Annotated in this window: 51 protein-coding genes, 1 tRNA gene and 1 pseudogene (1 of these 53 running past the window's edge); 31 read left to right on the top strand and 22 right to left on the bottom strand. The window is 71.0% G+C overall.

The features are described from left to right. Nucleotide 1: 1 nt before the first annotated feature. The gene (locus AC5K6T_RS20900) at nt 2–2,635 is read right to left on the bottom strand and encodes a DEAD/DEAH box helicase (RefSeq protein WP_493211204.1); all 2,634 of its coding nucleotides are present in this window, start codon (nt 2,633–2,635) and stop codon (nt 2–4) included. A gap of 77 nt (nt 2,636–2,712) precedes the next feature. Here AC5K6T_RS20900 and bldG point away from each other — a divergent pair, with 77 nt between their 5' ends. From bldG to AC5K6T_RS20870, 6 genes are all read left to right on the top strand, one after another. Beyond that, entirely contained in the window at nt 2,713–3,054 is a 342-nt protein-coding gene (gene bldG, locus AC5K6T_RS20895; protein WP_493211202.1) for an anti-sigma factor antagonist BldG, read from the top strand. Between the two features lie 107 nt (nt 3,055–3,161). After that, complete coding sequence (locus AC5K6T_RS20890) at nt 3,162–3,596, top strand: ATP-binding protein (RefSeq protein WP_493211200.1); 435 nt, start codon at nt 3,162–3,164, stop codon at nt 3,594–3,596. Nucleotides 3,597–4,204: 608 nt separating this feature from the next. Continuing rightward, nucleotides 4,205–6,610 (top strand): sodium-translocating pyrophosphatase, encoded by a 2,406-nt coding sequence (locus tag AC5K6T_RS20885; protein WP_493211199.1) that lies wholly within the window; start codon nt 4,205–4,207, stop codon nt 6,608–6,610. A gap of 204 nt (nt 6,611–6,814) precedes the next feature. Next, nucleotides 6,815–7,411, top strand: a complete 597-nt coding sequence (locus AC5K6T_RS20880; RefSeq protein WP_493211198.1) for a small secreted protein — start codon at nt 6,815–6,817, stop codon at nt 7,409–7,411. Between the two features lie 151 nt (nt 7,412–7,562). After that, complete coding sequence (locus AC5K6T_RS20875) at nt 7,563–9,083, top strand: DUF7059 domain-containing protein (protein ID WP_493211197.1); 1,521 nt, start codon at nt 7,563–7,565, stop codon at nt 9,081–9,083. Between the two features lie 356 nt (nt 9,084–9,439). Beyond that, nucleotides 9,440–9,637, top strand: coding sequence for a hypothetical protein (locus AC5K6T_RS20870; RefSeq protein ID WP_493211196.1), 198 nt, complete (start codon nt 9,440–9,442; stop codon nt 9,635–9,637). A 554-nt stretch (nt 9,638–10,191) separates the two neighbouring features. Here the strand turns inward: AC5K6T_RS20870 and AC5K6T_RS20865 are convergent. Continuing rightward, nucleotides 10,192–10,503, bottom strand: coding sequence for a hypothetical protein (locus AC5K6T_RS20865; RefSeq protein ID WP_493211194.1), 312 nt, complete (start codon nt 10,501–10,503; stop codon nt 10,192–10,194). Between the two features lie 185 nt (nt 10,504–10,688). Between AC5K6T_RS20865 and topA the strand changes: the two genes are divergently transcribed. The 7 genes from topA (at nt 10,689) to AC5K6T_RS20830 (ending at nt 23,176) form a co-directional block, all read left to right on the top strand. Then, a complete protein-coding gene (topA, locus tag AC5K6T_RS20860; RefSeq protein WP_493211192.1) occupies nt 10,689–13,580 on the top strand; it encodes a type I DNA topoisomerase in 2,892 nt (963 codons plus the stop codon). A 405-nt stretch (nt 13,581–13,985) separates the two neighbouring features. Further along, nucleotides 13,986–17,558 (top strand): dTMP kinase, encoded by a 3,573-nt coding sequence (gene tmk / locus AC5K6T_RS20855; RefSeq protein ID WP_493211190.1) that lies wholly within the window; start codon nt 13,986–13,988, stop codon nt 17,556–17,558. A gap of 434 nt (nt 17,559–17,992) precedes the next feature. Continuing rightward, complete coding sequence (locus tag AC5K6T_RS20850; RefSeq protein WP_493211188.1) at nt 17,993–19,198, top strand: DNA polymerase III subunit delta'; 1,206 nt, start codon at nt 17,993–17,995, stop codon at nt 19,196–19,198. Nucleotides 19,199–19,432: 234 nt separating this feature from the next. Beyond that, entirely contained in the window at nt 19,433–21,019 is a 1,587-nt protein-coding gene (locus AC5K6T_RS20845; RefSeq protein ID WP_493211186.1) for an alpha/beta hydrolase, read from the top strand. 100 nt (nt 21,020–21,119) lie between these two features. Beyond that, a tRNA-Thr gene (locus AC5K6T_RS20840) sits at nt 21,120–21,193 on the top strand. A gap of 255 nt (nt 21,194–21,448) precedes the next feature. Further along, entirely contained in the window at nt 21,449–22,090 is a 642-nt protein-coding gene (locus tag AC5K6T_RS20835) for a hypothetical protein (protein ID WP_493211184.1), read from the top strand. A 63-nt stretch (nt 22,091–22,153) separates the two neighbouring features. Beyond that, nucleotides 22,154–23,176 (top strand): hypothetical protein, encoded by a 1,023-nt coding sequence (locus AC5K6T_RS20830; protein ID WP_493211183.1) that lies wholly within the window; start codon nt 22,154–22,156, stop codon nt 23,174–23,176. A 93-nt stretch (nt 23,177–23,269) separates the two neighbouring features. On the opposite strand, the gene AC5K6T_RS20825 is transcribed toward AC5K6T_RS20830, so the two are convergent. Together AC5K6T_RS20825 and AC5K6T_RS20820 are read right to left on the bottom strand one after the other, a co-directional pair. After that, nucleotides 23,270–24,907 carry a tyrosine-type recombinase/integrase gene (locus AC5K6T_RS20825; RefSeq protein WP_493211181.1) on the bottom strand — a complete coding sequence of 546 codons (1,638 nt, stop codon included), beginning with the start codon at nt 24,905–24,907 and terminating at the stop codon, nt 23,270–23,272. 2 nt (nt 24,908–24,909) lie between these two features. Continuing rightward, nucleotides 24,910–25,542, bottom strand: a complete 633-nt coding sequence (locus AC5K6T_RS20820; RefSeq protein ID WP_493211179.1) for a helix-turn-helix domain-containing protein — start codon at nt 25,540–25,542, stop codon at nt 24,910–24,912. A gap of 116 nt (nt 25,543–25,658) precedes the next feature. Between AC5K6T_RS20820 and AC5K6T_RS20815 the strand changes: the two genes are divergently transcribed. Further along, nucleotides 25,659–25,877 carry a hypothetical protein gene (locus AC5K6T_RS20815; protein WP_053611732.1) on the top strand — a complete coding sequence of 73 codons (219 nt, stop codon included), beginning with the start codon at nt 25,659–25,661 and terminating at the stop codon, nt 25,875–25,877. Nucleotides 25,878–26,109: 232 nt separating this feature from the next. Next, nucleotides 26,110–26,702 (top strand): annotated as a pseudogene (locus AC5K6T_RS20810) (nucleotidyltransferase domain-containing protein); the annotation flags it as partial. Between the two features lie 190 nt (nt 26,703–26,892). On the opposite strand, the gene AC5K6T_RS20805 reads toward AC5K6T_RS20810, so the two are convergent. The 14 genes from AC5K6T_RS20805 to AC5K6T_RS20740 all read right to left on the bottom strand — a co-directional run bounded on the left by AC5K6T_RS20805 (nt 26,893) and on the right by AC5K6T_RS20740 (nt 39,517). Further along, on the bottom strand, nt 26,893–27,411 hold the full coding sequence (locus tag AC5K6T_RS20805) for a hypothetical protein (RefSeq protein ID WP_493211176.1): 519 nt from the start codon (nt 27,409–27,411) through the stop codon (nt 26,893–26,895). Between the two features lie 262 nt (nt 27,412–27,673). Further along, nucleotides 27,674–28,699, bottom strand: a complete 1,026-nt coding sequence (locus tag AC5K6T_RS20800) for an AlbA family DNA-binding domain-containing protein (RefSeq protein WP_493211175.1) — start codon at nt 28,697–28,699, stop codon at nt 27,674–27,676. A gap of 232 nt (nt 28,700–28,931) precedes the next feature. Continuing rightward, nucleotides 28,932–30,335 carry a tyrosine--tRNA ligase gene (gene tyrS / locus AC5K6T_RS20795; RefSeq protein WP_493211173.1) on the bottom strand — a complete coding sequence of 468 codons (1,404 nt, stop codon included), beginning with the start codon at nt 30,333–30,335 and terminating at the stop codon, nt 28,932–28,934. A 138-nt stretch (nt 30,336–30,473) separates the two neighbouring features. Then, the gene (locus AC5K6T_RS20790; RefSeq protein WP_493211171.1) at nt 30,474–31,364 is read right to left on the bottom strand and encodes an aKG-HExxH-type peptide beta-hydroxylase; all 891 of its coding nucleotides are present in this window, start codon (nt 31,362–31,364) and stop codon (nt 30,474–30,476) included. 56 nt (nt 31,365–31,420) lie between these two features. Then, a complete protein-coding gene (locus tag AC5K6T_RS20785; protein WP_493211169.1) occupies nt 31,421–31,579 on the bottom strand; it encodes a hypothetical protein in 159 nt (52 codons plus the stop codon). Between the two features lie 92 nt (nt 31,580–31,671). Next, nucleotides 31,672–32,391 carry a 2OG-Fe(II) oxygenase gene (locus tag AC5K6T_RS20780; protein ID WP_493211168.1) on the bottom strand — a complete coding sequence of 240 codons (720 nt, stop codon included), beginning with the start codon at nt 32,389–32,391 and terminating at the stop codon, nt 31,672–31,674. Next, complete coding sequence (locus AC5K6T_RS20775) at nt 32,388–34,268, bottom strand: radical SAM protein (protein WP_493211166.1); 1,881 nt, start codon at nt 34,266–34,268, stop codon at nt 32,388–32,390. The genes AC5K6T_RS20780 and AC5K6T_RS20775 overlap by 4 nt, the downstream gene beginning before the upstream one ends. Before the next feature lie 30 nt (nt 34,269–34,298). Beyond that, the gene (locus AC5K6T_RS20770; protein ID WP_493211164.1) at nt 34,299–35,165 is read right to left on the bottom strand and encodes a hypothetical protein; all 867 of its coding nucleotides are present in this window, start codon (nt 35,163–35,165) and stop codon (nt 34,299–34,301) included. After that, entirely contained in the window at nt 35,162–36,085 is a 924-nt protein-coding gene (locus AC5K6T_RS20765) for an NAD(P)-dependent oxidoreductase (protein WP_493211162.1), read from the bottom strand. The genes AC5K6T_RS20770 and AC5K6T_RS20765 overlap by 4 nt, the downstream gene beginning before the upstream one ends. Continuing rightward, complete coding sequence (locus tag AC5K6T_RS20760) at nt 36,082–36,747, bottom strand: TylF/MycF/NovP-related O-methyltransferase (protein WP_493211161.1); 666 nt, start codon at nt 36,745–36,747, stop codon at nt 36,082–36,084. Before AC5K6T_RS20760 ends, AC5K6T_RS20765 begins: the two co-directional genes overlap by 4 nt. 5 nt (nt 36,748–36,752) lie before the next feature. Next, nucleotides 36,753–37,223, bottom strand: coding sequence for an NUDIX domain-containing protein (locus AC5K6T_RS20755; RefSeq protein WP_493211159.1), 471 nt, complete (start codon nt 37,221–37,223; stop codon nt 36,753–36,755). Next, nucleotides 37,214–38,083, bottom strand: coding sequence for an isocitrate lyase/phosphoenolpyruvate mutase family protein (locus tag AC5K6T_RS20750; protein WP_493211158.1), 870 nt, complete (start codon nt 38,081–38,083; stop codon nt 37,214–37,216). The genes AC5K6T_RS20755 and AC5K6T_RS20750 overlap by 10 nt, the downstream gene beginning before the upstream one ends. Further along, nucleotides 38,076–38,762 (bottom strand): dTMP kinase, encoded by a 687-nt coding sequence (locus tag AC5K6T_RS20745; protein ID WP_493211156.1) that lies wholly within the window; start codon nt 38,760–38,762, stop codon nt 38,076–38,078. The genes AC5K6T_RS20750 and AC5K6T_RS20745 overlap by 8 nt, the downstream gene beginning before the upstream one ends. Then, nucleotides 38,759–39,517 carry a hypothetical protein gene (locus AC5K6T_RS20740; protein WP_493211154.1) on the bottom strand — a complete coding sequence of 253 codons (759 nt, stop codon included), beginning with the start codon at nt 39,515–39,517 and terminating at the stop codon, nt 38,759–38,761. The genes AC5K6T_RS20745 and AC5K6T_RS20740 overlap by 4 nt, the downstream gene beginning before the upstream one ends. A gap of 306 nt (nt 39,518–39,823) precedes the next feature. On the opposite strand from AC5K6T_RS20740, the gene AC5K6T_RS20735 reads away from it, so the two are divergent. From AC5K6T_RS20735 to AC5K6T_RS20725, 3 genes are read left to right on the top strand one after another with little or no spacing between them, the layout of a single operon-like run. Continuing rightward, the gene (locus AC5K6T_RS20735; RefSeq protein WP_493211152.1) at nt 39,824–41,236 is read left to right on the top strand and encodes a helix-turn-helix domain-containing protein; all 1,413 of its coding nucleotides are present in this window, start codon (nt 39,824–39,826) and stop codon (nt 41,234–41,236) included. A 59-nt stretch (nt 41,237–41,295) separates the two neighbouring features. Then, nucleotides 41,296–42,297: an asparaginase gene (locus AC5K6T_RS20730; RefSeq protein WP_493211150.1), complete on the top strand. Its 1,002-nt coding sequence runs from the start codon at nt 41,296–41,298 to the stop codon at nt 42,295–42,297. 28 nt (nt 42,298–42,325) lie between these two features. Further along, nucleotides 42,326–42,784: a PPC domain-containing DNA-binding protein gene (locus AC5K6T_RS20725; protein WP_493211148.1), complete on the top strand. Its 459-nt coding sequence runs from the start codon at nt 42,326–42,328 to the stop codon at nt 42,782–42,784. Here AC5K6T_RS20725 and AC5K6T_RS20720 read toward each other — a convergent pair. Then, complete coding sequence (locus tag AC5K6T_RS20720) at nt 42,771–43,394, bottom strand: nucleotidyltransferase domain-containing protein (RefSeq protein ID WP_493211146.1); 624 nt, start codon at nt 43,392–43,394, stop codon at nt 42,771–42,773. The genes AC5K6T_RS20725 and AC5K6T_RS20720 overlap by 14 nt on opposite strands. A 316-nt stretch (nt 43,395–43,710) precedes the next feature. Between AC5K6T_RS20720 and AC5K6T_RS20715 the strand changes: the two genes are divergently transcribed. After that, complete coding sequence (locus tag AC5K6T_RS20715; RefSeq protein WP_493211144.1) at nt 43,711–44,193, top strand: ATP-binding protein; 483 nt, start codon at nt 43,711–43,713, stop codon at nt 44,191–44,193. A 68-nt stretch (nt 44,194–44,261) separates the two neighbouring features. On the opposite strand, the gene AC5K6T_RS20710 is transcribed toward AC5K6T_RS20715, so the two are convergent. After that, nucleotides 44,262–44,702, bottom strand: a complete 441-nt coding sequence (locus AC5K6T_RS20710; protein ID WP_493211142.1) for a pyridoxamine 5'-phosphate oxidase family protein — start codon at nt 44,700–44,702, stop codon at nt 44,262–44,264. 700 nt (nt 44,703–45,402) lie between these two features. Here AC5K6T_RS20710 and AC5K6T_RS20705 point away from each other — a divergent pair. From AC5K6T_RS20705 to AC5K6T_RS20695, 3 genes are read left to right on the top strand one after another with little or no spacing between them, the layout of a single operon-like run. Continuing rightward, the gene (locus tag AC5K6T_RS20705) at nt 45,403–45,936 is read left to right on the top strand and encodes a hypothetical protein (protein ID WP_493211140.1); all 534 of its coding nucleotides are present in this window, start codon (nt 45,403–45,405) and stop codon (nt 45,934–45,936) included. A gap of 3 nt (nt 45,937–45,939) precedes the next feature. After that, nucleotides 45,940–47,055, top strand: a complete 1,116-nt coding sequence (locus AC5K6T_RS20700) for an MAB_1171c family putative transporter (RefSeq protein ID WP_493211138.1) — start codon at nt 45,940–45,942, stop codon at nt 47,053–47,055. 24 nt (nt 47,056–47,079) lie between these two features. Beyond that, the gene (locus tag AC5K6T_RS20695; RefSeq protein ID WP_493211136.1) at nt 47,080–48,276 is read left to right on the top strand and encodes an amidohydrolase family protein; all 1,197 of its coding nucleotides are present in this window, start codon (nt 47,080–47,082) and stop codon (nt 48,274–48,276) included. A 40-nt stretch (nt 48,277–48,316) separates the two neighbouring features. Here AC5K6T_RS20695 and AC5K6T_RS20690 read toward each other — a convergent pair whose 3' ends face one another. Then, a complete protein-coding gene (locus AC5K6T_RS20690) occupies nt 48,317–49,219 on the bottom strand; it encodes a helix-turn-helix domain-containing protein (protein WP_493211135.1) in 903 nt (300 codons plus the stop codon). 664 nt (nt 49,220–49,883) lie between these two features. Between AC5K6T_RS20690 and AC5K6T_RS20685 the strand changes: the two genes are divergently transcribed. The 9 genes from AC5K6T_RS20685 (at nt 49,884) to AC5K6T_RS20645 (ending at nt 56,791) form a co-directional block, all read left to right on the top strand. Continuing rightward, entirely contained in the window at nt 49,884–50,243 is a 360-nt protein-coding gene (locus AC5K6T_RS20685; protein WP_493211133.1) for a hypothetical protein, read from the top strand. 2 nt (nt 50,244–50,245) lie between these two features. Then, on the top strand, nt 50,246–51,187 hold the full coding sequence (locus AC5K6T_RS20680; protein WP_493211132.1) for a hypothetical protein: 942 nt from the start codon (nt 50,246–50,248) through the stop codon (nt 51,185–51,187). After that, on the top strand, nt 51,187–51,900 hold the full coding sequence (locus AC5K6T_RS20675) for an ATP-binding protein (protein WP_493211130.1): 714 nt from the start codon (nt 51,187–51,189) through the stop codon (nt 51,898–51,900). Before AC5K6T_RS20680 ends, AC5K6T_RS20675 begins: the two co-directional genes overlap by 1 nt. A 97-nt stretch (nt 51,901–51,997) precedes the next feature. Continuing rightward, the gene (locus tag AC5K6T_RS20670) at nt 51,998–52,591 is read left to right on the top strand and encodes a WhiB family transcriptional regulator (RefSeq protein WP_493211128.1); all 594 of its coding nucleotides are present in this window, start codon (nt 51,998–52,000) and stop codon (nt 52,589–52,591) included. Next, nucleotides 52,588–53,616, top strand: coding sequence for a DUF2637 domain-containing protein (locus tag AC5K6T_RS20665; protein ID WP_493211126.1), 1,029 nt, complete (start codon nt 52,588–52,590; stop codon nt 53,614–53,616). Before AC5K6T_RS20670 ends, AC5K6T_RS20665 begins: the two co-directional genes overlap by 4 nt. A gap of 104 nt (nt 53,617–53,720) precedes the next feature. Then, nucleotides 53,721–53,945: a hypothetical protein gene (locus AC5K6T_RS20660; RefSeq protein WP_493211124.1), complete on the top strand. Its 225-nt coding sequence runs from the start codon at nt 53,721–53,723 to the stop codon at nt 53,943–53,945. A gap of 257 nt (nt 53,946–54,202) precedes the next feature. Next, entirely contained in the window at nt 54,203–54,565 is a 363-nt protein-coding gene (locus AC5K6T_RS20655) for a plasmid mobilization protein (RefSeq protein WP_241518649.1), read from the top strand. A gap of 4 nt (nt 54,566–54,569) precedes the next feature. Further along, a complete protein-coding gene (locus tag AC5K6T_RS20650; RefSeq protein WP_493211122.1) occupies nt 54,570–56,315 on the top strand; it encodes a relaxase/mobilization nuclease domain-containing protein in 1,746 nt (581 codons plus the stop codon). 77 nt (nt 56,316–56,392) lie between these two features. Continuing rightward, complete coding sequence (locus AC5K6T_RS20645; protein ID WP_493211120.1) at nt 56,393–56,791, top strand: hypothetical protein; 399 nt, start codon at nt 56,393–56,395, stop codon at nt 56,789–56,791. Nucleotides 56,792–56,885: 94 nt separating this feature from the next. Here the strand turns inward: AC5K6T_RS20645 and AC5K6T_RS20640 are convergent, their stop codons facing one another. Continuing rightward, nucleotides 56,886–57,038: the end of a hypothetical protein gene (locus AC5K6T_RS20640; RefSeq protein WP_493211118.1), read on the bottom strand. 567 nt of this gene lie beyond the right edge of the window; the window shows 153 of its 720 coding nt (coding positions 568–720); its start codon lies beyond the right edge, outside the window; it ends in the stop codon at nt 56,886–56,888.

Here is a 57,038-nt window from a genome sequence, read left to right as displayed (position 1 = left end):
TCTACGGGCGGTCGGGTTCGGCCTCGTCGTAGCCGGCCTCCTCGGCGGGAGCCGGGTGTGCTTCCTCGGGGTGGGCGCCCCCGGGAGCCCGGCGGAGGGCGACGCCCGGGCGCTCCGGGTCCGGGTCCGGGCGGCCGGCGTCGCTCGTGGCCGGGGCTGCGAGGGGTCGGGCGTTCTCGGGGGTGTCCTCCGGGGCCCCGCGGAGCAGCACGGTCAGCAGGCGTACGGCGCCGCGCTTGTGCAGCGGGTCGTTGCCGTTGCCGCACTTGGGGGACTGGATGCAGGAGGGGCAGCCGGCCTCGCACTCGCAGGAGGCGATGGCCTCCCGGGTGGCGGTGAGCCAGCTGCGGGCCGTGTGGAAGGCGCGCTCGGCGAAGCCGGCACCCCCGGGGTGGCCGTCGTAGACGAAGACGGTGGGCAGCAGCGTGTCGGGATGGAGCGGGACCGACACGCCGCCGATGTCCCAGCGGTCGCAGGTCGCGAAGAGAGGCAGCATGCCGATCGAGGCGTGTTCGGCGGCGTGCAGGGCGCCGCCGAGGATCTCCGGGCCGATCCGGGCGGCGTCGAGCTGGTCCTCGGTGACCGTCCACCACACGGCACGGGTGCGCAGGACGCGGGGCGGGAGGTCCAGCCTGGTCTCGCCCAGCACCTCGCCGGTGATGAGGCGCCGGCGGAGGAAGGAGACGACCTGGTTGGTGACTTCGACGGAGCCGTAGCACAGGCGGCCGTCCCCCCAGGGGACCTCGGTGTCGGTCTCCAGGACGGAGACGGCGGTCGTGTCGCGGGCCACCGTCGAGTAGGGCGGATCGGCCTCCGCGACGAGGGCGACGGAGTCGGCCAGGTCGAGGGAGCGGACGAGGTAGGTACGGCCCTGGTGGAGGTGGACGGCGCCCTCGTGGACCGTCGTGTGGGCCGAGGCGGCGTCGACCGTGCCGAGCAGACGGCCGGTGCCGGCCTCGACGATCTGCACGGGGCTGCCTCCTCCGCCGCGGATGTCGGCCAGGTCGGCGGCCCGCTCGCGGCGCGTCCAGTGCCAGGCCCGGGTGCGGCGGCGCAGCAGCTTCGCGGCCTCCAGCTGCGGCAGCAGGCCGGCGCTCGCGGGGCCGAACAGCTCCAGGTCGTCCTGGGTCAGCGGGATCTCCGCGGCGGCCGCGCACAGGTGCGGGGCGAGCACGTAGGGGTTGTCGGGGTCGAGAACGGTCGACTCCACGGGCCGGTCGAAGAGCGCCTCGGGATGGTGGACGAGGTAGGTGTCCAGGGGGTCGTCGCGGGCGACCAGGACGGCCAGGGCGCCCTGGCCGGAGCGGCCCGCCCGGCCGGCCTGCTGCCACAGGGACGCTCGGGTGCCGGGGTACCCCGAGATCAGGACCGCGTCCAGCCCCGAGACGTCGACGCCGAGTTCGAGGGCGGTGGTGGCGGCGAGGCCGAGCAGTTCGCCCGAGTGCAGCGCCTGTTCGAGGGCGCGGCGCTCCTCGGGGAGGTAGCCGCCGCGGTAGGCGGCCACCCGCCGGGCCAGGGAGCGGTCGACCTCGGCCAGCCTCTCCTGGGCGATCACCGAGATCAGCTCGGCACCGCGCCGGGAGCGGACGAAGGCGACGCTGCGCACACCCTGCAGGGTCAGGTCGGTGAGCAGGTCGGCGGTCTCCGCGGTGGCCGTGCGGCGGACCGGGGCGCCCTTCTCGCCCCGCAGCTCGGTGAGCGGCGGCTCCCACAGGGCGAACACCAGTTCCCCGCGGGGGGAGGCGTCGTCGGCGACCTCCACCACCGGCAGTCCGGTCAGGCGGCCGGCGGCCGCAGCGGGCTCGGCGGCGGTCGCCGAGGCGAGCAGGAACACGGGCGAGGCGCCGTAGCGGGCGCACAGGCGGCGCAGCCGGCGCAGGACCTGGGCGACGTGGGAGCCGAAGACCCCGCGGTAGGTGTGGCACTCGTCGATGACGACGTACGTCAGCGTCTTGAGGAAGGAGGACCAGCGGGGGTGCGACGGAAGGATGCCGCGGTGCAGCATGTCCGGGTTGGTGAGGACGTAGTTGCCGTGCTGCCGGATCCACTCGCGTTCCTCGAACGGCGTGTCGCCGTCGTACACGGCCGCGCGCACCGCGTTGCCCAGCGGCTGGGCGAGGGCGCGCACCGAGCGGCACTGGTCGGCGGCCAGGGCCTTGGTCGGCGCCAGGTACAGCGCGGTCGCGCCGCGGCCGCCCGGCGCCCGGGAGCCCTTGAGAAGGGTGGAGAGCACCGGGACCAGGTACGCCAGCGACTTGCCGGAGGCGGTGCCGGTGGCCACGACCACGGACTCCCCGTCCAGGGCGTGCTCGGCGGCGCGCGCCTGGTGCTCCCAGGGGTGCTCGATGCCTGCGGCCTGCACGGCGGCCACGACGGAGGACGAGATCCGGTCGGGCCAGACGGCATGGCGGCCCGCACGCGGGGGCAAGTGCTCCGTATGAGTGATGCGCGCGGCCCGGCTCGGACCCGAGGCGAGCCGGTTCAGGATCGTGTCCGGCGGCGGGCGGAGCGCGGAGTCCGTCGGGGATCGATCGGATCGGTGATTCTTGGCCATCGGCACCGAGTGTGTCACCGGCGTGACGGACAATGGGCTCAAGGCGTCGTGCACGCCTGCCGGTAAGTGATTGAATGCCATCGCGGCTGGCGAACCTCCCGGGGGCTCCGCCGAGGAGCCCAAGGGCGACCGCTCGATAGCAAGGTGCTGGAGGATCCGTGGACCTGTCCCTGTCGACCGAGACCGTCGGCGATCGCACGATCGTCAAGGTCGGTGGCGAAATCGACGTATATACCGCGCCCAAGTTGCGTGAGCAGCTGGTCGAGCTGGTGAACGACGGGAATTTCCACCTCGTCGTCGACATGGAGGGCGTGGACTTCCTCGACTCCACCGGGCTCGGCGTGCTGGTCGGCGGCCTGAAGCGCGTGCGTGCCCATGAGGGCTCGCTGCGCCTGGTGTGCAACCAGGAGCGCATTCTGAAGATCTTCCGCATCACCGGTCTGACCAAGGTGTTCCCGATCCACACCTCGGTCACGGAAGCGGTGCAGGCCACCGACTGATGACCGGCGCCGGGTCACCGCGGCCCGGCTCGGCACGTACAACCGGCGGACCGGGGTGAAGTGCGTCCCGGCCCCCGCAAGCACGCCCGTAGCAATGAGGGGGATGCATGGCCACCGTCGAACTCCGCTTCAGCGCGCTGCCCGAGCACGTGCGGACCGCCCGGCTGGTGGCGGCCGCGGTGGCACGCAGGGCCGGAGTGGACGAGGCCGTCCTCGACGAGGTCAGGCTTGCCGTCGGCGAGGCGTGCACCCGTGCGGTCGGACTGCACCAGAGCGCCGGGTTGAACGCCCCGGTGCAGGTGCTGCTGATCGAGGAGGAGAAGCAGTTCTCCATCGCGGTCGGTGACGAGGCGCCCCGTTCGACACCGGGCGAGCGGGCGCCGGGTGCGGCCGGGGACGACGCGGACGCCGAGGAGGACGACATGGGCCTCGCGGTCATCAGCGGACTCGTCGACGACGTGGAGGTCACGGCCGGGGAGCACGGCGGCCAGATCCGGATGACCTGGCCGACCACGCCGCCGGCCGCGGCGCCCGCCGTCTGATCTCCCGCCCGGAAACACGCTGAAGGGCCCTGCCTCAGGCAGGGCCCTTCAGCGTGTGCGGCTGTCAGTGCGCCCGCCTACAGTGGTTGCGTCAGGAGTTCCTACCACCCCGTACGGTTGCCACCCGCGTCTCGTGGACTCCTTCACGAGCCGGATCCGCCGGTCCCGCCGCCGGGACCGGTCCACCCGCCGACACGGTCGCCTTCCGCCCGGACCGGCCCGGACCCGCCGACCGGGTGATCCCGGTGATCCAGGTGACCCGGATGTGCGGATGTGCGGATCATGAGATGCGGATCGGTGAACGGTGAGGTCCGGACCGGTGAATCATGCGGGCCGATCCGTGGATCACGGGCGGCGGATTCCCCGGCCTCGGGCCGGGGTCCGTCCGCCGTGGCGGCGAATCCGCCGATCACAGGAGGCTGATTCGCTGATCACAGGAGGCTGATTCGCTGATCGTTCGGCCGTCCGGCAATGCTCACCGGGCGGAAATGCTTTCAAGGTGTTAGCGCCTGCCGGTAGATTCCGTTTACGGCGCACTGTTTTGATCAGGTTCCGGTACCTAGAATCCGTCCACATCTTGAGCTCAGCCCAAGCGTCAAGGAGGACGAATGGCGGGGCTTTCTACCCCTCATCAGCTGGATCACCCCACGACCCTCGCGGACGCGGTCCTGACCGACGGCAACCGCCTTCTCGTGGTGGTCATCGCGGTCGTCGCGCTGACTGCCCTGGTGGTCGCGTGGGTGCTGCTGCGCCAGGTACTCGCAGCGGGCGAGGGCACCGACAGCATGAAGAAGATCGCGGCGGCGGTCCAGGAAGGCGCCAACGCCTATCTGGCCCGGCAGCTGCGCACGCTCGGCGTATTCGCCGTCGTCGTGTTCTTCCTGCTCATGCTGCTGCCTGCCGACGACTGGAACCAGCGGGCAGGACGGTCCGTGTTCTTCCTGATCGGTGCGGCGTTCTCGGCGGCCACCGGCTATATCGGCATGTGGCTGGCCGTGCGCAGCAATGTGCGGGTCGCCGCGGCCGCGCGGGAAGCGACACCGGCGGAAGGCGAACCGGAAAAGGATCTCACCGAGGTCTCACACAGAGCGATGAAGATCGCTTTTCGTACGGGCGGCGTCGTCGGCATGTTCACGGTGGGGCTCGGCCTGCTGGGCGCCTCCTGTGTGGTGCTGGTGTACGCGGCGGACGCGCCGAAGGTGCTGGAGGGTTTCGGCCTCGGAGCCGCCCTGATCGCCATGTTCATGCGTGTCGGCGGCGGCATCTTCACCAAGGCGGCCGACGTGGGCGCCGACCTGGTCGGCAAGGTCGAACAGGGCATTCCGGAGGACGACCCGCGCAATGCCGCGACGATCGCCGACAACGTGGGCGACAACGTCGGCGACTGCGCGGGCATGGCCGCCGACCTCTTCGAGTCGTACGCCGTGACGCTGGTCGCCGCGTTGATTCTGGGCAAGGCGGCGTTCGGCGACTCGGGGCTCGCCTTCCCGCTGCTGGTGCCCGCGATCGGGGTGCTCACCGCCATGATCGGCATCTTCGCGGTCGCGCCGCGCCGGGCCGACCGCAGCGGCATGTCGGCGATCAACCGGGGATTCTTCGTGTCGGCGGTGATCTCCCTGGTGCTGGTGGCGGCCGCGGTGTACGCGTACCTCCCGGGCTCGTACGCCGACCTCGACGGGGTCACCGACGCCGCGATCCAGGGCAAGGGCGGCGACCCGAGGGTGCTGGCGCTCGTCGCGGTGGCCATCGGCATCCTGCTGGCCGCCGTGATCCAGCAGCTGACCGGCTACTTCACCGAGACCACCCGCCGCCCGGTGCGGGACATCGGGAAGACCTCCCTGACCGGCCCGGCCACCGTCGTCCTGGCCGGCGTCTCGGTCGGCCTCGAATCGGCCGTGTACACGGCGCTGTTGATCGGGCTGAGCGTCTACGGTGCGTTCCTGCTCGGCGGCACCTCGATCATGCTGGCACTGTTCGCGGTGGCGCTCGCCGGCACCGGACTGCTCACCACGGTCGGCGTCATCGTCGCCATGGACACCTTCGGGCCGGTCTCCGACAACGCCCAGGGCATCGCCGAGATGTCCGGTGACGTCGAGGGCGCGGGCGCGCAGGTGCTCACCAACCTCGACGCCGTCGGCAACACCACCAAGGCCATCACCAAGGGCATCGCCATCGCCACCGCCGTCCTGGCCGCGTCCGCGCTCTTCGGGTCGTACCGCGACGCGATCATCACCGGGGCGCGCGACGTCGGGGAGAGACTCAGTGGTGAGGGCGCGGCGATGACCCTGTCCATGGACATCTCCCAGCCCAACAACCTGGTCGGCCTCATCGCGGGCGCCGCGGTCGTCTTCCTCTTCTCCGGGCTGGCGATCAACGCCGTGTCGCGGTCGGCGGGTTCGGTGGTCTTCGAGGTGCGGCGGCAGTTCCGGGAGCGGCCGGGCATCATGGACCACAGCGAGACACCCGAGTACGGCAAGGTCGTCGACATCTGCACCAGGGACGCGCTGCGCGAACTGGCGACGCCCGGTCTGCTCGCGGTGATGGCCCCCATCTTCGTCGGGTTCACCCTCGGCGTCGGAGCGCTCGGCGGGTATCTGGCGGGCGCGATCGGCGCGGGCACGCTGATGGCGGTCTTCCTCGCCAACTCCGGTGGGGCGTGGGACAACGCCAAGAAGCTCGTCGAGGACGGACACCACGGCGGCAAGGGCAGTGAGGCCCACGCCGCGACCGTGATCGGCGACACCGTCGGCGACCCCTTCAAGGACACCGCAGGGCCCGCCATCAACCCCCTGCTGAAGGTCATGAACCTGGTGTCGCTGCTCATCGCGCCCGCGGTCATCAAGTTCTCCTACGGCGCCGACGAGAACCTCGCCGTGCGCGTCCTCATCGCGGCACTGGCGTTCGTGGTGATCGCCGGCGCGGTGTACGCCTCGAAGCGCCGCGGCATCACCATGGGCGACCAGGGCGAGGCGGACAGCGAGCCCAAGTCGGCCGGAACCGCGGTGGTTTCCTAGCCCGGAGAACCCGGGGGAGTGCCAAGAGGCGGGCGGGCGGGGCGTGTTGGCGCGCCGCCCGCCCGCACCGTGCTGTCCGGGGGCGCGCCGGGCCGCTCCGTGACCCTTCTCTCTTGTGCGACAAATGGCTTCAATAGCGGACAGAGCGGGCGTCCGGTCGGCCGGTGTCGCCCGTTTGGCGTGTATCTTCCGGGGCCGAGAGCCATGGAAGGGACCGATCCGGTGAACAAGAAGCTCGCGGCCGCACTGTCCGGCGGTGCGGTACTGGTACTGGCGCTGTCGGGATGCAGCAGTGACGACGGCAACGAGAAGCTGGACGCCTGGGCCAAGCAGGTCTGCGACGCGGTGCAGCCGCAGGCGAAGAAGATCGAGGCCGCCAACGAGGCGATCAAGAAGGAGGCCTCGGACAACAGCACGCCGGAGGAGGTCCAGAAGGCCGACTCCCAGGCCTTCCAGGACATGTCCGAGGCCTACCGGGCGATCGGCGCCGCGGTGGACGGGGCCGGTGCGCCCGACGTGGAGAACGGCGAGAAGAAGCAGCAGGACGCGGTCAAGGAACTCAACGCCATCTCCGCGTCCTACGCCTCACTGCGCAAGCAGGTCGACGACCTCGACACCAAGAACCAGGCGAAGTTCGCCGACGGCCTCAAGGACATCGCCACCGAGCTGGACAAGCTCAGCAAGAGCGGCAGCGACGCCCTGACCGCCCTGGAGGAGGGCGAGGTCGGTCAGGCGATGAGCAAGCAGCCGAGCTGCCAGCGCGCCTCCGCCTCGGCCTCGCCCTCCGCGGCGAAGAGCTGACCCGGTCAGGGAGGCGGGCGCCCTCGCGAAGCCGTCCCGGCGTGACGGCGGCGGATGCCGCGGAGCCCGCCTGGCGTGAAGGCGGCGGCTTCACGCGGCGGCCCGGGGCGAAGAAGCTGAGCCGAGCGCGGCGGACCGTCACAATGGGGGCGTGAGTAACGCCACCCTGTCCCCCCTGCCCTCCGCCGACCGCCCCGACGTCGCCGCCCGGCTGCGTGAGGCCCTGCTCGCGGCCGACTTCACCGCCGACGGGCTGCTCGACCTGCTCGGCGCCCCCGCCTACGCGGCCCTGGCGCGCAGCGAGACCGTGCCCGCGCTGCGCGCCACCCGGGGGGACACGCCGCTGGAGCTGCTGACCCGGCTGTTCCTGCTGCAGCAGCCGGTGCCCCGGGCCCGTCTCCGTGCCGTGCTGCCGGTCGCCGACTGCCTCGACAGCGGGTGGCTGGCGGCGGCCGACGCCGACGAGGTGGCCGCGAGCGTCGACGTACGGCCGTACGGCGGTCCGGGCGGCGAGGACTGGTTCATCGTCTCCGACCTGGGATGCGCCGTCGGCGGGGCGGGCGGCATCGGAAGCCGGCACGAAGGCGTCGTCCTCGGGGTCGGCGGGGCGTCCACGACGCTGGCCGGGATCACCGTGCGGACGCCCGTCGCCTCGGCTCTCGACCTGGGCACCGGCTCCGGCATCCAGGCGCTGCACGCCGCGCAGCACGCCACGCGCGTGACCGCGACCGATCTCAACCCGCGTGCCCTGCACATCACCGCGCTCACCCTCGCCCTGTCCGGCGCCCCGGCCGCGGACCTGCGCGAGGGCTCGCTGTTCGAACCGCTGCCCCACGGCGACACCTACGACCTGATCGTCTCCAACCCGCCCTTCGTCATCTCCCCCGACGCCCGGCTGACCTACCGGGACGGCGGCATGGCCGGGGACGATCTGTGCCGCTCGCTCGTTCAGGGAGCAGGGGAACGGCTGAACAGGGGCGGGTTCGCACAGTTCCTCGCCAACTGGCAGCACAGGGAAGGGGAGGACTGGCAGGACAGACTCAGGTCATGGGTGCCGCGCGGGTGCGATGCCTGGATCGTGCAGCGCGAAGTGCAGGACATCACCCAGTACACCGAGCTGTGGCTCCGGGACGCCGGGGACCATCGTGGCGACCAGGCCGAGTACCAGGCGCGCTATGACACCTGGCTGGAGGAGTTCGAGGCGCGCAAGGTGAAGGCCGTCGGGTTCGGGTGGATCACCCTGCGCCGCACGGACGCCGAAGAGCCCTCCGTCACCGTCGAGGAATGGCCGCACGCCGTCGAACAGCCGCTCGGGGACGCCGTACGCGCGCACTTCGAGCGCCTCGACTATCTGCGCGGCCGGGATGACGCGGCCCTGCTGGAGGCCCGGTTCCGGCTGGCCGCGGAGATCGTGCAGGAGCAGGTCGGGCTGCCCGGCGCGGAGGACCCGGAGCATGTCGTCCTGCGGCAGAACCGCGGCATGCGCCGGGCCACCAAGGTCGACACGGTCGGCGCGGGCTTCGCCGGGGTGTGTGACGGCACACTGAGTGCCGGTCGGATCCTGGACGCCATCGCCCAGTTGGTGGGTGAGGACCCGGTACTGCTCCGCGACCGCACTCCCGCCCAGATCCGGCTGCTGGTGGAGCAGGGCTTCCTGGAGCCGGGCGACTGATGCGGGACGGCTGACGCCGGGGCGGTCCGGCGCCGGGCACGGGACCGGGTCCCGCACGGGACGCGCCTGGCCCCGGCTCGACGGCGGCGACGCCCATGGTGCCCCGGCCCGGCGGTGGTGACGCCCATGGTGCCCCGGCTCGACGGTGGCGACGCCCGGTGGCGGGCGGCGGCGCTCCCTGTGCCGCAGGCCCGAGGGGGGCGGAAGCCCGACGACGCGCGGGCCGTACGGGGCATCGTCCCAGCGCGCGCCGACCGGCGGCTGCCCGTTCACCTGAGGTTCGCCGCGGTGTGGTCCGGACGTGCCAATCTCACCGAGGCTGGGCCACGCGGGACACGACAGAAGGGCGAGCGGCCATGGAGAGCGGACCGGCGATCTTCGCGGGCGGGGTGTTCGCCCTGTTCGGCGCCGCACTGCTGGGGTGGACGGGGGTGCGCCTGCGGCGCCGGGAGCCGGTGGCCCACGGGGTGCGCACCGCCGTGTCGGCGACCGTCGCCGGCGGCGTCGCGCTGCTGACGCTGGCCGTCGCCGCATGGTGCTTCACCCAGGTCTGACCCGGAGAGCCGGCCTGAGCGACGGTGCCCGCCCGGTTGCCTGCCCGCCCGGTCCCGGTCCCGGTCCCGGTCCCGCACGGACTCTCCGAGCCGACCGAGCCGACCGACCTGGCCGACGTGGCCGACCTGACCGGCCGGTGGACGTGGCGGACGTCACGGTGCGGGCCGCGCCGGGCCGGGTTCCGGTCATCTCGCCGCTGCCTACGGCTGCGGGCGTCCCCCGTTCCGCGCCCACCTTCCGTTCCGCGCTCACCTCCCGTCGACCCTCGCCCGAGAAGACCGAACTCGCGTTCGAGTCGGAAGGGGAGGATTCCGGGGTGGAGACCGAGGAAAAGCCGAGGAAAAACCGAGGAAAAACCGAGGAAGGGGGATGAGGAAGGGGGATGAAGTGACGGTCAGCCGTCGCGGGGAAGCAGCCGTCGTCCCAGCCGTCGTCCCAGCCGTTGTCCCAGCCGTTGTCCACGGTCAGCGCGCCGTGGATGCGGGAGCGGTCGGCCGGCTGGCGGTACACGCGGTCGGCGGTGGCCGTGACGAGGCCCACGAGAGGGACGCCCTCAGCCCTCCGCCGGGTGTCGGGCGCCGAGCCTCTGGACCATGCGCGGAGAGGCCGGCCGGCGCACCGCGGGATCGGTGGCCGTGAAGCGGCTGTCCGCAGAGCGCGCGACGACGGCGAGGCCCGGGTCGCGGGCGGCCGCGCCGTCGTCCCGGTGCCGGCGTCCGACCCCGGCACCGTCCTGGAAGTCTTCGCTGGTCCGGGCGTAGGAGCAGACCGGGCGCCGGGCGCCGGGCCACTCCCCGGAGCATGTCCCGAGTGACATGGCCTCGGCGAGTTCGGGCGAGAGCGACCACGTGGACGTAGCCTTCATTTGTGGCCCCCGGGTTAATGTGATGCTTAACCGATACCTGGCATACCGTTCGAGTGGCCGTTGTGCACTTCGGTCATTTGACACGGGGGCGGGAGGTACCGTCACACTCCGCAGCGTCAGAACGTGCCAGATCCCCGTGACCCGTCCCGGGCCGCCCCCAGCGTCGACCGGAGAGAAGAGCGAAGTTGTCCCCGACCAGCGAGACCGCGAACGGCGGCCGCCGACTCGTCATCGTCGAGTCGCCTGCCAAGGCGAAGACGATCAAGAGCTACCTCGGCCCCGGCTACACCGTCGAGGCGAGCGTCGGGCACATTCGCGACCTTCCCAACGGCGCCGCGGAGGTGCCGGACAAGTACACCGGTGAGGTCCGCCGCCTCGGTGTCGACGTCGAACACGACTTCGAGCCGGTCTATGTCGTCAACGCTGACAAGAAGGCCCAGGTCAAGAAGCTCAAGGACCTGCTGAAGGAGTCGGACGAGCTCTACCTCGCCACCGATGAGGACCGCGAGGGCGAGGCCATCGCCTGGCACCTCCAGGAGGTGCTCAAGCCGAAGGTCCCGGTCAAGCGGATGGTCTTCCACGAGATCACCAAGTCGGCGATCCAGGCCGCCGTGGCCAACCCCCGCCAGCTCAACCAGAGGCTCGTCGACGCGCAGGAGACCCGCCGTATCCTCGACCGCCTCTACGGCTACGAGGTCTCGCCGGTGCTGTGGAAGAAGGTCATGCCGAGGCTGTCGGCGGGCCGGGTGCAGTCGGTCGCGACACGGCTGGTCGTGGAGCGGGAGCGGGAGCGCATCGCGTTCCGTTCCGCCGAGTACTGGGACCTGACGGGCACCTTCGCGACCGGCCGCGCCGGGGACTCCTCGGACCCGTCGTCGCTGGTCGCACGCCTGCAGAGCGTCGACGGCCGACGGATCGCGCAGGGCCGCGACTTCGATTCCGTGGGACGGCTCAAGAGCGCGAACACCCTCCACCTCGACGAGGCGGACGCGCGCGCCCTCGCCGCCGCGCTGGAGGACACCCGCTTCGCCGTCCGGGCGGTCGAGTCCAAGCCGTACCGCCGCTCGCCGTACGCCCCGTTCCGTACGACGACGCTGCAGCAGGAGGCCTCGCGCAAGCTGGGCTTCGGCGCGAAGGCGACGATGCAGGTCGCCCAGAAGCTGTACGAGAACGGCTTCATCACCTACATGCGTACGGACTCCACGACGCTGTCGGACACCGCGGTCACGGCCGCCCGCGCCCAGGTCACCCAGCTGTACGGCGGCGACTACCTGCCGGAGCGGCCGCGTACGTACGCCGGGAAGGTCAAGAACGCGCAGGAGGCGCACGAGGCGATCCGCCCCTCGGGCGACCGCTTCCGCACCCCCGCCGAGACCGGGCTGACCGGCGACCAGTTCAAGCTGTACGAGCTGATCTGGAAGCGGACCGTCGCCTCGCAGATGAAGGACGCGACCGGCAACAGCGTGACCGTGCGGATCGGCGGGGCCGCCGCCGACGGCCGGGACGTCGAGTTCAGCGCGTCCGGCAAGACGATCACGTTCCACGGCTTCCTGAAGGCCTACGTCGAGGGCGCCGACGACCCGAACGCCGAGCTGGACGACCGCGAGCGGCGGCTGCCGCAGGTCGCCGAGGGCGACGCCCTCACGGCCGAGGAGATCACCGTCGACGGCCACGCGACCAAGCCGCCGGCCCGCTACACCGAGGCCAGCCTGGTCAAGGAGCTGGAGGAGCGCGAGATCGGCCGCCCGTCGACGTACGCGTCGATCATCGGCACCATCCTGGACCGCGGCTACGTCTTCAAGAAGGGCACGGCGCTGGTGCCGTCCTTCCTGTCGTTCGCCGTGGTCAACCTCCTGGAGAAGCACTTCGGGCGGCTCGTCGACTACGACTTCACCGCCCGGATGGAGGACGACCTCGACCGCATCGCCCGCGGCGAGGCCCAGTCCGTGCCGTGGCTGAAGCGCTTCTACTTCGGTGAGACCGTGCCCGACGGCGGCCACGACGCGAGCGCCGCGGGCGGTGCGGCCGACGCCGGAAACGGCGACGGCGACCACCTCGGCGGCCTCAAGGAACTGGTGACCGACCTGGGCGCGATCGACGCGCGCGAGGTGTCCTCGTTCCCGGTCGGGAACGGCGTCGTGCTGCGGGTCGGCCGCTTCGGCCCCTACATCGAGCGCGGTGAGAAGGGCGCCGAGGGCTACCAGTCCCGCGACGTGCCCGCCGACCTGGCGCCCGACGAGCTGACCGTGGAGTTCGCCGAGGAGCTGCTGGCCAGGCCGAGCGGCGACTACGAGCTGGGCACCGACCCGGTCAGCGGTCACACGATCGTCGCCAAGGACGGCCGCTACGGCCCGTACGTCACCGAGATCCTGCCCGAGGGCACCCCGAAGACCGGCAAGAACGCGGTCAAGCCCCGCACGGCATCCCTGTTCAAGTCGATGGCCCTCGACACGGTCACCCTGGACGACGCGCTGAAGCTGATGTCGCTGCCCCGGGTGGTCGGCGCGGACGCGGAGGGCCAGGAGATCACCGCGCAGAACGGCCGTTACGGCCCGTACCTGAAGAAGGGCACGGACTCGCGGTCCCTGCAGACCGAGGAGCAGCTCTTCACGATCACGCTGGAGGAGGCGCTGGCGATCTACGCCCAGCCCAAGCAGCGTGGCCGCGCGGCCGCCAAGCCGCCGCTGAAGGAGCTGGGCGAGGACCCGGTCAGCGCCAAGCCGGTCGTGGTCAAGGACGGCCGCTTCGGACCGTACGTCACCGACGGCGAGACCAACGCGACCCTGCGCTCCGGCGACAGCGTCGAGACGATCACCCCGGAGCGCGGCTTCGAGCTGCTCGCCGAGAAGCGCGCCAAGGGGCCCGCCAAGAAGACGGCGAAGAAGGCGCCCGCGAAGAAGACCACCGCCAAGAAGACCGCCGCGAAGAAGACGACCACGGCGGCCAGGAAGACCACGGCGGCCAAGAAGACGACGGCGGCCAAGAAGACGACGGCGAAGAAGACCACGGCCAAGGCGGCGGCGTCGAAGACGGCCGCGAAGAAGGCCACCGCCGCGAACGCTCCGGCCGAGGACTGACGCCGCGGTCGACGACCGCTGTCCGGCCGCGGGCCGGCGGCACGGGTCGCGGGCTGCGCCCGGGGCTGCGGGCCGGCGCCCCGGGCCGTGGACCGAGGCTCCGCCCGCGGGACGACGACCGGCCGTGGACCGGCGCCGTGTCCGAGGGGCTCGACTCCGGTCGGGGTGACTTCCGGCTCCGTGGACCGACAACCCGGTAGTGGGCTGACACCGCGGCGGTGGGCCGGTACTCCGGTGGTGGGCCGGTGCCCCGGTGCCCGGCCGCGGAGACGACGCGCGGGCCGGCCCCAGGGCGCGCGGGGACGGTGAGGAGGCGCGCGCCCTCGCCGCGAGGGCCGCGAGGAGCCGCCCTCGCGCGGGCCGGCGGCGCCCCGGGGCGCCGACGGGGGCCGATAGGCTGAACGCATGACGCGAGCCGAGCAGCCAACGGCCCACCACCCCGCTCCCGACGACGCCCTGGTCGCGGACTCCCGCGAGCGCGCCGTCCGTGCCCTGCTGCGCACCCCGCAGCTGAAGCGGCTGTGGAGCGCACAGCTCGTGGGTGGCATCGGCGACATCCTGGCACTCCTGGTGCTGGTGCTGCTCGTGCTCCAGGCGGCGATCGCCGAAGGGTCCTTCGGCGGCGGCGCCCGGGGCGTGGCCTTCGCGGTGGCGACCGTGTTCGGGGCGCGGGTCCTCGCGACGCTGCTCTTCGGCGCGGTCCTGCTCGGCCCGCTCACCTCCCTCACCGCACAGGAGGGTCCGCTCGACCGCCGCTGGACCATGGTCGGCGCCGACGGCGTGCGGGTGGCCCTGCTGATCGTCGCCCCCCTGTGGATCGACTGGACACCCGAGAACGCACTGGCCGCCCTGCTGGTCACCGTCTTCCTGACCGGTGTCGCGGAGCGCTTGTGGACGGTGTGCCGGGAGAGTGCGGCCCCTGCCCTGTTGCCCGCCCCGCCGCTGGAGGGCGCGACGGTGCGCCCGCTGCCCGACCACCTCGACGCCCTGCGCCGGCTCTCGCTGCGCACGGCCGTCGTGGCGGTCCCCGCCGCTGCCGCCGCACTGGTCGGCGCGGCCCTGCTGAACAACCTGCTGGGCGCCGGCGTCGAGTGGTTCGCGCAGCACCAGGCGGCGCTCGCCTCGTACGTCGCGGCCGGCCTGTTCGCCGCGTCGCTGTCCGTGGTCACCTTCCTGGAGCTGCCCGGGACCCGCACCCCGCGCCCCCGTTCCCCGCTGGAGGGGCTGCGCCGCCCGCGTACCGGGACCGGCGCCGACAAGGGCCGCACCGGCGCGATCACCCTGCTGGTCCTCACCGGTGCGGCCGTCGCCGGTGCCGTCGCCGCCGCGGTCGCGGTCGCCGTGCTGCACGCCACGGACCTGGGCGGCGGTCCGGTGCTGTACGGCCTGCTCGTCCTGGCGCTGACCGGCGGGGTCGTCGTGGGCGTCCGTACCGCGCCCCGGATGCTGGTGTCACTGTCCCGCCGCCGCATGCTGGCCCTGACCACCGCCTTCACCGGTGTGGCGCTGCTCGCCGCGGGGCTCGTCCCGGACGTCACCACCGTGGTGCTGGTCCTCGGTCTGGCAGGCGTCGGAGCGGGCGCCGCCGCCAACACCGGGCACGCACTCCTCGACCAGGAGGTCGAGGACACCCGCCGTACCCGCACCACCGAGCACCTGCACGCGGTGGTCCGCGTCTTCGTGGCGCTCGGCGTGCTCGTCGCGCCCGTGGTGGCGGCGCTGATCGGACCGCACCGGATGGAGAGCGGCAAGTTCGTCTTCGCGCACGGCGGCGCCGCCTTCACCCTCATGCTGGTCGGCGCGCTGCTGCTGCCGGTGGCCGCGCTCGTGCTGGCCAGGCTCGACGACCGCTCCGGCGTTCCCCTCCGCCACGACCTGCGTGACGCGCTGCTCGGCGGCGACGACCCCGTGCAGGCGCCCGCGGGCACCGGCTTCTTCATCGCCCTGGAGGGCGGCGACGGCGCCGGCAAGTCCACCCAGGCCGAGGCCCTGGCCGAGTGGATCCGGGCCAAGGGCCACGAGGTCGTCCTCACCCGCGAACCCGGCGCCACCCCGGTCGGCAAGCGGCTGCGGTCGATCCTCCTCGACGTGTCCTCGGCGGGCCTGTCGCACCGGGCGGAGGCACTGCTGTACGCGGCGGACCGGGCCGAGCACGTCGACACCGTCGTACGGCCCGCTCTGGAGCGCGGTGCGGTGGTGATCACCGACCGGTACATCGACTCGTCGGTCGCCTACCAGGGCGCGGGCCGGGACCTGTCCCCGGTGGAGATCGCACGGATCAACCGCTGGGCCACACACGGCCTGGTGCCCCACCTGACGGTGCTGCTGGACGTGTCGCCCGAGACCGCCCGCGAGCGGTTCACGGAGGCGCCGGACCGCCTGGAGTCGGAGCCGGTCGAGTTCCACGCCCGCGTGCGGTCGGGATTCCTGACCCTGGCCGCGGCCGACCCCGGCCGCTACCTGGTCGTGGACGCAGGCCAGGAGCCCGAGGCCGTCACGGCCGCGATCCGCCACCGGCTGGACCTCGTGCTGCCGCTGTCCGAGGCCGAGATCGAGGCCCGCGAGGAAGCCCGCCGCAAGGCCGAGGAGGAAGCGCGCCGCAAGGCCGAGGAGGAGGCCGCCCGCAAGGCCGAGGAGGAGCGCCTGGAGCGCGAGCGGCAGGAGCAGCTGGAGCGGCTGCGCGCCGAGGAGGAGGAGCGCAAGCGCCGCGAGCTGGAGGAGGCCCAGCGCCGTGAGGCCGAGCGGCAGGCCGAGGAGGCCCGGCAACGCGCCGAGGAGGCGATCCTGCGCGCCGAGCAGGAACGCCGGAGGCTTCTCGCCGAGGAGCAGGCCCGTGCCGAGGCCGAGGCCCGCCGCAGGGCCGAGGAGGAGCGGCGCCGCCGTCAGGCGGAGGAGGAGGCCCGGCTGCGCGCCGAGGCCGACGCCCGGCGCGTGGAGAAGCAGCGGCAGGCGGAGGAGGCCCTGCTCCGCGCGGAGGAGGCCCGCCGCGCGGCCGAGGCCGCCGCGGCGGCTGCGACGGCGGGCCCCAAGCCGCCGGTGCCCGCCGCGGACACCCCCGAGGCGACGACCGTGCCGACGCCTGTGGTGACCCCGCAGGAGGCGCGCGCGGCGCGCGGGGCGGACGACACGGCCGTACTGCGCCCCGTGCGCGGCGAACGCGCGGGCGCGGAGCGCGGGGAGGCCGGCGGGCAGGAGAGGCAAGGAGCGCAAGGAGCGCAAGGAGCGCAAGGAGCGCAAGAGACGCGAGGGGCACAAGAGGCGCTGAAGGCGCAGAAGCCGCGGGCCGACGCCGCCCGCGAGGCCGGCGGCGTGGAGGGGGCCGGGGCCGGCGGGACCGCCCGGGGGTCCGGCGGTGCACGCGACTCCCACGGTGCGCCGGGCTCCGGAGGTTCCGGGGCGTCCGGGCGTTCCGGGGGCGACCGGGGTTCGGACGACTCGGCGGGCCCGGCCGGGCCCGACGCCGAGGTGACGGCCGAGCTGCCGCAGCCGCCGGTGTCGCCCGGGGCGGCCGACGAGACGGCCGTCCTGCCGCGGGTGGAGCCGGACGCCCTCGACGAGACGGCGGTGCTGCCCCCCGTCGGGCCGGGATCCGCGGACGAGACGGCGGTGCTGCCGAGGGTGCCGGGCGGGGACGCCGCGGACCGTGTACCGCCGGGATACTTCCGCGACGAGCGGCCGGGAGCCGGAGCCGGAGCCGAGGCTGCAGCCGGTGCCGGTGCCGGTGCCGGTGCCGGAGGGGACGGCGCCGGGCGGGGCGACGGGGCGGACGACCGTACGCGGGAGCTGCCGCAGCTCGATGCCGAGGGCGCGCCGCGGCGCCGGGCCCGGTCCGACTGGGCCGAGGAGACGCCGCTGGACGACCTGCCCAGCCTGGCCGACGAACTGCTCGGCCCGCGCGCGGACGAGGGCCGGGACGACGAGGCGGGCCGGGACGACGGGTCGGGCCGGGGCAGCGGCGGCCGGGGCCGGCGCGGCTGAGCTGCGCCGGGCGGCTGCGGCTGCCTCTCGTCCTCGGGACGGAGAGGCCGTACGGAGTCCAGGGGCGGCTGCCGGCCGGTCGGACCCGCCTCGGGTGTGCGGCCGGGTCCGCTGCGACGTGCCGCGGACCCTGCGGCGCGGCCCGGCGCCCGAGCGCGGAGCCGGCACCCGGGGGGCGGCCGTCACCGCGGGAGGGCCGTCATCGCAGGAGGGCGTTCCTCGGGGGAGGGCGGTCACTCAAGGAGGGCACGGAGAGCGGGGCGCGCCGGGAGGCGGGAGAGAGGCTCGCGCCGGGAGGCGGCCGGACCGCGGCCCGGCGGGGTCGGGCGGCTGAACCGTACGCTCGGCTCGGAGAGACGGAGTCCGCTGATGTCAGTGGGGCCCGCCACAATGGGGGCGATGACTCGAAGCGTGACGGAAGGGCGGGGTGACCCGTGAGCGTGTGGGACGACCTGGTCGGGCAGGAGCGGGTGAGTGAGCAGCTCGCCGCCGCCGCGCGGGACGCCGACGCCCTGGTCACCGCGGCCGGGAGCGACACCCCGCCGCCGGAGGGGTCGAAGATGACGCACGCGTGGCTGTTCACGGGCCCGCCCGGGGCAGGCCTGGTGCAGACGGCGCGGGCGTTCGCCGCGGCGCTGCAGTGCGTGAGCCCCGATCGCGCCCTCGGCGGCACCCCGGGCTGCGGCTTCTGCGACGGCTGCCACACGGCCCTGATCGGCACACACGCCGACGTCACCACGGTCGCCGCGGTGGGTGCGCAGATCCTCGCCGGCGACATGCGCGACACCGTCCGCAAGTCGTTCACGTCGCCGGCGAACGGCCGCTGGCAGATCATCCTCGTCGAGGACGCCGAGCGGCTGAACGAGAAGTCGGCCAACGCCGTCCTGAAGGCCGTGGAGGAGCCCGCCCCACGGACGGTCTGGCTGCTGTGCGCGCCCTCCCTGGAGGACGTGCTGCCCACCATCCGCTCCCGGTGCCGCCACCTGAACCTGCGGACCCCCTCGGTGGACGCGGTGGCCGACATGCTCGTACGGCGCGAGGGCGTCGAGCCCGGTGTGGCCGCCGCCGCGGCCCGCGCCACCCAGGGGCACATCGACCGGGCCCGCCGCCTGGCCACCGACGCGGCCGCACGGGAGCGGCGGGCGGCCGTGCTGAGGCTGCCGCTGCGCGTGGAGGAGGTCGGCGGCGCGCTCAGAGCCGCGCAGGAGCTGGTCGACGCGGCTGCCGAGGACGCCAAGCAACTCGCCGAGGAAGTGGACGCGAAGGAGACCGAGGAGCTCAAGGCGGCGCTCGGCGCGGCTCAGGGCGGCCGGCTGCCGCGCGGCACGGCGGGCGTGATGAAGGAGCTGGAGGACCGGCAGAAGCGCCGCCGGACCCGCACCCAGCGCGACAGTCTCGACGTGGCGCTGACCGACCTCACCGCCTTCTACCGCGACGTCCTCGCACTCCAGCTGGGCTCCCGCACGGCCCTGGCCAACACCGACGCGGAGGACGTGCTGCAGCGGCTGGCCCGTTCCGGCGCCCCGGAGTCGACCCTGCGCCGCATCGAGGCGATCGGCGCGTGCCGCGACGCGCTCGACCGCAACGTGGCACCGCTGCTGGCGGTCGAGGCGATGACGATGGCCCTCAGATCCGGCTGAGTACGAGCCGGCCGGGCTGGACGGGACCGGGCCGGATCAGGCCGGTCCGGTCCGGCCGGGGCAGCCCGAACGGGAGCGACGGCGGGCGACGGCGGGCGACGGCGAGCGACGGCGAGCGAGACCGGGCACCGACGCGCAGGCAGGGGAGGGCCTGGCGGGTTGACCTCGTAGCTCTTCCGAGGGACAACGTTCACGCTGGGCGTCTGCATGGTCGCTCAACGTTACCCTCGCGGAATGGACACAAGGCGCATCCTCCGCAGATCCCATACCGCCGCAGCACTCCTCGTCGGCGCCGCGCTCCTCGTTCCCTCCTGCTCCTCGGGACGCGCCTCCGGATCGTCCTCGTCCTCGGCGGCGCGTGCGGAGCTGGCGGCCCTGCCCCGGGAAACACCCTCGGCGCTGGACCCGTACTACAGCCAGCGGCTGGTCTGGCGGGCATGCGGAGTGCCAGGCTTCCAGTGCGCCACGATGAAGGCGCCCCTGGACTACACCGACCCGGAGGCGGGGGACGTACGGCTGGCCGTGGCGCGGAAGAAGGCCACCGGGCCGGGTCGCCGGCTGGGCTCGCTGCTGGTGAACCCGGGCGGGCCGGGCGGTTCCGCGATCGGCTACCTCCAGGCCTACGCGGGGCTCGGCTACCCCGAGGAGGTGCGCGCCCGGTACGACATGGTGGCCGTCGACCCGCGCGGCGTCGCCCGCAGTGAGCCCGTCGAGTGTCTGGACGGGCCGGAGATGGACGCGTACACGCAGACGGACGCCACACCGGACGACAGCCGGGAGGTCGACGCGCTCGCCGACGCGTACCGGCAGTTCGCGGAGGGCTGCGGGGCGGACGCGCCGAAGCTGCTGCGGCACGTCTCCACCGTCGAGGCGGCGCGGGACATGGACGTCCTGCGGGAGGTGCTGGGCGACGAGAAGCTGACGTACGTGGGCGCGTCGTACGGGACGTTCCTCGGCGCGACCTACGCCGGGCTGTTCCCGGAGCGGTCCGGGCGGCTGGTGCTGGACGGCGCTCTGGATCCGTCCCTGCCGGCGCGCAGGCTGAACCTGGAGCAGACGGCCGGCTTCGAGACGGCGTTCCAGGCGTTCGCCCGGGACTGCGTGCGGCAGCCGGACTGTCCGCTCGGCGGTCCGGGCACCTCGGCCGAGCAGGCGAGCCGCGCCCTGGGGGCGTTCTTCGAGAAGCTGGACGCCCGGCCCATCCCGGCCGGCGACCCCGACGGCCGCAGGCTCGGCGAGTCGCTCGCCACCACGGGCGTGCTGGCGGCGATGTACGACGAGGCGTTCTGGGAGCAGCTGCGCGAGGCGCTGACCTCGGCCATGAGGCAGAACGACGGGGCGGGCCTGCTGATGCTGGCGGACGCCTACTACGAGCGGGACGCCGAGGGCGACTACGCGAACCTGATGTTCGCGAACGCCGCGGTGAACTGCCTGGACCTGCCGCCGGCCTTCGACCGCCCCGAGCAGGTCCAGGAGGCGCTGCCCGCCTTCGAGGAGGCGTCCCCGGTCTTCGGCCGGGCCTTCGCCTGGGCCGCGCTGAACTGCGCGTACTGGCCGGTCGCGCCGACCGGTGCGCCGCACCGCATCGAGGCGGAGGGCGCGCCGCCGATCGTCGTGGTCGGCACCACCCGCGACCCGGCCACCCCCTACCGCTGGGCGCGCTCCCTGGCCGGCCAGCTCTCCTCGGGCCGGCTGCTCACCTACGACGGGGACGGCCACACGGCCTACGGGCGCGGCAGCGACTGCATCGACGCCACGATCGACGCCTACCTCCTGCGGGGCACCCCGCCGGCCGACGGAAAGCGCTGCTCACAGCCCTGAGGCGGGCCCCGCAGAGCCCCCTCCGGGGCTGGTACGAAGCACCCCCGGAAACTGTGTAGACTTACCGGCGTTGCCGATCGCACCATACTGTCGGCAGCGCGCCGCCTTAGCTCAGATGGCCAGAGCAACGCACTCGTAATGCGTAGGTCTCGGGTTCGAATCCCGAAGGCGGCTCAGTTGAAAGCCAGGTCAGACCCCGTCTGACCTGGCTTTTTCCTTGTCGGGCACGGCTCTGTTGGTAGGTGGCGTCGCCCCGGATCGTGCTGCCGAATCCAAGGGGAGCGCGAGGGGTGCGCATGAGCGCAGAGCTTGTGCGGAGGGGTGCGCGCCGGGCAGCGCGGCGGCGTCACTGATCGGATCGGCGCGGCTCCTCGAAGATCACGCCGGTTTTGTGGAAACGCTCCAACCTCTGCTTCTACGCTGGGCACTGTGGCAGACCCAAAGGACACCCTCGCGTTCAAGACGCTCGTGACGCAGTCGAGCGCCGTGCTGCTGACCCACGGGGTCGAGGTAGAGGCGACGTCGGTGCGGGGCGTCGCGGACCACCTCGTTGAAGTCATGGCTCAGCGGGTGGGCATGGACTACGAGGAAGCCGTCCACCTGGTGACCCCCGAAGCCGTCGCCGAGATCATCATGAAGGCGGCTGCCGAAGACGACCGGGGAGCATCTGTCGGCCCGCATGCGATGCGGCCGGTGCGGATCGACGACCGTACGGTCAGCGTCTCCGTCGAGTCGCTGGGACACCTGGTCATGGCCGCATCGCAGGCCGGCAAGTACGCCAGCATCAACGATGACGGGTCAGCGGCGGCCCACCTTCTGGACCTCGCTACCGAGATCGGCGCCGCTTTGGTGAGGCAGCACGTCGATGGAGCCGTCGGCGTCGCGGTGGGGGTGCTCGACGAGCTGGCCGAACTGGTGGACGCCGTGGCCGACCGCATCGAGGACGACGGCTGGAGCATCTGCCCCTGCGGAGAGGACCACGACCAGGGGACGGTCGACGTCGGCACCCTTCCGGTCATGCGTCGGCATGCCGAGCTGGCCCGCGGTCTTGGCCACCAGGTAGATGGATAGCGCCGGCTCGCACCACCCCTATCCTCGTCCTCACTTATGAGATGAGGGGGGGGCGTCAGGTCGATGGCCATCAGTCCGTTCGGCCCCGCAGCAGACAGGGCCCGGGATGAAGAAACCCGCGCCGAGGTGGGCCGCCTGTTGGAGAAGGCTGCCGAAGTGGGCAAGGAAGCTGCCGAGGCGGGTAAGCGGCTCGTCGAGCTCTACAAGAAGAAAGCAGCGAAGTACCAGCGGCTTGCTGAGATGGAGCGAGACCGGCGCCGCGAGGTGGAGGCCCAGTTGCGGGCCTGCACCAAGCTGCTCGACGAAGCGCCGGACCTTGAGGCGAAGCTCAACTCCATGATCCCCGATCTGGTACGAGCGGCAGCGAACCTTCCGTCGCCGCCTGAGGTGTCCGAACTTCAGGCGCGGCTTGAGGCAACGGAGAAGGACCGGGACACGTTCGCCGAGTTGCTGGACACCGCGACGAAGGAACGGGACGCGGCGCTGCGCGCTCGTGACGCCGCCATTGCCCGGCTGCAGACCCGCCAGAACGAGGACCAACCCCCAGGAGACACAGAGGCGTTGAAAGCACGGCTGGATGCCCCCACTCTCCGTGGCGTGCTTGAGCAAGCGCAGGGGCACTGCTCGTCTCTCGTCATCACCGCAGACCTGGACGAGACGAAGAAGCTGGAGCACCACCAGAAGGCTTCGCACTGGCGGAACCGTCTGGCCGCCACGCTGGCCACCATGCAGGCGTACGCCGAGACCAAAGACCTCGCGAGGGCGCTCGGCGGCAAGGCCGGCCCTGAATTGGCCAATCTCAAGGCGTACTGCGCGAGCCAGCCGTTCCCGCTGCTGACTGAAGGCAAGGTGGTCCTCAGCGAGGGGCAGACCGCCAGCAGCAGCCCACGCGGCAAGGCCCAACGAACCCTCCGCGTCCCTGAGCACATCGACCCCACGGGGAAGGCCGTGATGCTCGAACACATCCGCATCGGCGACGGCGCTCCTCCGGCGCCGCGACTGCACTATCTCGATGACACCGACAGAAGCGGGACCGTCGTCATCGGGTTCTTCGGCGACCACCTGTACAACGCCGGAACCAACTGAGCGCCGGATGCACAGCTCGGACGCAGACGGGGGCCGGGCTCAACCGTGCTGTGGCTAAGCCCGGCCGGAGCGGTCGGAGGGGTGGCGTAGGCGCTACGCCGTGAGCGTCTGACGGTCGGCGGCGCCGCAGGTGCACGAGCAGGTGCACCCGCTCGTGGCCTTGATGGGAGCCGTGGGCCGAGCTGCGTGCTCGATTGCCGAGCGAACCGCACGCGGGGCGCGGGGAACGAGCTTGACGACCGCCGCCGCTGCCGCGTGGGCGAGGTCGTCGAGGACGGACTGGTAGATGTCCCGGGTGATGCGGGAATCGCTGTGCCCGAGGGTCTCCGAGACGACTTTGATGTCCACGCCTGCGGCGAGCATGAGCGTCGCGGCACCGTGGCGCAGGTCGTGGAGTCGGATGGGCGGAAGGTCGGCCTCGGCGATCAGGCGATCGAACAGGTCGGAGATCCTGCCCGGGTGGAGCAGGGAGCCGTCCTCTTCGGTGAAGATGCGGCCGGTGTCCTTCCATGCGTCACCCCACTTGCGCCTCTCCTCCTCCTGAGCGATCCGGCGTCGCTCGATGAGTTCGACCGTCTCGTCGTCCAACGCGACGGAGCGGATCCCGCTGTTGGTCTTGGGCAGCCCTTCGAGGACCTGCCAGCCGTCTTGGACGAGCTGGGTGGCGATCTCCAGCGAGCGGATCTTCTTCGAGTAGTCGACCCAGCGGGGTCCGCACCCCTCCCCTCGGCGTAGGCCACGGAAGGCGATCATTCGCCACATACCCTCCAGCCGGTCCCCGAAGACGTGGTCGAGGAACGTGCCGGTCTGCTCCGGCGTCCAGACCATCACGGGGCTGGGCTTCTCGCCGGTGGCCCGCCAGCGGGCGACGCGCTCGTCGGTCCACACGAGAGCCTTCGGCTTGGTGCCGGGTTCCAGCTCGACGTGCTCGGCCGGGTTGTAGTTGGGGATGATCCGCTGTGCGATTGCCGTGTTGAGGGCCGCGCGCAGAGTGGCCTTGATGTGGTGCTGGGTGTTGACGCTGGTCACCCGGCGGAAGGGCGGCATCTGGTCGATGGCCGCCTTCAGCCACTTGCGGCGAGCCCGGTTCTCCACGCCCTTCCACGGGATGGCGTTCAACTCATCAAGCGCTGCACGCCGTTGGGCGTTCTGCTCTTGGATCTCGATGTTTGCCTCGTTGATGGCGTCGAACATCCGATCCAGGTGAGGCACGTTGAGCTTGTCGAGGCGTATCTCACCCAGGTGCGGCTTGAGGTGAACGCGCACGTCCACGTCGTACCGCTTGTAGCCGCTGACCCTCAGGCGCTTCTTGCCTCCGAGCCAGAGGTCGAGCCACTCGGCGAGGGTCATCTTGGGGTTGAGTGCCTGCCCGGCCGCCAAGCGCCGCCGGGTCTCGTCGTAGTCCGGCAGCGGCTCCTTGTTCTTGGCGCAGGTCTCCAGCATGTCGCTGACCGCGAGATGGCCGGCGGGGTCGTCCGCGTCGGGGACGGCGAGCAGTGCGCGGACCTTGCTCAGTTCCTTGGTGGCCTCGGTGGAGGACTCGAAGCCGCTGCGGCGGAACTCTCGGCGCGTGCCGTCGGGACGGTTGGTCAGTTCGTGACGTATGGACCAGGTGCCATGGCGCCGGTTCGTGAGCTTGGGGCATGACTTGCCGTAGTTCTTGCCGGTCTCGGGGTTGCGGCAGGAGCAGCGGCGCGTGACGGTGCCGCCGGACGTGGTGGGGCTCGGCAACGCTAGTCCTCGGGATTGTCGACGAACGTGAGGTCGGTGGGGAGAGCGGGGGGAATCAGTCCGCGCTGCCGCATCGTGTTGCGGAACTCACGCAGTTCTCTGCAGTCGTCGAAGGCGAGATGTTCATACGAGGCTGCGGTTTCCAGGAGGGCGTCGCGGCGGGCGGCGTCGAGGGTGATGCTGGCCTTCCGGCGCCGTTCCTTCGCGAGCCGGGTGGACGCCAGGGCGGTGGTCACCGCGTCACTGTGGGCGCGGTAGGTGTCGAGTACGTCCCGGGCGGACCCTTCGGGGGCGGGCTTGTCGAGAGGCGTCTCGCCGGTGAACCAGGAGACCGCTTCCCACGGCGGAACCTCCCTGCCGGGGAGCACGGTCACCGAGGTGTCGGTGCCCAGAGGAAACAGCAGACTGATCGGGGGCACCTGGTAGACCTCGGCCAAGACGAGGAACTCGGTCAGGTCGATCGAGCTGCGGCGGCCGGTCTCCAGGTTCGTGATCGTCGTCTTCGGGACCGCGAGGCCCAGGGAGGCGCACGCCTCAGCGGCCTCCGCCACGGTGAGGCCGGCGGCCTTACGGGCCCGGCGCATCTGCGCGGCGACGCGGGCTGTGAAGCTCGGGGACCAATCGGTGTTCGTCATAGATGCAACTTACGTCGTCAAAATATGTGGCCGCAACATCCGTGATACTCGTTCTGCTGTCAGAACAACTTTTACAGATGGGATGCGTCATGGCTGCGTGCAAGGCTGTCAGGGGAATGGCTCGCGAGGAACTGCTCGCTCTGCCTGTCGCCGTCGACCTCGACACGGCGAACAAGGCGCTGACGATCGGCCGCAGTACGGGATACGCGCTGGCGAAGCGGGGCGAGTACCCGGTCACGGTCCTCAAGCTCGGCAACGCGTACCGCGTGGTCACGGCGGACCTGCATCGCGTGCTGGGCATCACCGTGGGGGGTGGGGCAGGACTCGCGGCATGAGCCGGGCGCATCGGGCTTCTGACAGTGCGCCTCGCCGAGGACCACCTGACCGCGCGACCTCCGCCGGGCCCTCACCGCCCTCAACTCAGGGCCCGCCCCGCCAGACGATCAGGACCGCAGACTCCGCCCGCAACCTGCCTGAGCACGCCCATGGAGCGTCACGCTGGGTGCACCACCAGGAGCTCCTTTCCTGCGAGGAACTGACCCGCCGCTGAACCGCTACGCTCCCAGAATGACCACCGAATCAGCCTGGGAGCCTGCGCCCGTGTCCGAGGTGGCCGACATGTTCCGCCGGGCCGAAACCCCCTGGTGGATCGCGGGCGGACACGCCATCGAACTCGCCGTCGGGCACGCGCCATCCGCGAGCACGACGACATCGACGTCCTGGTCCTGCGCGATGACCAGCTCGCCGTACAGCACGTACTTGCTGGATGGGAGTGGTGGGCTGCCGACCCGCCCGGGACCCTGCGCCCCTGGCAGCCCGACGAGTACCTGCATATGGGCATCCACGACATCTGGTGCCGCCCCGGACCTGGAACGCCGTGGCGCATCCAGATCATGCTGGACGAAGCGCAAGACGGCCTGTGGGTGTCCCGCCGCGACACCGCCGTGCACCGCCCCGTGGCAGAACTCGGAGCCATCGGCGCGGGCGGCATCCCCTACGTGACCCCCGAAGTCCTGCTCTACTACAAGGCCAAGAAGCCCCGCCCCAAGGACGAGACAGATCTCTCCGCAGTCCTTCCGTTCCTCGCGCCGGCACAGAGGATCTGGCTCGCCACAGCCATCCTCGAAACGTACGGGGCACACCCGTGGGTCGACCGGCTCGACGTGCCGGAACAGTATTGGCGGCCGCCGCAGAGAGACCTCCTGGATGAACTTCCCTACGACTGGGAGCAGCGGTGATGAGGCCCGGCCCGCTTGCTCGTGTAGACGCGTAAGAAGGTAGAGCCCGCCGCTGTTGGGCGGCGGGCCCCACCGAGCGGACGTACCGCGATGAGGCGAAGGGGGCGGGCGGCTACCTGTCCGTAGGCTCGACGTAGGTGCTGTCGAACCAGTCGATGAACTCGCGCACGGTGCCGATCTTCGAGATCCGGGCGTGCAGGGCCCGCTGGTCGTGGCCGATGACGAACCAGCCGCTGGCCACCAGTTCTCCGCAGCCGCAGTAGCAGGTGCGGGCGCCGTGGGGGGAGTCGAAGTAGGTGATCGGGTTGCGGGTCGTCTCGACGGGGGTGGGCTTGCCGACGTAGGCGTCGTAGACCTCGTCGCCCGGCGTGAGGTACCTGCCCTCGATCGCCTTGCGCCCTCCGGCCACGGGAACGAGGCTGTCGATCTCGATGGCCATGCGGACCTCGCCCTCGTGGGAGAGCAGGGCGTAGCGCTCCTTCTCGGCGCGTTCGCCGAGGACCCAGCAGCCACGGTTGGCGTGGAAGAGGGCGTCGTCGTTCATGACCGGGTCGAAGCCGACGACGTTGCGGCCGAGCTGGTCCTCCTGCGGGTTGACGTACCGCCTCGAACCAAGGGTGATGTGAATCATGAACTGCCCCCAATAGGTGAATACCCAGGGCTCCCCGCCCTGCGGACTATCGAGATCCTGGCACGAAGACCCGATACCTTCAACCCCCGGGATGCCAGCTCTTCAAGTAGATCGAGTGGTGCGGACTTCAGGCGCCACGAGTCGCGTGGTACGGGCTTGGTATTGCCTCGTCCACCTTTCGCCGTGGTGTCGGCATGCCCGCCAGTCGGCTCCACGAGGACCGCCTCCTCCACGAGGCCGAGCCACAGGCGGCGCGCTACCTTCAGGTCAGCAGGCCCCTGCGGTTCAGTGCGTTCATGAGCTCGGTGCGTGCCTCGAGGAAGTCGTCGCGTGCCCCAGACAGGTCGGCCATAGTCTGCTTGTACCGCTCGGGATCGGTCCGCTTCCACTCCGGCGGAACCTCGACATACACCGGCGGGTTGCGGCCGTCTTCTGGGGTGAACATCCCCTCAAGCTCGGTGTGCAGCCGACCAAGGCTCTCTTTGAACGCGGAGTGCGCGCACGCCAGTTCATGGTCGAGGAAGTCGACATCGTCGAACAGGAGATCGTCCAAAGCCTTATCGATGGCCTGCGTGACCTCCACGCTCACCCGGCGCATCGGGCCTTGGCTTTGCATGAACCGAAGCCAGGGCGCATCGAAGGGCATCGCGACGAGGATCCGCTGCGCCTTGGCGCGGTCTGGGACGGCCTCTGGGGACTTCTCCAGGGCACCCAGTGCGCTGCTGTCGTCGGCTGAGGGAGATCCGATGGCCATCCATCCGGCGGAAAGTCGGCGGTGGGCTTCCGGGCCGCTCCAGAACACCGTCCGGTCTCCGCGCCGCACGGGGATGGCGAGGCCACTGACTGACTTCTCGTCCTTGCCGGTGGGCGCGGGGATCACGAACGGCCGCGAGGCGGCGGGCTGGGCCGGGATGTCGATGCTCAGCACCCCCTTACCTTCGCTGCGGTCGATCCAGGTCAGCTCAAGGTCCTGGACCTGGGGGAAGACCCGTTCATCGATCAGCTTGCGATAGGTGTCGGTGTTGACCAGCGCCCGCGGTACCGGGGTGACCTCGGAGATGGTCTCTACCGCGTTGGCGGTCCTCGTTTTGAAACCGATGATGAGCAGCCCACCGGTGGGGGTGTTGGCGAAGGCGGCTACGTCCTTGACAAGCTCTTCCTTGTGATGAGCCCCCTTGTCGAGCATGTACGGCCCGGACTTGACGTCCACCCAGCCGCACTCTTCGAGGCCAATCAGTGCTTCAAGGTCACCGGCGCTGAGCGCCTTGCGTACGTCGTCGATGTTCACCAGGCCCAGCATGTATGGCGCGGTCGGCGACGTAAACGCTTCAGTCCGCGCAGAGTCCCCGCAGTACCGTGCGCGGGGCATCCCCCGTCGTCGGCATTCCCCATGGCACCCCAGGACCTGTGTGAATCCCGACGCCGACGCAGTCTCCCACCGCGCCGGCGTTCCGCGCGATTCGGATTTCCGAAAAGAACGGCGCCGACCCGGACGGGTGGGTCGGCGCCGGGTCTGAGTCTCAGGCGTCGATGCGGGCGACCTTGCGGCCCACCTTGAGGTAGAGCTCGGCACCGTCGAGTGCCCCGACCTCGCTCACGACCGCGCTGAGCGCCTGCTGTACGGAAGCCTCCGTGAGCTGCGTGGTCTGCTGCTCTCCGTCCGACTCGAGGATGAGGCGGAGGCCGTTCTGCTGGGCCACGCGGCGCACGGCGGAGATGCTGGGAGCGAAGTCCAGCGTGTTGCTGATCAGCGCCCCGAGCGTGTCCTCGGCGTGGTCCTTCAGGGAGACGACGGGGAGGTTCTGGGTGTCCCCGAAGGAGCGCTTGGAGAAGCGCGCAGTGAACTCCGCGCGGGCGGCGGCAGCGGCGTCCAGGCCGTGGAGAGCGGCCACCACCTCGCCGGCGAGGATCCGCTTGATCGCCATCGGGTGCGCGGTTCCCTCCTCCAGGCGCTTGGTGACCACGCGGATCTCGTCGTCCGTCCACTCGGTGAGCAGCTGGAGGTACGGCTCGGTGAGGTGGTCGGGGATGGACATCAGCCGGCCGTAGACGTCATCGGGCGATGCCGTCAGGCCCACGTAGTTGCCCTTGCTCTTACTCATCTTGGTGCCCGAGCCGTCGGTGCCCTCGATGAGCGGGGTGGTGATGACAACCTCGGGGGCTTGGTCCGAGATCTCCATGACCTTGCGGCACATCTGGAGGTTCAGCAGCTGGTCCACGCCGCCGAGCTCCACGTCGGCGTCGATGGCTACCGAGTCCCACGCCATGACGACGGAGTAGACGAACTCGGCGACGGACAGCCCGTGGCCCTCGGCGAGCCGGGTCCGGAAGTCCTCGCGCTGGAGCGACATGGAGACCGGCACCCGGGCGAGGACCCCGACGAGTTCCGGCAGGGTGACCTTGTTCAGCCACTCGCCGTTGAAGCGCAGGTCGGCCCGCTCGAAGTCGATGAACGGCGTGACCTGCTGCTGGTAGCCGCTCAGGTTGCGGGCGATGTCCTCGTCGGTGAGGGCCGGCCGCTCCGAGGAGCGGCCCGACGGGTCGCCGATCTTGGCTGTGACGTCGCCGATGATGAACACGACGTGGTGGCCCATCCGCTGGAAACGGCTGGCGATGATGATCGGCACCGCATGGCCGAGGTGGACGTCGGGCGAGGTCGGGTCGATGCCGTACTTGACGACGAACGGCCGTCCCGCCGCCTGCGCGGCCTCGATCTTCTCGGCGAGCACCGCTGCCGAGGGGATCAGGTGGTTCGTGCGCTCCTCGACCAGGGCGGCCTGCTCCTGGGGGGAGAGGTCGGAGAGGTCGAGGGAGCGCCGCGCTGTTGTCTCGCCGAGCAGCTGCGCGGCCGTATAGTCCGCGCCCAGGTCCGCTCCATCGAGGATGTGCATGACACGGGTGACGGACTCACTCAAACGGCTCATGGCGCCTATACGCTCCTGCGTCGGACAACTGGGCTGATCAGCATGGGATTTGAAGCGGCGATTCTATTGATCAGAAACCTCATTCGCACCCTTGTTACGGCGCCGTCGGGGGTAGGAGTGCGCGGATAGCCCCCGGGGTTAGGCCGACTCGACGGCCTTGCCTACGGCACGGCTGACGCGATCACGGAGCGCGTCAGCGGAGACATATGAGAGTGCCTCATCCAGCGAACCGAGTGCGGAGGTGAACTGGCTCTCTTGCTGGCGCAGATGGGCGTCAAGGAACGAGACGACGGCACCCGTGGCGCCGCTGCGGGCCTGCCGCGCGTAGAGCACGGTGAGGGAGAAGGCCCAGCACGCGTGCAGGAAGCCGTAGACGGGGCGAGGAGTTCCCCGCCAGGGGGAGAAGAAGGTGACGTCGGCGGGAAGGCCCACGTCATGCGCGGCCAAGGCGCCGTTGAGCCAGTTGTGGGCGGCCTCGTGGATCAGGTCGCGGGCCAGGACCTCGGGGTGGGCGGTGTAGTCGGTGAAGACGGTGCCAGGCAGGCGGGTCAGGGCCCAGCTGTGGAGGGTCTCGTCCAGTCGGCGGCGGTTGAGCAGGCACATGACGGGGGCGTGCTGAGTGAGCAGCGTCCCGAAGCCGTGCTCGGTGGCGGAGGCGAGCGCGGCGCGCACGAGCGCTTGGGCTTCGAGCGTGGCCTGGCTGGTGTCAGGTCGGACGAGGTAGTAGGCAGTTTCGGAGATCTCCGAGCGGAGCAGAGCCTCGGGAAGCGGGTTGAGCAGGATGTGCGGGCCGACGGCCAGATGGGTCAGGTCGCGCGTCGTCGTCTTCCGGTACCAACCGAGGAGGTCCGCGTCCCGGTTGTGCGCGGCGTGTTCGGCGCCTTCGAGCAGGTGGTGGGCGACGGCGTAGTCGAGGGCGGACGAGCCGAGGCGGTTGCCGAGCACGGAGGCGATACGGCTGGTCCGGAGGTGCTGGTGGCCGGCGATGCCGTCGAGGGTGACCAGGGCTTCCGGGGAGAGGGTGCTCATCTGGACTCCAGGTGTGGACCGGGGCCGGACCGGCTGGGTCCGGCCCCGGTAGCGGGTCAGGCGGTGGTGGGCTCGGTGGCGTCGGGCTCCACCGTGGCGGCGAGCCAGGTCTCGGTGGCCGCGTTGGAGGTGTGCGCGGTCGTGCGCACCGTGTCGCTGTCACGCAGGGACGCGACCGCCTCCAGGAACTCGTCGAACGTCTTGTCGTCTGCCACTGCTCGCTCTCTCCTCTGATCGGGGCCGTGGTTGGCGGTGACGGGCGGGAGTGACGGCGGACCACGGGGTCCGGTCATGGCGGGTTGCCTCCTTACTCGGAGACGAAGAGCGTGAGGAACTTGCGCACACGGCCGGTGCGGACGGGCTCCGTGCCGTGGACGAGCTGGCTGCCGAAGACCACGAGCGTTCCGGGAGCCGACGCCACGCTCCATCGCGTGCGGGGCATGGTGTGAAACCAGGACGAGGACATATCCGTCCCGTCATGTACGAAGCGCATCCCCGGGGCGTAGCCCGACTCCGCCGGCGCCCCTTCGGTGGACCAAGCGGCGTCGCTGCCCGTGGTCTCGACGTAGAACGCGCCGCCGGTGTCCTGCAAGTCCGTGAGCGTGACTGTCGCGGCGGCGATCTGGCGGGGCCAGCCGCAAGGATCGGGGGCGATGCCGTCGGCGTGTGGGGTGATGTACTGGCCGGCGCCGTACTCGAGGTAGATCCAGGGTCGGTGGCCGGTGACCGACGGCAGTGTGCGGGTGATGGTGGCCATGTGGTGCTTCAGGGCCTGGTCGAGGAGGGCGGTCGCCTCGTGCGGGATCTCGGTCATCTCGATCCGGCCGGCCGGTTCGTAGACCTCCTGCGCCTGGGCGGGGGAGTGGCCGGGGATCTCGTGGATGGTGGTGTGGCGGGCCGCGCCGTATCGGTCGCGACCGAGGGAGCCGAGCGTGTCGTCCATGACGCGATTGAGGCGCTCGATCTCGCTCGGCGTGAGGAAGCCCTCCACGGTACGGATGGACAGCGTCTCGGCGATGTGGATCACTGCCTGCCTCCGTCGGTGGGACCAGCGTCGGCCATGCAGCCACAGGGAGTGGACGGCGGAGAGTCGGGCGTCTCGGTCAGGGCCTCAGTGAGCACGTGCACCGCCTGGCCGAGGTCCCGGAAGTACTCGGCGGGGGTGGTTCCGGCAGCGGGTATGACATGGAGGTCGAGCGTCGGAGAGACCCGGCCGCTGGTGCGACACGTGAGTTCGCTGCGACCGATGACCAACGAGCAAGCCCCGGACAGGGAGGATTCGGCGCGGGCAGCGGCACGGCACAGGCGCGCTGCCGTTCGTGCGTACTCGGCGCGGTCGCGCGGCAGGATGCCGACCGAGAGGAAGCGGGGCTCGGCTCCGACGCCGTCATAGGAGTGGCCCTGGCAGCTGTCGTAGGTGACCGTGCCCCAGCCAGCGGTGAGCACGTCGACGACGGGGCGGACGCCGGGCTCGATGCCCTCGTGCCACTGGGGATGGTGCGGGTCGAGATCGTCTGCCTCGTGAACGCCGGGGAGGCCGACGGTGTTGATGTTGCCGTGGGCGCTGACCTGAAGGCGCGCCGGCGGGCGGGGCGTCGCCGGGTCGTCCCACCGGGCCAGGAACGCCGCGACATGGCGCATGTCGTTGGGGCGGACGGGACGCCAGCGCAGCCGGGAGCAGGGGGCACCAGTCTGGTGGTCCGGCTGAGCGAGCAGGGCGGCGACGCCGTCGATCAGACGCTTGCGGTGGTCGCAGTACGCGTCTTCGTCGCCTGCGGCGGCGAAGCGGAGGCGGACCGCCGGGCAGCCCGCGCCGCAGGTGTCGCGGTAGTCGCAGGTCGTGCACTCCGTGACCAGGGAGCGTGCCTGCCGGAGCAGGGGAGAGCTGCCCTGGGCGCCGGCCACGTCCGCCTCAGCGTGTACGTCACCGAGCGCGGCGAGGCCGGCCTGCGGCCAGGGCAGTTCGTCGCAGCTTCCCAGGCGGTCATCGGGATAAAGGGTGAGGACGTGGTCGCACTTCAAGTCGGAGAAGTGACAGGAACGGGTTTGTAGACCTCTCAGACGACGGATGACGGAGACGACGGGCTCCAGCTTGACGCGGCGGAACAGGCCGTCGGCGACCCAGTGGTGGGCGGCCTCCAGCACGAAGTCGGCGTACTGACGAGGCGTGACGGCCCAGGCCGGGCCGGTGGGGCCGATGGCCCGTCGCTGGAGTGCCCGGCTGGTCGGCGCACGGGATCCGACCACCGCGGTCGACCGGGTGATCGCCGCGTCGAAGCACGGCACCAGGCTGACCGTCGTCACAGCGGGAAAGGAGGCGAGGTGCTCCATGACCTCGGAGGCCCGGCCCAGGACGTACGGGGTGACGGCACAGATGACGCCGACGCGACGCTCCCGACGGCCGAGGAGTTCCAGGGCTTCGATCACTCGGGGGTACGTGGGGCGGCCGTCGTATCCGACGCGCCACGAGTTCCCGAGCGCGTCACCGTCGAGGGAGAGGCCGATCTCTAGCTCCGGGCAGTGCCGCTCGAACAGGTCCAGCCAGGTGTCGTCGAGCTGGAGGCCGTTGGTCTGGAGGCTCACGCGGATGACGTTCGGCTGTGCTGCGAGCGCGTCCAGGATCTCCGCGATCCGTTCCCGGCCGGCGGTCAGGGGCTCCCCGCCGTGGAGTTCGACGCTGAGCGGGCGCCCGGAGAAGATCGAACCGAGGCGATGGACCTGGGCCGCGTTGATGCGGGCGCCGCCCGGTGACTCCTTGCGCTTCTCGAAGCAGTACAGGCAGTCGATGTCGCAGGTCTCTCCCCGGAGCTTGAGGATGACGGAGACCGCCGTGTCCGGCCCGGTGCTCGACAGCGGGGCGTAGAGACTCTCCACGTCGGTGGGTGGCGTGCGGGTGACGGGCATCAGAAGGCTCCCAAGGAAGAGAGGCGCGGGCTACGCGCCATCGGCGGAGACCGCGGACAGCCACCCGAGAAGCTGTCCTCCGGTGACGGGGAGGTGCATGTCGCCGCGGCGCAGGAACCACCCGTCGGCGTACCGCTGGGGCAGCCAGCCGGCGTCGGGGGCGCCCAGATCGGGTGACTCCTGCTCCGAGCCGCCGACCGGCCAGCAGTCCAGGAGCGCTCTGGTGACGCGTCGCTGGACCGGACGGAACCATTCCCACGTCTCCGACCGGGCGACGCCGATCGACACGCGAGACGGTTCGCCCGCGAGAAGCGGCAGCCACTTGTCGCCCAGGACCGGATGTCCGGCCGCCGCGCACTCGAGGGCGGTGAGGCAGGTCTCCAGCTTCCGGCACACGACGTGGGCGGATTCGGCGAGACCGTCTTCGACGAGACCGGTCAGGTCCTCGGCGAGACTCGCCGCGACCTCGGCCTGGTCGGCGACCGCCCAGCGTCGGTAGCCCTGGCGCTCCTCGGGATCGAGCACCGGATGCCAGCCTTCGGAACTGTAGGAGAGAGCGGTACGCAGGCACATGAGGTCGTGCATCGAGGCGCGTACCCGGCGGAACGATCCGAGGTCGTCGCGGCGCACGTCGAAGGAGCGGAGCAGGTGACGGAGTTCCTCGGTCCGCTGCGGCGGCGTCGCTTGGAGGTCGACCCGGATGCCGTCCACGATGCGCGACTCCCACGTCGGAAGGGTGCCGTCCACGATTCCACGCAGGTCGATGTCGCTCGCCGCGTGGGCGAAGCCGCAGGCGAGGGCTCCCTCCAGCCAGACCTCGCGGGCCTCGCCGGACGCGAGCAGCGCCTGGGCGGCTCTGTCGGCGATCTCTCGGCGCAATCGTGCCGATGGGTTCACCGGTGGCCTCCTTCGATCAGGATCTTGTTGTCAGCGGTGATCTCCCAGAGGAGATCGATGGCCCATCGGTCGAGCGCGCCGCGCACGTCGGAGCGCTGGGCGCCGATGTGGGGCGAGGCCAGGAGGTTGAGAGGCGTGGTGGAGCCGGTGAGGAGAGGCAGGTGCTCCCGCTCGACCGGGTCGAGTGCGAGGCCCGAGAGCCTCCCGTCCGCCAGTGCCCGCAGGCAGGCGGCGAGGTCGAGGGTCTCCAGCCGACCGGCGCAGATCAGCAGAGGCCGCTGCGGAGCGACGCGTGCGAGGAAGTCCTCGCCGATGAGCTGTTCGGTCGTGGGGCGCAGGGGAAGAGCGATCACGTGTACCTGCGACTGCTCCATGAGCGCTGCCTGAGACAGCTCCCGCAGACCGGGAGGGTTCGACGGCCACGCGGCGAACGCCATACGGCCCATGAAGGGAGCGAGAGCCCAGTCGGCGGCCAGCCCCACCGGGCCCGCTCCCCAGATACCTGCGGCCAGGGTGCCGAGTGACGCTCCCATGCACGCTTGCTTCTCGTGTTGGCCGAGCAGTAGCGCGTGCTGCCCCAAGGGGATCCGCCGGGCCAGGGCGAGGGCGGCGGCGAGGACCCACTCGCCCACGGCGCCCGCGCCGGCCTCGGCGTTGCGGTGCAGCGTGATGCCACGGTGCCGGAGGGCGTCCACGTCGATGTGGTCGATGCCGGAGCCGGTCCGTACGACGTGCCGCAGGCGGGGGAGCGCGTCGAGCACCCGCTCGCCGAGACGGACGCCGGAACGCAGGACGAGAACGGCCGTGTCGGAGGGCGGAGGCGAGTCCAGGTCCGGCAACTCGTGTACGAGGACATCGGGCAGGGCGCGGCGGATCGCGCTCGCGTCCGCAGCACCGCGTAGCACCAGGACAGTGCTCATCCGAGGAACTCCGGCTTCTCGTATCGGCCGAAGGCGAGATCGCCGTCGCCGACGACGACGGTCACGGGCGAAGGCGCGCCGAAGTACACGTCACAGGCGCGCTTCACCCCCGGGAGCCCGTCCCACGCGCGTGGATTGACCGCCGTGTCCGCGTAGTCGTCGACGAGCAGCACACCTGTCGGCATCAGGCGGGTGACGCAGTGGGTGAGTCCCGTGAGGGTCGAGTCGTAGAAGTCGCCGTCCAGGTAGGCGAACGCGATCTCGTCGGGCAGCTCCTTGGGAAGGGTCTCGTCGAACCATCCCGGATGGATGACCGGCGCCGGCCTGCCCCAGGCCGCGTGCGTGGCGCGCACGTCCTTCGGGGAAGACCGGAGCTCGCCCGCCGCCAGGTGGTCCGAGTCCTCGGCGCCGGGCGCGGGCATGCCCTGGAAGGAGTCGTAGACGTGGATCTCGCGGTCGCGGTCGCCCAGCGAGTCGAGCACGCTACGGATCCAGAGGGCCATCGCGCCCCTGTAGCAACCGAGTTCAACCACGGCTCCCGGCAGACCGCGGGTGGTCAGGTCGGCGAGCTCGTCGGCGATTACGCGGAGCCGGTCGGCACAGACCGTGCCAGCGTGCTCCCGTAGCAGCCACTCCCGCAGATCCTTCAGCGTTGGATCCATGAAGGTCACCACCTGTCCACGAAGGGGTCGGCGAGCTCCCCGCTCAACGCCGCCGACAGCGGGCGGTTGATCCGGGGCAGCAGGTACACGTCTCTCAGACGTTCCAGCGGAACCCACTCGAAGCCCACCTGGATGGGGTCCGGCGGTTCCGGCATGCGCGGCTCTGCGTCGTCCACCTGCTCCGCGAGGAAGTTGAACTGAACCTTCTGTATGTCTCCGAACTCGCCCTGCCACGACTCGGGGACGTACTCGACGACGCAGAGCAGACGCCGGGCCACGACCTGCAGGCCGGTCTCCTGTGCGACCTTGCGGTTCACGGCCTGGCGCAGGTCCTCGCCGACCTGGGCCTTGCCGCCGGGGAGGTTGTAGTGGAACCCGGCCTCGTCGTCGTACGACAGCAGCAGGACGGCGCCGTGGCGCACGATCGCCGCCTTCACGGACACACTGATCCGAGGCAGTTCGGGCGTCAGAGGCACGACAGCGCCTCCGGCTCGCCGACGCGCATCAGGTCGCCGACCTCCGCGAGGGACCCCGCGACGGTGGAGCGGAAACTCCCTCCGCGCCGGAACTGACGAGCGGCGGCGCGCATACCCGCGAGGGCGGCACGGCTGAGCTGGTTCGCGTAGATGCAGAGACCGAAGCCGGCCTCGCCGAGTTCGGCGGCGCTCAGGTCGGGGAACGCCGTGGGCACGCTGACCAGCGGTACGCCGTGACTCCACGCCCGTCCGATGGCCCGTGCCTGCTCACCGGTCGAATCCTTGGAGTGGATGAGAACCGCGTCCGCTCCGGCCTCGGCGTACGCCGCTGCCCGGGCGATCGCCGTGGCCAGCTCCTCACCGGCGATCAGGGCCTCGGTGCGGGCTACGACCACGAGGCCGTCTCCGGCGAGCTTGCGTATGCGCCCCACCTGCTCGCACAGCAGGTCCCGGTCGGCGAGAGCCTGGGCTCGGTGAGCCGCGAAGCTGTTGCACTTCGGGTACGCGCTGTCCTCGACGCAGACCGCTGCGGCACCGGCGCGGAGCAGGTCGTAGGCGAACCGCTCCGCCGTGCGCACCGAACCGCCCGCGTTGTCGATGTCCACGATGATGGGCAGATCGGAGACACGGCCCAGTGAGGCGACCACGTCGGACAGGTCCCGAGGTCCGAGCACGTTGGCGTCGGGCAGTCCACAGGCTGCGGATACCTCCAGACCGCTTACCCACAGGGCGTTGAAGCCCGCCTCCGCCGCGACGCGCGCGGCGAGCGCGTTCACGGCTCCGGCAGCCAGCAGCGGGTGCTTCCGCTTGGTGTTGTTGAGGGCGTCGCGCAAGCGCACCGCCGCCGTGCCGTCAGCCATGGTTCTCGCCTCGTTCTGTGTGGGTGACGAGCGGTGGTACCAACTGCCTTTCGCGCAGCACGTCCCAGGCAGCGAGCAGCATCTCGGACCGGGGCCGGCGGGCGTCCAGACGGACCACGTCGCCGAGGAGCGGGAACTCGTCGGGCTTCGTGATCACAGCCTCGTATGTCTCGCGAACCCGGCTCTGGACGTGGTGCACGTCCCAGTCGGCCCGGACGGCGTCTCCCTGTCGGGCCTGCGCTCGGCTCATCGACGCGTCGGTCTCAAGGTCCAGGACGATGGTGAGATCGGGGGCCACCGTGAGCTGCCTGGCCAGCGTCTCGTACGTCTCCGACACCCGCATGCCGTGTTTCACGGCGAAGAAGGCCAGCTCACTGAGCAGCCACCGGTCGGCGATCACCGGCCGGACCTGCCGCTGGGGGAGAACGAGGCGTTCCAGCGTGGCCCGCTTGTCCGCGGCGATCGCGGACAGGTAGGCGTCGCGGTTCCCGGCGTTCGGCTGGTACTTGCCGGTGACGATGGCGGCGGACTGGTCGGCGGCGAGGAAGTTGGTGGTGAGCATGCACAGCGGGGTGACGCCGTAGAGCCCCTCCCAGAGCCGGAACAGGCCCTTGCGCAGGGTCGTCTTGCCGGTGCCGTCGAGTCCCTCGATGACGATGAACGGATAGCGCTGGTTCATTCGACCTGCCCCGCTCCCGTGCCGCCGGCGTACTTGGTGAAGCGTCCCCGCCAGCGGGCCGTGGTGGATACCAGGTCCACGAGCCGCAGTTCAGCCAACTCGTCGATGAGACGGGGCAGCTCAGGCTCCGCGCAGATGCCGGCTTCGATGGATCGGCAGTACGCGGCGCGGAGCGCAGGCTCGTCGGAGTTCCGCAGCGCCGCCTCCAGCACCCGCGTGGCCATGCCGTGGGCCACGGCGCGGACCGCGGTGGCCAGGGCCTGCTCATGCAGCGTGCCCGGGTGCGGCTCCAGAGTGATGTGGTGCACCCCGCGATGGCGGATGACCGTGAAGAACCCCACCCACCACGCCGCGGCGCCGCTGACGGCGGTCACGGCCTCGGACCAGTCCGCCCCGGACTGCTCGGCGAGGATGCTCTGGGCAGCGGTGTCGGCGGCGCGGTGAAGCGCCCCGCGCCGCTTCCGCGACTCCGCTCCGTGCCGCTGGGGCAGCTCCCACCAGAAGCCGAGCCCGGCGTCCTCCAGCAGGGCCATCGCGGACTCGTCGCCTGCCGGCAGCGGAGACGGGCGCTGGGCGAGCACGGAGACATCGGCGCCCGGCACGTCCGGCAGCGCCTTCTCCTCGGCGACGGCAGCCCGCCATTCGTCGAGATGGAGATGGAGCCGCTGGGTGAGCAGCCCGTCCGCCAGCGTCTGCCAGGCATGGGCCAGCGGCGGCGAACCGGGGGGCCGGGGCGGCAGGGTCAAGGAGACCACAGGTCGGATCCTCACGTCCGGGGAGTCGCGGCATGCGACTCCGGTCGGTGGTGCTCCACCACGATGGCCGCCACGAAGGCCCACGCTCATGAGTGTTTATGAGTGCCACCAGCGGAACGTGTCCGAGTGGTCGCGGAGCGAGGGAGAATGCCGACCATGGTCGACAGCGGACAGCGGCGGTGTACGCGCTGCGGTGCACTTCTCAGTCGCTTCAACGCCGGTACGAGATGTGCCTCGTGTCAGGACGGACCCGCCGCCCGACGGGCCGACCCTGCCTTCTGGCGTGACCCGACGGTCCGGCGAGCCGTGGCCGCATGGGAACTCGGAACCGTCGTCAAGCTGTTCAGGAAGCACACGGGCCTCTCCCAGGCCGGCGTGGCCCGGATGGTCAGCATCGACCAGGCCGAGGTCAGCAGACTGGAACGGGGGCTCAAACAGATCCGCGACCGACGGCAGTTCGTCCAGTGGACCGATGCGCTGGGAGTTCCGGAGGACTTGCTCGGGCTCCTGCCCACGGCCGATCCGCACATCCCGGACTCCACGGGCCGACCGGGAGTAGCGGACACCGGAGCCCGTGGGTACGCGGCGTTGCCCGAAGGGCCGGGCCAGCTTCTGTTACCCGCCGGCCGGTCCGTCTCGACGACGGCGCTCCCCGTGCTGACCCTTCCCGCGGCCTCCTTCCTCGGGGACAGCCTGAGACTCGACTCCCGCCCGGAGCTGGACGCCTGGCGCACCATGCCGATGCGCGCGCTTGTCATCGCGAACCGGACGGTGGACGGGGCGGTCCGGCAGTTCGTCACCGACGCCCGGCCGAGCGGCGTACGAGCCACCACCTCCGACCCGGTCGACATCCCCGCCGCATACGAATTGGATGACCTGACTTACGGCATCCTGTGGGCCATGTCGGGATTCGAGGCGGCGCTGCTCGGCGACGACCAGGCCCTGCACACCTCGCTGGCTTCGCTCATCCCTTCCCCAGGCTCGCCGCTCGCCTCCGAGCATGGCCTGACCGAAGTGTCCATGATGCTGATCGGCTCGGAGACCGCAGCCCGGTACATCCTGGGCCACCGTGACCACTTGGGCGACGCGCCCGTCTTCTGGACCAGGGAACAGCGCGGTGAGGAGGCCGCCACGTGGCTGTTCTTCCGTCACAAGTACCACTACCTCGAACGAATGGCCCCGCGGCGTCCGGGCGGTGTCAGTGGCCGGGGGTTCTGTGTCCCCGAGACGGCGGTAGCCTCCTCGCCTGCGTACGAGCGAGTTCTGCTCTTCCTCGCCATCGCGCTCATGGAGTCTTTCGGCATCCGCACTTGGGTGACCGACGACGGAGGGTTCGCACACACCGACGGCTTCGCCCTTTCCCCCGGGCGACGCGCCGTCATCGCCTCTTGGGTACGGACCGAGGGGGCGTCCCACCTCGCGGTCACCGCGCGGCCGGGGGCTCTGCGCACGTTCGCCGAGGTGACAGGCCACGTCAGCCACCACTCGGCCACAGCCGCCGAGCAAGCCGGACAGCGCCTCGCGGCGACGGCGGAGTACCTCGGGCTCGACGCCTCCTGGCTCGGCCGTCGGTGCGCACAACTGTCGACCGTCGGCACGGAGCGGCTCGCCCGGCCGCGCAGCCGGTTGCTGGGCCTCGAAGGGCTGGAGGCCGCCTGCCGCTTCGTGGCCGAACAGCTGGTGATCATTCCGCGTACCCGGACGGCGCCGACCCGATAGCCTGCCTGAACCACTCGCGAGGCCGCGCTCGGCGGCGTCCGGACAGGGGAGCAGGGGACATGACGGAGTCGGTCAGGAACGTGGCGGTCTTCTCCCTCGGCGGCACGATCGCCATGACCACCGATCCCACCACCGGAGGCGTCGTACCCGCGCTCTCGGCCCACGAACTCCTCGCCGCCGTACCGGCCTTGGCCACGAGCAGCATCGGCCTGAAGGTGCGGGACTTCCGACGTCTGCCCGGCGCCTCCCTGACCTTCGAGGACCTCACCGCACTGTCGGCCGCGATGGCGGCGGAGCTGGAGACCGGAGACATCGACGGCGTCGTCATCACCCAGGGAACCGACACCATCGAGGAGACGGCGTTTCTCCTCGACCTCTACCACGGCCACGAGCAGCCGGTCGTCGTCACCGGCGCGATGCGCAACCCCACCCTCCCCGGCGCCGACGGTCCGGCCAACCTCTACGCCGCTGTCCTGGCCGCAGCCGACCCTGGACTCAGGGGCGCCGGATGCCTCGTCGTCCTCGGCGACGAGATCCACTCGGCCCGGACCGTCCGCAAGTCCCACACCACCAGCCCCGCCGCCTTCACCTCACCAGCGTGCGGCCCGATCGCCCGGGTCGCGGAGAACCGGGTGCGGATGGTCGGCGGCCTGCCGTCCCGCGGACCGCTGGTCGGCGCCCCCGACCGTGAGGCGCGCGTCGGGCTCTACGTCGTCACCCTTGGCGACGACGGTGCACTGCTCGACCTGTGGGACGGCAACTGTGACGGACTCGTGGTCGCGGCCTTCGGCGTCGGCCACGTCCCGGAGCGGCTCGTCGAAGGGCTCACCAAGATCGCGTCCCGCATCCCCGTGGTCCTCGCCTCCCGCATCGGCAACGGCCCCGTCCTGTCCGACACGTACGGCTTCCCCGGCTCTGAGAAGGACCTCCTCGGCCGCGGGCTGATCGGCGCCGGAGACCTCGGCCCTTACCAGGCGCGGCTCCTGCTGCACGCCCTGCTTGCCCAGGGCGCCGACGGAGCGATGGTCCGCGAGACCTTCGCCACCGCCCCCGCCCGCTGATCCCACCCCCAACAGGAGACACCCGCACATGCGTGCTCACGAGCTGACCGTTGGCCGTACCTTCGGCGTCACCTTCGACCACGGAGAGGACTTCTTCGAGGCGCTGTCCACCTTCTGCCGGGACAACGGCGTACGGCAGGGCTACATCCCCTCGTTCATCGGCGCCTTCGCGGAGGCCGAGATCGTGGGCGCCTGTGAGAAGCTCGCGGACCCGGACGCACCGGTCTGGGCGAAGACGTACGTCACCAACGTCGAGGCGTTCGGCGCCGGCACCCTCGCCCATGACCCCGCCACCGGCCGGATACTCCCGCACATCCACGTCTCCGCCGGCCTGAAGGCCCAGTCGGCCGACGGCAGGACGAGCCACCTCCTCAGCGCCAAGGTCCAGTTCCTCAGCGAGCTGCTGGTCGTGGAGGTCACGTCGCCCACGATGACCCGGCCCCGGAACGCGGACCTCTACGACGTTCCGCTGCTCACGTTCGGCTGACGGGCAGGAGCCGGCGGAGCCACGGGTGCTCGGGCGCGATCATCTTGATCGCGTTCGCCAGCCACGTACGAGCCGGCGCGTCCAGCAGCGGCAGGGCCGCTTCGAAGTCGGTCTCGTCCTTGTCCCGGGTGGCCTTCGCCTTGTAGAAGAGCTGCACCTCGGGTGCGAGATAGGGGATCCCCGTATCGCTCGTCCGCCCGAGCCGGTCGATCGGGAGCCGGATCGCCGGGGTGCGCCGCGAGACCCACTGGGTGCCCTCGGCCTCGTCCAGCATGAGCTGTACGGACCAGGAAGCCTCCGGCGAGCGTCGGCACCAGATGTCGTGGAGTGGCGGCTGAAGGACCTCTCCGGGACGCCACGGTCGTAGCTCCCCCAGACCGGGCGGGTCCGCCACGTACAGGTCCCAGTCGGCCAGGAGATCGCGCACGAGGGCCTGGTCGCGACGGAGGACCAAGACGTCGAGATCGCCGTGCGGGCGCAGTTCACGGCCGACGGCGAGTTCGATCGCGTATCCGCCGGCGATCCACCACGGGAAGTCCGCCTTGGCGAAGACCGTGGCCACATCCTCGGGACGATCCGGTACCCAGCGCCCCAACACGTCAGCACTCACCCGCCCATACTCTCAGTGACCAGGCGGCGAAGGTGAAGTCCGGCGGCGTGTCGGCGTCCTCAGTCCGGGCGCCTGGCCGCTCGCTCATAAACGCCCATGAGTATCAGGGCCACCGGCGGCCATCGTTGAGTGCGTGACTCGCGACCGGCCTTGTGGCTGGGAGTTGAGCCACGATCCTCCCGGGTCCACATGCGCCCGAAGCCACGGTGCCTCCCGCTGCGGTAGGCCTCTCGGCGGCGGACTGCCGCACTTCAGTGACCACATCGGAGCCCCGGGAGAAGGCCACTGATGTCACCCACAGGAGGTCCGCAGCCCGATGATCAGCGTTCCGTCTACCGCTCTTGGCCTCGTGTACCGCTGGACCGACCACACCGCCAACCCGACCGGCGAAGCTCGCGCGGTTCTGCGACGTGTCCTCAAGGACCTGGGACTGTCCGGCGACGTCATCAGTGACGGAGTCCTGACCGTCTCGGAGCTCGTGGCGAACGCGCACGAGCACGCGTGCGGCCCGTACGAGGTGCACCTGCGCTCGGCTGCCGGGAGGTACATCTGTGAGATCCACGACGGGGATCCTTTCGTCCCGGCGGACCTCTACCTGGCTGCCGCGCCCTCGCGGGAAGTCGCCACGTCGGAGGACGGGAGTGCGCTGCTCACCGAGAGCGGACGGGGCCTGCGCATCGTGAACGCGTTGGCTCGGGGACAGTGGGGGTTCCACGTGACGGACTGCGGGACCAAAGCCGCCTGGGTCGTGCTGGCCGTGGCTTCGGGGCCGATGCCGACTCGCGGCAGCCAGACCTGATGGTGTGGGCTGCCTCGGCCACATCCGCGCCGCATGCGGCTACAACGGCTCAGACAGCGGCTTGGTACCTAGGCTGCGGCGTTCGCGACCTTGGGCTTGGGAACGTCGACACGCCCCATGGCCCGGTCGATCGTGATCTCGATGACCACACGCTCCGGGTCCGGAGCCGGCGTCCGCCCGTATCGCCTTCCGTAGCGCGTCACAGCATCCTCCACCGCGGCTGCGTGCGTGCGGACTTCGGCCGTGCCCTCCAGCGTTGCCCAGCGTCCTCCGTCCACTTGGCAGACAGCGACGCGCGCTTGGCCGGGAAGCGCTGACTGAATGTTGGCGACTTTCCTGCTCGATTTGCGGGTGATAACCCGGGCGACGCCGGCGTCGGCATCCACGGTGACCCCAACCGGCACGACATGAGGGCGGCCATCTGGGCGGAGCGTGGTCAGAGTGCACAAGTGGTACTCATTCCAGAACTCCAGGTAGCCATTTCCCTTGCGGTCTATCTCGGCATACATGGCCTGCAGTCTAATCGCGAATGATGTCCCAACTGTCTGGAAGTGGTCGCGGCCACATCTCTCCCCCGTCGGATCATTCAAAGGGTTCTTGGTGCCGAATGTTCTTGTTTGCTGCATTTCGTGCGCGACAAGGGCGTCTCGGCTTGATAACGAAGGTGGCCCCCTCCTGGGCGTTTGGCATGGCCGCGCCATTCGTGAGAACTGCCAGATCAAAAGCATGATCTACAACCAGGTGTGCTGATTTAGTGCGATTTGGCCTGTCGGTGTCGCCGCGCCTCGATGGTTGGTTTCCAGCCGGATCTTGATGCGGCTTCGCGTAGTGTCCGACGAAGTCCCCAAAGCCCGCCCGGGACGCTTTGCGTCGTGTCATTGCTCGTTAGCGTCAGTGACTTCGGTGTCAGGGGAGCCTCGGGCGCGCACCCGTGTGGGTCACGGATCAGGTCCTTCGTGGCCTGGATCGACGTACTGCCCTCGATGCCTGTGATTACTTTCGGCTGCGCCGCGCGGCGGGACTGGACATGGTCGAAACGGGCGCGGCCGTCGCCCGGCTTCGTGTCGGAGCAATCCACGGCTGGTGCGAAGGGGATTACTGATGTGGCCGGGAAGAACTGACCGCGACACGACTGAAGGCAAGGTGCCGGCGCAGGGCGGACTGAGCCGTCGGCGCTTGGGGCGGTGGCGTATCGCGCAGAAGCGGACGGTGGAACGAGACCTGCACCGTCGGCTGCGTCGCGAGCTTCGGGACCTCGGTGTCCAGCCGCCGCTGGACGTGAAGGAGCTGTGCCGGGCGCTCGGCGAGAGGCGAGGGCGGCCGATTGTCCTGCGGCCCTTCCCCCTGGAGAAGCCCGGACCGTCGGGACTGTGGGTCGACACGCCTCAGATGGACGTGGTGCTCTACCAGCAGGAAACGACCCCCCTGCATCAGGATCACATCATCCTGCACGAGGTGTTCCACATCATCGTGGCGGAAGACGAGCAGGCCGAGGAGGAGCAGGAAGCTCCGGACGACTTCGTCGAGGGCTGGGCCACGATGATCCCGGTGCTCGATCCCGCGCTGATCCGGCGTGTGGCCCGCCGATGCTCGTACGACGACGGGGAAGAGTGCGCCGTCGAGCTGGCGGCCACGATCATCCTGGAGTGGTCGTCGGTGCTTGACCATGTTGCACCGATGCCGGAGGACCCCGCGGTGCAGCGAGTACAGGCGGCCCTCGGCGACCGACGAGGATGGCTGTAACCCATGACCGAACTGATCCTCCTGGGCCTCGCCGCTGCCGTGGCGTGGAAGCTCTACCAGTGGTCACGAGCCCCGCAGGACGCGCCGCTGCGTTCCGTCACCCTGTGCCTGCTCACCGCCCTGCTGTCCTACCCCCTGGCCATGCCGGGTGGCGGTTCGGGCGTCGACACCGTGGCTGGGCATGGCACGGCGAAGCTCATACAGAACGTGCTGCTCCTGCTGACGGTCTACTTCCTGATGTGCTTTTACCTGTACTCCGCCGACGGTCCGACCGCCCGTCGACGGGCCCGACGAGAGGCCGTCGTCGTCGCGTTGGTGGCCGTGGCTATCGTCGTGGCCGCGGAGACGGTCCCCCATGATGTCTTCGCTGGCTCCTTCAGCACGGCGGACATGACGATCCCGCAGATCGCCTTCTTCTACGGTGTCACCGGCCTGTACCTCATGTACGCCCTCGGCGTCACTGGTCGGTGGACCCGCCAGTACGCCCGCATGTCGCAGCGCCCGCACGCGACGGGATTGTGGATGGCCGCTGTGGGCCTGAGCGCGATGGCGGTGGCCTGCGCCGTCCGCGCGGTCTTCGTGGCCGTCCGTTGGAGCGGCGGGACCGTACCGCAGCCGCTCATGGCCGGCGTCGCGGTGTTCCTCGTCGTGTCCATCCTGCTCTTCGTCTCCGGTGTCACGTATGCGGGGGCCCGCGCGAGGGTCACCTCCGCGCGGCTCTGGCTGCGGCGACGCCGTGACCACCGCCGCCTGGCCCCGCTGTGGCTGCTGCTCACCGACGCGTACCCCGAGAACGTGCTGCGGCCGGCTTCTCCGGCGCTTTGGGATCGTTGGAGGGCACATGGCGTGCACCGGCGCTACCACCGGCGGATAGTGGAATGCCGGGACGGATTGGTTGATATCAGCCCGTATCTGGCTCGCGAGGGTGAGGGCATCGAAGTCCTCTCCCTCCCCCCTGCCGTGCTGGCGGACCGCCTCCGCCAAGCCGTCACCAGGATCGGGAAGGACGCCCATCCAGCGCGTCAGGCCGTACCTCTGGCAATGCCCCAGGCGGATGACCGGGACGCGGACGTACGTCAGCTGATCGCGGTATCGGACGCGCTGCGTCTGTCCGCCTGACCATCGACGATCAAGGAGGCCGAGATGCTGATCACCGCCCGCCGAGTCCTCGTGGGCCCCGGAACGTATCTGGACGATGCCGCAGTCGTCGTCGAAGGCGACTCGATCACGGCGGTGGGGCCGCGCGCGCAGATCGCGGCGCGGGTCGGTTCGGACGACACGCACCTCGCGTTCCCCGAGGGCACGGTTGTGCCGGGTCTCATCGACGCCCACGTGCACCTGGTGTTCGACGGCGGCGCGGACCCCGTGGCCACGCTCCACGAGTCGAGCGACGAAACCCTGCTGAAGGACATGCGCCGGCGCGCGGAACAACTCCTCTCCAGCGGCGTGACGACGGCACGTGACCTGGGAGACCGCAACGGCCTCGCCCTCCAGCTGGACGCGGAGGTCGCCAGCGGCAGCACTCCCGGTCCCCGGATCGTCTCCGCGGGCACACCTGCGACCCCACCTGGAGGCCACTGCCACTTCTTCGGCGGTGAGGTTTCCGGGGAAGCCGAGGCCCGCGCTCTCGTACGGCGCAACATCGAGGCGGGCGCCACCGTGATCAAGGCGATGGTGACCGGGGGCGGTCTGACCAAGGGTGGGCCGCAGAGCTGGCAGAGCCAGTTCTCCCCGGAAGAACTCCAGGCCCTGGTGGACGAGGCCCACCGGGCCGGCCTGCCGGTGGCCGCCCACGCGCACGGTACGGATGGCATCACCGCGGCCGTCGAGGCCGGGGTGGACACGATCGAGCACTGCACGTGGATGACGAGCGATGGCTTCGACCTGCGGCAGGACGTCCTGAAGCAGATCATCGACCGGGGCATCGTGATCTGTCCGGCCGTGAGCCCCCACTGGCAGATGCTCCCCCGCTTCTTCGGCGAGGAGCGGGCGGCGGCCATGTTCGACCTTGTACGGCAGATGGCGGAGGCCGGAGCCAAACTCATCGCTGGAACCGACGCTGGAGTCCAGCGCGCAGGGTTCGACGGACTGGTGCCGGCCTTGTCGTTCTACGCGCACCTGGGCCTGCCGAACGGCAGGATCCTCGACATGGCGACTGGCGACGCGGCCGACGCGCTCGGACTGGGCGGGACGACAGGCCGGATCGCTCTGGGGTTCCGCGCGGACCTGCTGGTGGTCGACGGAGACCCCCTCGAAGACCTCGGCGCCCTGAAGGCGATCCGGGCCGTGGTCGCCGAGGGCCGCCTGCACGAGCCTGGCAGGACGTCAGGGCCTCAGTAGCCGCGCCACCCGTCCGCGGCCCAGGAGCTGCGGACGGGCGCTACTCGCCAGCGTCCGCTTCCTTCTCCTCCAGCTCCGCCACCAACTCGTTTACGAGCGCCATCGCCTTCGGTGACAGCCCCTGCGAGCCCAGCCCACGAGCCCTCACCCGGCCCACTGCCCCCTTCTTCGCGGCTGCGAGGAGTTGAAGACCCTCATAGACCTGAGCAGCCACGGCGGCGTCTGGCTCGAAGTACATCCGCGAGACGCCGACGACGGCTGAGAGCGCGTCCAGAACTGCCGGCGACGCCGTCCCGGTGATGCCTGCACGGAGATCCCGGAAGCCCTCCTCGGTGATGATCTGCGCTCCGGCGTGAGCGTTCACCGCGTTCGCCATCTCCGCATCCGAGGGGGGCCCCTGGGGGCCGGGATACGAGCTGTTCAGGAGCAGGGTGATCTTCTCGGCCAGTGATTCGGGAGGGGTGCCGAGGGCCGAGGCGCTCCCGGTTCCCGACGGTGCGGGTTCGTCAACCTGCACACCCTGCGCCTTGGCTATCGACCGGGCCTCCGCTCGCCGCAGCTCCTCCGGGCTGACCCCGTACGCCGCAGCCAAGGCCGGGACGTACTTGTCCTTGAGGCGTCGCTCTCCGCGTTCGGCCGCCGCTACTGGTCCGGCGCTCTTGGTTCCGATCAGCTCAGCCGTCTCGTACTGGTAGTAGCCGGCATCGCAGCGCAGGTCAGTCAGATCGGGCGGCCCAGACCGTGGGAACAGGTCGTCTACGTCGCGTCCAAGCGCGCGCGCCAGCGCGGGCAGTTTCTCGGGATCGGGAGTCTGCGCGCCGGTCTCCCAGCCGGCGACCGCCGAGTCGGACACTCCCAGCGCCTCGCCAACGGCAACCTGGTAGATCTCGGCGGCTCGCCGTACCGCGCGCAGTCGACCTCGGTCGAAGTGACGAGCAGGCATCGGACCTCGATTTTTTGTGCAAACTGGAGTCGATCCAGTGCGTTGACTTTTTCTTCGGTCGGGAATAGTTTCAGCTTAGCGAAGAGCGGGCGGCGTTGCATGCTTGCTCGATCTTCGTCTTCGAACCCTTCCAAGACTCTGGGTCGCGGGAGGGAGATCTCGGAGTCCCCTGCGACATCCAGTGCGCGGAGAACTCTCAGAACGGGTCGGTGCCGGGGCTCGCCTCTCGGGCTGTGAGAGGTGCTCGGCTTTGGCCCGGAGGGGCACGGAGCCCTCTGCGGCAGCTTGGGCGCCGAGCGGGGGTGCGGTGTCCGGGCGGGCCGTGAGTCACGACCGCCCACCAACCTAGCGACATATGTCGAGTTGGCGTCGAATCGGCTCAGCACCCGCTGCCAGCTGGAGTGTTGACCGCCGTCTGCATATGTTGCTGGTCCCTCGGCGGGAAACGCCGACGTCAGGTCAACACGTGGGAGGGAAGTAGGAACCACCCCAAGCGCCACGGACGCGCTTCCTCCAGGGGAAATGAAACCGGCGCCCAGAAGTTAGCCGCTTCCGGACGCCGAGCCCGCCACCCGAAGGGGGCGGATCCATAACCGGAGCGGGTCGGCTGACCTTTTCGACGAGAACGGCCGCCCCACTCCACCTACGAGTGAGGAATTCTCGCATGCCCGAGTCCCGGAACGGAAGGGCCACCGCCGCCCGGCCCGTCCAGGCCCCCGACCCTGCCAGCGGATCCCGCCGGCGCCGTCTGGCCGCCCTCCTCGCGGACATGGTGCCCGGCGCTCGCACCGTCCGCGTCTCGCAGCGTGAACCCGAGCGGACCTGGCCCAGTCCTTACGCCCGCGCCTACGACGTGCAGGGGAGGCCCGTAACCCTCAATCGGGCCCAAGGGCTGACGGCCGCGCGCTGGGTGATGCGTACCCACCCCGGGGTGAACTGGGACGAGGCGCATGACCTCGATCTCGCCACCGGTGTCCTGCGCCCCGCCGCCGAGGCGTACGCGGTCGCGGACGGGAGGCGTTGACCGTGGCGCGGATCCGAACCTTCAAGCCCGAAGCCTTCACGTCCGAGTCCCTGGCGCAGGTGAGCGTCTACGCCGAGCGGACCTTCTTCGGCCTGATCAGCCGGGCCGACGACCATGGCCGCGTCCGGGACCAGCCCGCCGCGCTCTGCGGAGAGCTGTGGGCCGTTCGCGGCGGGCGCACGCCGGTCGACGTCGAGGACGACCTGATCCAGCTCGCCGCCGCCAACCTGATCTGCCGCTACGAGGACGACGAAGGCAAGCGGTACCTCCACATCGTCACCTGGTACCGGCACCAGAAGATCAACCGCGCGAGCCGCAGCCGGCTCCCCGAGTGCTCGAAGCACGGCGCCGGGAAGCCGAAGCCGGACGTGTCGCAGGTCCACGGAGACGTCCCGGAGTCCTCGGTGAAGACTCACGGAGGACTCACTGAGGACGCACGAATCCCCGCCGAATCCTCCGGAGCGCACGAAACCGCAGGTCGCGAGGTATTCAGTGAGTCCTCACTGAATACTCACGGAGGGAGCGCTGAGCCTGCGGTGAGCCCTCACGCCCTGGATCTTGGACCTAGGAACCTGGATCTAGGAACTTCTTCCCCTTCGGGGGGCGCGAGCGCCCCCGCACCGGAGACCACCTCGGCCCAGCAGCTCATCGCCGAGTACACCGCCGCCTGCGTACACCGCCCGCCCAGCGGCGTCCTCGGTCACCTCGGCCGCGAGACGGCCAAGCTCCTCGCGGAGGGCATCGAGCCCGGCCACATCCGCGCCGGCCTGGCGCTCCACCGCGCCAAGGGCCTGCACCCCAGCACGCTGCCGAGCCTCGTCCACGAGGCCATGAACGCCACCCGGGCCGGTTTGGTCCGGCCGGAATCCCGGCCTAGCGTGCCGGGTCACCGGGCCTGGGCCAATCCCGCCGACCCTGCCGCCGCCTACGCCGAGGAGCTGTGATGCGCGACTACGACGCCCAGCCCGTCGGAGGCATCGCCCGCCGCCTGGCCGGCATCCTCACCTCCCGGGGCATCGACCCGAGCACCAAGCTCACGGACCCGGCCGAACCCCTCCCCGCCCTCCAGGCGGCACAGGCCCGTATCCCGGCCCGCTACCGAGCCGCCGTCGCCGACCACCCGGCCGTCGCCGGCTGGGTCCGCGAGGTGGCCGAGCGGGGACGCCCCGGACCCGAGGGCGCCCCGGGACTCGCCGAGGGACGCTCGCTGCTGATCGTCGGCACCACCGGGACCGGCAAGACGTACCAGGCGTACGGAGCGGTCCGCTCGCTCCTGATCGCCGGGGTCCGGCTGCGCTGGAAGGCGATCACGGCCGCCGACCTGTACGCCGAGCTGCGACCCCGCCCGGGACACGACGGTGAGCGGGAGCTGCTGGACCTGGCCCGCTGCCCGCTGCTGATCATCGACGACCTCGGCGCCGCGAAGAACAGCGAGTGGACCGAGGAGATCACGATGCGGCTCATCAACCGCCGCTACAACGCGATGCTCCCGACCCTGATCACCACCAACCTCGGCATGGCCGACCTGCGTGCCCACATCGGCGACCGCGTCGCCTCACGGCTCACCGAGATGACCGACCGGGTCATCCTCGACGGCCCCGACCGCAGACGAGCCCTCGCGGCCGAGCGACGCCACATCGCCGCCGCCCGCGCCTGACCCTGCCCACGGCGACCGACACCGTCCGGTCCCTTCCCGCACCAACCCCCAGGTCGCTCCTGCACGAACGCGCCCTGGGGGACACGGAGACATCCCCATGCACCACACCAAGACCCCGCAGCCCCGCACCCTCGGCGACCACACCTGGCGCGACCAAGCCGCCTGCCGCTCGACCCCGCACCACCAGGTCGACCCCGAGCTCTTCTTCCCCGAGCCCGACGAGGTCGACCGCATAGCCGCCGCCAAGGCCCTGTGCGCGCAGTGCCCGGTCCGCAGCACCTGCCTCGACGCCGCCCTCGAGAACGGCGACCGCGACGGCATCCGGGGCGGCATGACCGAAGAGGAGCGAGAGGCCCTGCACAGCAAGTTGGGGGGCCGCCTCAGCTACTCCCGCGTCAACGAAGCCCTGGCCGGCCGCGACATCCACCTCACCAAGGCCGAGCGCAAGGCAGTCGTCCGCGCCGCCTACCAGGCCGACATCCCCGCCGAGCAGCTCGCCCGGATGCTCAAGGTCACCGAGGCACACGCCGGGAAGCTCTACCGCCGCACCCGCCGCGAGATCCGCAACCGCGCCGTCGACCAGCAGAAGAAGGCGAACGAGGCAGCGAAGAAACCCGACAACGCCCCCCAGGTCCTGAAGAATCCCGCCGCCAAACTCCCGGCCCGCGACGACCTCGGGACGGCGGCGTGAGCCACATCGCGCCCGTACCGGCGCGGATCAACGCCTGGGACCGGGCCGCCGTCGTCGCCCTCGGCGGCGCGGGATGTGCCCTCTCGTACGACGCCCTCCAGCAGATGGCCACCGCGATCCACGTCCGAGGGCTCCTGACCTACCTCTTCCCCCTGGTCATCGACGGATTCATCGCCTACGGAGTGCGTGCCCTCCTGGTCCTGCGTACGGCTCCACTCGCCGCCCGCTGCTACGTGTGGACCCTGTTCGGCACCGCGACCGCCGCCAGTATCTGGGCCAACGCCCTGCACGCCGTACGGCTCAACCAGCAGCACGGTGGGGCGGGCCTTCGGCTCGGTGACCTCACCGTCGGAGTCTTGTCCACGCTGGCCCCGCTCGCCCTGGCCGGAGCCGTCCACCTGTACATCCTGATCGCCCGGCGGGCCACCGAGGTCGACCCGTCCGGACACCCGGAGACCTCCGGCGGCCGGACGGAGCGGGTCACCGGTCACCGCCCGGACACCCACTTCGGCTGGGGCGGACGAGGCCCAACCCCGGTCACCTCCGGTCACCCCGCCGCGTTGCCCGGCCCGGACACCGACCGCCCGGCGGTCACCCAGCAGCCGGACACCTCGGAGACCCACACCCCGCACACCGTGTCCGGAACGCGGGAGAAGCCGGTCGAACCGGAGCCCCAGCACGGTGGCCGCGACGCTGACCAGGGCGGACACCCCGCTCCCAGACCCCGCCCGGTCACCCACCCCGTCGATCCGGCCAAGCGTTCGGACGCCGCTTCGGGCGCGGCCCCGGAGGCCGGGCCCACCGCCCGTCCGGACGACGGCGCCCGCAAGTCGGCCCCGGTCACCGACGAGCAGCTTCTCGCGATCGCCCGCCCGGCGGTCACCGAGGCCGGCGACCTGACCCGGAAGGTCGTCGCGGACGCCATCCGCGGTCACGGACACGGCCTCGGCAACGACCGGCTCACCGTCCTGATGCAGCACCTCCGCAAGGAAGCGGACAAGGCTCCGGACACCCGGACCGGCTGACCGGACAGCCCGCTCGGCGGGTGCCCCACCCCGGACATCCGGACCGGCGCACCCGCCGAGCGCACGACTCCCTCCCACTCCACACACGTACTGGAGCCGCCACCATGCGCACCACCACGGCCACCCGAGCCGAAGCCGACGCCTGGATCACCGTGCTCAGCCGGTACGGACACCTCCATCACGCCGAACCCGGCCCCGACGGAACCTGGACCGTCCAGCGCACACCCACGAGCACACCCCGCACCCTCCACCACCCCGTCCTCGCACTCGACTTCGTCGCCGAAGTCCTGCGCGACGTACGTCGCGACCCCTCCGGACTGCTCCGATGACGCCCACCGATCGGCCCTCCGCCCCCGCTGACCTGGGCGAGGGCTACTGCCCGGCACGAGCCCGAGCAAGCTGTACCTTCCGAAACTCCTCCGCAGCCACGGGCGGCGGAGGAGTTTCGGAAGGGCTTGCCCCCGCCCCCGAAAGGGCGGCGGAGGCCCGGCACCAGGGGGTGCCGGACTCTGGGGCTGCGACCGAGGGCGGATCGCAGCCGGAGGGACAAGAAGCCGCGCGTTCCACGCCGCGTACGCGCCCCCGCATGCGCCAGAGCGTCCACCGCGACCAAGTCCGCAGCGTCCGCCTGACCCGCGACGAACTCGACACCGTCAAGCGCGCCGCCGAAACGGTCGGCCTGAAGACCGCCGGGTTCCTCGCCGACGCCGCGGTCGCGGTCGCCCAGGCCCAAGGCGGTCCCAAGGCATGGCTGTTGGACCAGCGCGGACGCGTCGAGGAACTGATGTCCGCCAGCGCCCAGCTCGCCCGCGCCGGCAACAACCTCAACCAGGTGGCCCGCGTCCTCAACTCCGGCGGACATGCCGAGTACGCCGACGACGCCGTCGCCCGAGTCCTGCGCGCCGCCGCCCGCATCGAGGCAGCCGCCATCGAGATGGCGAGGCGCTGACACCGTGGTCCCGGACATCTCCACCGGCAGCCGCACGTACGGACTCCTCGCCTATCTCTACGGCCTTGGCCGCCGGGACGAACACACCGACCCGCACCTCGTCGCAGCCTGGATGCCGGAACTCGCACCCGACCCCGGTCGCGACCCGACCGCCACCCTCAAGCAGCTCACGGACCGGCTCGACCTCCCCGTCCTCGCCCTACCGAAGGACCGCCGCCCTGCCCAGCACGTCTGGCACTGCCCGGTCCGCACCGCCCCCGGTGACCGGCACCTCACCGACGCCGAATGGGCCGAAGTCGCCCGCCGCATCGTCCACGCCACCGGCATCGCCGAGGAAGGCGACGACAAGGCGTGCCGCTGGATCGCCGTCCGCCATGCCGACGACCACATCCACATCGTCGCCACCCTCAAGCGCGAAGACGGACGAAGCCCGCGCCGCCACCAGGACGGCATCCGTGCTCAGGCCGAGTGCCGCAGTATCGAAAAGGAGTGGGGCCTGCAGATCCTCAACGAAGGAGACCGCACCGCCGCCCAGCGCCCCACCAGCGCCGAACGCGCCAAGGCGGAGCGCACCGGCCGAGCTGAGCCGCCCCGCGAGACGCTGCGTGAGCACGTCCGCCAGGCGCTGGCCGGCGCCGCCGACGAGGACGAGTTCTTCCGCCGCCTCACCGAAGCCGGCCTCCGACTCGACAAGCGCCTCGCGCCCTCCGGCGACGTCCTCGGATACAAGGTCGCCCTCCCCGGCGACCGCAACCGTGACGGCGAACCCATCTGGTTCCCCGGCTCCCGCCTCGCCCCCGACCTCTCCCTCCCCAAGATCCGCCAACGCCTCGCCGCCGGACCGCCCGAGGACGAGCCGACGTCGACGACGGGACCCGCCCCACGCTCTGGGCGTCCGGCAAGCGCGCGTCGCGACGCCACCCGCGTCGCCGAACAGGCCGTCACAGTGCTCACCGGGGACGACGACGCGGCAGGCGCCGCCCAGCTCGTCGGCATCGGCGAACTCCTCGACGCCGTCGCCCAGACCGCCCCAGCCTCTACCCGCAAGGAACTCGCCGAGGCCGCCCGCGCCTTCGAACGCGCCACCCGCTCCCACACCCGCGCCGAGCACGCCGACCACCGCGCCCTCCGCTCCGCCGCGCGCGGCATCGTCCGGGCCGGCAACGCCCTCGGCAAGGGCGAAGACGGCGGCGCCACCGCGATGCTCCTGTCCACGATGGTCCTCGTCACGATCGCCGCCATCCACTGGCACTCCGCTCGCGGCCACGCCCAGCAGGCCGCTGCCGCACGACAAGCCGCGCAGCACCTGCGGGCCGCCTACCGGTCCGCAGCCGCCACCCCCATGAAGGAGATGCGCGAGCAAGGCCGCCGACTCCCCACCCCTGTACGCGATCGCTACGCCCACACCGTGGAAGCCGCACTGCCTGGGCAGGCCAGCCACATCCTGCGTGAGCCCGGCTGGGACGCGCTCGCCGCTACCCTCGCCCAAGCCGAACGGGCGGGACACGACCCCGACGCCCTGCTCCAGCAGGCGATCGAGTCCCGCGAGTTGGAGACCGCCGACAGCGCTACCGACGTTCTCGTCTGGCGCCTGCGGCGCATCGGGAAGCTGCCCGCCACAGCGGACCTGTCCCGCACACGAGCGCACCAGCGGACACCGACGCCGCCCCGAGCCTCGAAACCGCAGGCAGCCGAGCCCACGGTTCGCAACGACACGAACAGCTCCCGCAGGTCGGGACCCCGGCGCTGACCAGCACCTCAAAGGGTTGGACGCCCACGGCCAGCGGTGTTATGGCTGGTCAACAACAGGACGAGGAGACGATGCCGATGCTCAGCGAAGACCTCCGGACCCGGAGAACCGTGCTGCCGGAAACGGCACCCGACGACCCCTTGCTGAGACTCCAGAAGGAGACGCGGCTCGGCGACGGCATCATCCGTCTCCGCGCCACCACCCACCCCGAGGAGATCCGCGTCGGCGGCATCCTGGTGATGTGCCCGAACTGCGGAGCCCGGCGCGACTGGATGGTCATCTGCGACCGCAGCCAGATCAGCATCCGATGCCGGTGCGCGCACCAGTGGGTCGAGTCCGAGCTGACGCGCGCGGACTACGAGGCGGTGATCGACATCGGCGGCCAGGACTACCCGAGCCTGGAGGCCGCAGCCCAGGCCGTGGGATACGACGGCACGCTCGCCGGTACCTATCTGTTGGAGCCGAGGGGCGAGTAGGAGCCCGTGCCGGAGGCATCCGCCGCTGGCTTGACGAGGCGGTCCGAGGCCCGCTCGTGGAGGCAAGCGTGGCCGAGGTCATGGGAGCGGCGCTCTATGCCTGTGTCCAGCGGCTTTCCAGTTCGGCGATGTCCGGCTCGTGGGCTGCGGCCCACCGCATGGCGGTCGGTTGAGAGGACCGGGGGTTGTCCGCACACCGCCGTAGGACCGCGAGCATGAGGTTAACGGCTCGGGCTGCCGACTCCAT

The organism is Streptomyces sp. B8-7, assembly GCF_058833805.1.
This window is presented reverse-complemented; position numbering and strand designations above follow the sequence as displayed.

Excerpts from the sequence above, each read along its gene's own strand:
- AC5K6T_RS20760 (WP_493211161.1), bottom strand. The coding sequence starts at position 36,747 with ATGGATCCAACGCTGAAGGATCTGCGGGAGTGGCTGCTACGGGAGCAC.
- AC5K6T_RS20690 (WP_493211135.1), bottom strand. The coding sequence starts at position 49,219 with ATGCCTGCTCGTCACTTCGACCGAGGTCGACTGCGCGCGGTACGGCGA.
- AC5K6T_RS20655 (WP_241518649.1), top strand. The coding sequence starts at position 54,203 with ATGCGCCAGAGCGTCCACCGCGACCAAGTCCGCAGCGTCCGCCTGACC.
- AC5K6T_RS20880 (WP_493211198.1), top strand. The coding sequence starts at position 6,815 with ATGGAAGGGACCGATCCGGTGAACAAGAAGCTCGCGGCCGCACTGTCC.
- AC5K6T_RS20710 (WP_493211142.1), bottom strand. The coding sequence starts at position 44,702 with ATGTATGCCGAGATAGACCGCAAGGGAAATGGCTACCTGGAGTTCTGG.
- AC5K6T_RS20715 (WP_493211144.1), top strand. The coding sequence starts at position 43,711 with ATGATCAGCGTTCCGTCTACCGCTCTTGGCCTCGTGTACCGCTGGACC.
- AC5K6T_RS20865 (WP_493211194.1), bottom strand. The coding sequence starts at position 10,503 with ATGAAGGCTACGTCCACGTGGTCGCTCTCGCCCGAACTCGCCGAGGCC.
- AC5K6T_RS20815 (WP_053611732.1), top strand. The coding sequence starts at position 25,659 with ATGGCTCGCGAGGAACTGCTCGCTCTGCCTGTCGCCGTCGACCTCGAC.
- AC5K6T_RS20645 (WP_493211120.1), top strand. The coding sequence starts at position 56,393 with ATGCTCAGCGAAGACCTCCGGACCCGGAGAACCGTGCTGCCGGAAACG.
- AC5K6T_RS20870 (WP_493211196.1), top strand. The coding sequence starts at position 9,440 with ATGGAGAGCGGACCGGCGATCTTCGCGGGCGGGGTGTTCGCCCTGTTC.
- AC5K6T_RS20775 (WP_493211166.1), bottom strand. The coding sequence starts at position 34,268 with ATGCCCGTCACCCGCACGCCACCCACCGACGTGGAGAGTCTCTACGCC.
- AC5K6T_RS20660 (WP_493211124.1), top strand. The coding sequence starts at position 53,721 with ATGCGCACCACCACGGCCACCCGAGCCGAAGCCGACGCCTGGATCACC.
- AC5K6T_RS20900 (WP_493211204.1), bottom strand. The coding sequence starts at position 2,635 with ATGGCATTCAATCACTTACCGGCAGGCGTGCACGACGCCTTGAGCCCA.
- AC5K6T_RS20725 (WP_493211148.1), top strand. The coding sequence starts at position 42,326 with ATGCGTGCTCACGAGCTGACCGTTGGCCGTACCTTCGGCGTCACCTTC.
- AC5K6T_RS20745 (WP_493211156.1), bottom strand. The coding sequence starts at position 38,762 with ATGAACCAGCGCTATCCGTTCATCGTCATCGAGGGACTCGACGGCACC.
- AC5K6T_RS20805 (WP_493211176.1), bottom strand. The coding sequence starts at position 27,411 with ATGATTCACATCACCCTTGGTTCGAGGCGGTACGTCAACCCGCAGGAG.
- AC5K6T_RS20790 (WP_493211171.1), bottom strand. The coding sequence starts at position 31,364 with ATGAGCACCCTCTCCCCGGAAGCCCTGGTCACCCTCGACGGCATCGCC.
- tyrS (WP_493211173.1), bottom strand. The coding sequence starts at position 30,335 with ATGAGCCGTTTGAGTGAGTCCGTCACCCGTGTCATGCACATCCTCGAT.
- AC5K6T_RS20700 (WP_493211138.1), top strand. The coding sequence starts at position 45,940 with ATGACCGAACTGATCCTCCTGGGCCTCGCCGCTGCCGTGGCGTGGAAG.
- AC5K6T_RS20675 (WP_493211130.1), top strand. The coding sequence starts at position 51,187 with ATGCGCGACTACGACGCCCAGCCCGTCGGAGGCATCGCCCGCCGCCTG.
- tmk (WP_493211190.1), top strand. The coding sequence starts at position 13,986 with ATGACGCGAGCCGAGCAGCCAACGGCCCACCACCCCGCTCCCGACGAC.
- AC5K6T_RS20730 (WP_493211150.1), top strand. The coding sequence starts at position 41,296 with ATGACGGAGTCGGTCAGGAACGTGGCGGTCTTCTCCCTCGGCGGCACG.
- AC5K6T_RS20885 (WP_493211199.1), top strand. The coding sequence starts at position 4,205 with ATGGCGGGGCTTTCTACCCCTCATCAGCTGGATCACCCCACGACCCTC.
- AC5K6T_RS20830 (WP_493211183.1), top strand. The coding sequence starts at position 22,154 with ATGGCCATCAGTCCGTTCGGCCCCGCAGCAGACAGGGCCCGGGATGAA.
- AC5K6T_RS20750 (WP_493211158.1), bottom strand. The coding sequence starts at position 38,083 with ATGGCTGACGGCACGGCGGCGGTGCGCTTGCGCGACGCCCTCAACAAC.
- AC5K6T_RS20820 (WP_493211179.1), bottom strand. The coding sequence starts at position 25,542 with ATGACGAACACCGATTGGTCCCCGAGCTTCACAGCCCGCGTCGCCGCG.
- AC5K6T_RS20890 (WP_493211200.1), top strand. The coding sequence starts at position 3,162 with ATGGCCACCGTCGAACTCCGCTTCAGCGCGCTGCCCGAGCACGTGCGG.
- AC5K6T_RS20845 (WP_493211186.1), top strand. The coding sequence starts at position 19,433 with ATGGACACAAGGCGCATCCTCCGCAGATCCCATACCGCCGCAGCACTC.
- AC5K6T_RS20695 (WP_493211136.1), top strand. The coding sequence starts at position 47,080 with ATGCTGATCACCGCCCGCCGAGTCCTCGTGGGCCCCGGAACGTATCTG.
- AC5K6T_RS20685 (WP_493211133.1), top strand. The coding sequence starts at position 49,884 with ATGCCCGAGTCCCGGAACGGAAGGGCCACCGCCGCCCGGCCCGTCCAG.
- AC5K6T_RS20670 (WP_493211128.1), top strand. The coding sequence starts at position 51,998 with ATGCACCACACCAAGACCCCGCAGCCCCGCACCCTCGGCGACCACACC.
- AC5K6T_RS20765 (WP_493211162.1), bottom strand. The coding sequence starts at position 36,085 with ATGAGCACTGTCCTGGTGCTACGCGGTGCTGCGGACGCGAGCGCGATC.